Genomic DNA, 57,671 nt, shown 5'->3' with positions numbered 1-57,671 from the left:
TTACCAGAAAAGGCAAACAGATGCGCCCCATGTTTGTTTTTCTTGCTGCCAAAGTATGTGGGGACATCAATGAGGCCACCTATACGGCTGCTTCGCTCGTAGAGATACTTCACACAGCCACGCTGGTACATGATGATGTGGTGGATGATTCGTACAAACGACGGGGCTTCTTTTCAATCAATGCTCTATGGAAAAATAAGATAGCCGTTTTGGTGGGTGACTATCTGCTGGCCAAAGGGCTGCTCCTCTCTATAGAAAATAACCAGTACCGGTTGCTTCAAATTCTTTCCAACACTATTCGCGAAATGAGTGAAGGAGAATTGCTTCAATTAGAAAAAGCGCGGCGGCTGGACATCAACGAGGATATTTATTTTGAAATCATCCGACAAAAAACAGCTTCGCTCATTGCCTCCGCTTGCACCTGTGGCGCGGTTACAACCACCACAGATGAAGCCATGATTAGCCGGATGAAATTGCTCGGCGAAAAAATCGGCATGGCTTTTCAGATTAAAGATGACCTCTTTGATTATGAAGAAGCCGAAATTGGAAAGCCGCGTGGTATTGACATCAAGGAACGAAAAATGACCTTGCCACTCATTTATACCTTAAACAAAGTGGACTGGATTACTAAACGAAAGATGATTAACATCGTGAAGAACGACAATCAAAACACTGAAAAGGTGCGCTGGATTCTAAATCTGGTGCGCAGCGAAGGCGGTATGGACTATGCCACCATAAAGATGAATGCCTATCGGAAAGAAGCTGTAGAAATTCTAATGGAGATTCCCGATTCCGAAGCACGCAAATCCATCGGTGAGTTAATAGAGTTTACCATCAACCGAAAGATATAGCCCGAAGAATACAGCCTTTGTCCTGCCAACTTGACAGCAAATCAGACAATTCGGCTTTGTTGGAAGACAAAAACGGCTTTTTACCAAAGTAGAGCACATCGTCAGCGAATCAGTACACATTGCGAGCGAAGCTGTACACATTTAGACAAGATGTGTGCTGCTTTAGGCAAGATGTGTTGTGATTCTGTGAAGATGTGTGCAGCTTTAGACAGAATGTGTTGTGATCTTGTGAAGATCTGCACACTTCTAGACAAAAGCTGCTGTGATTAGCACTAAATGTGTGCTGCTTCGCTCAAGAAGTGTGCAGGATAGCTGAGGACTTGCTTTTTTGGACTTATTACTAATTCATACCCAAGATTCATAGGAAAAGCGAGAACGGCTTCTGGTAATAGATCATAACTAAATTAATACGGATCTGAGATATGCTCTTTCTTATGGCACCCTATCCTAACAGATTTCTACATCTTTAGCTTTCTCATCTTAGGCGAAAGAAGAAAAACCACCACCACCACGAGCAAAGTCATACTACCGCCAAAAATTACGGAGGGCACTGTACCCATCAACTTTGCCGCTAAGCCACTTTCAAAAGCTCCTATTTCATTTGAAGAGGAAATAAACATTTGATTCACAGCACCAACTCTTCCACGCATGTTATCCGGTGTCATCACCTGAAGAATTGTTCCGCGAATCACCACCGAAACACTATCAAACAAACCGGTGAGAAATAATAAAGAAATTGAAAGGTAGAAATCGCGTGAAAAAGCAAAGCCGATAATCGCCAGACCGAAACAAGCTACCGAGATGAACAAGTTTCTTCCGGCATTTTGTACCGGTGGATAATGAGCTAGAAATAAGCCCATTATCACGGAGCCGAAGAATGGTGCCGCTCGCAACAATCCTAATCCCTCGGGGCCTACATGAAGAATGTCGCTGGCAAAAACCGGAAGCAGGGCAATGGCGCCACCAAACAACACCGCGAATAAATCTAGCGAGATAGCAGCTAGCATTTCCTCTTTATGAAATACAAAACGAATGCCCGCTTTCAAAGATTCTAAGATGGCTTCCACTTTCTCCTTCGGCGGATTTTCGCGCACCCGCAACCGGTTGAAGGCAAATAAAGACAACAGAAGAATCGTTAGGGCAAGAGAAAAAACAGCTATTTCACCCACATCAGAATTGAACTTACTTTCCAGCATTCCATATAACAAACCACCAAAAGCTGGCCCGGTAACGGCTGCGGTCTGCCAGATGTTACTGTTCCATGTGGCACCATTAGCATATAAATTTCTTGGAAGTATCTGTGGCATGATGGCCTGCATACAAGGTGCCATAAATGCCCGAGCGATTCCGGATAGACCAAGAAGGATATAAACAGGATAAATTCCCTCCGTATGCAGTAAGCCCGCGTCATCCTTCAGCAAAAAGGCAATACCCATGAAACAAAGAAAAAGGACAAACATGGCCCGCTTCACAATCCGGTATCGGTTAAAAGTATCTGCCGCATGGCCGGAATAAAAAGAGGTAAGAATAAATGGTAGGGCCTCACTCAAACCAATCAAGCCTAACGCTAACTTATCGTGTGTGATTTCATAAACCTTCCAGCCTAAAATGGTTTCTGCCATCTGTATCGCAAATGTCAAGGCAAAGCGCGCTACCTGAAGGTTCCTATAGTCGGCAATGCGCAGCACCGCATAGGGGTCGCTCTTGCTTTGCTTTTCGATATTCATTCTGCTCTTTGTCTTAAGGCTTCATAGAGCAGTACCGCTGCACTCACGCTAACATTGAGCGAGTCCACCCGGCCCTTCATAGGAATTTTAATCCGGTGATTGGCCGTCTGTATCCATTCATCGCTCAAGCCGTGTGCCTCAGAGCCTACTACAATCGCTGTCGGCTTTTTGAAGTCTGCTTGAAAATGTGGCTTGGTTGCATTCAATTCGGCAGCAAATATTTGGATACCATTTGTGTTTAGAAAATCAATGGCCTCTTTGGTTTCGCAAATAACAATTTGATTAGTAAACACGGTGCCGATACTTGAACGGATAGTGTTAGGATTGTACAAATCGGTTTTGGAATCGCAGATGATCACTGCATCCACTCCACTTGCATCTGCTGTACGCAGCATCGCACCAAGATTTCCTGGTTTTTCGGCTGCTTCAATCACCAAAATAAAAGGTACAGCAGAAAGCCTCATATCTTTTACATGGTGCGTTTGTGGTATTGCTATCGCAATAATTCCTTCGGTGGTTTCTCTATATGCCAATGAGTGATAGACTTCGGTAGAAAGATAGATGGGTTTTCGCTCACCTCCTTTTTGAAAAATATCTTCAATAGAATATTCCGGATCTATCTTTAACAGCTCCTCACAAATAAAAATGGCCTCCAATTGATATCCCGCCCTATGCGCCAATACAATCTCTCTCGCACCCTCTATAACGAAACGATTCTGCTCTTTTCGCTCAGAAGATTTCGTCAAAAGTTTTTTGATCTCTTTAATGCGTGGATTTTGAAGGCTACTAATTTTTTCTGGCATAGAGAGGAGATTCCTGCCCGGCAAATCTATCTTTATTCTTATTTTGCATTCATTGAATAATGATGGAAAACAGTTCCAGTAGAATTTCTTATTACCATTATAATGCTCAGGAATACACTTTCTTCGAAAATGTATCTCCGGAAGAGTGTAGTTCTTTAGTCCAACACAGTCATGTGAACTGGTACAATGTGGTGGGGATCAGCGATAGGGTGTTTATGCAGCGCGTAGCAGACACTTTTAAAATTCACCCGTTGGTACTCGACGATATTACGAATCCGAATCAGCGAGCCAAGATTGAAGAATATGACGACATGCTCTATATAGTTTTGCGCATGTTCTTTCTCAAAGAGGGTAAAATTGATGATCAGCAAATTAGTTTTGTGTTGCACGATAATGCGCTGCTCACCTTTCGAGAAGTAGAAACCGGTTTATTTAAAAAATCTGTAGGAGAGAAAATTGCCCTCGGCAGCGGCAATTTACGGAAGAACGGCGAGGACTATCTTCTTTATACTTTACTCGATGTAATTATTGACAACTACTATTTAGTCCTCGCACAAATTGGTGAAGAAATAGAGGTGTTGGACCTGGAAATACTCAGCAGTCCTAAAGATAACCACTTGGCACTGTTACAAGGCCTAAAGGGGAATGTGTTATACATCCGTAAAAATATTCTTCCGGTGCGCGACTTGATAAACAACCTGATTCGATTTGAAATTTCCTATTTTGATACGGCCAACAAATATTACCTGCGCGACCTGCAAGACCACATGCAGCGAAACGTGGATGAAATTGATTTTCAGCGTGACCAGCTAGCCTCTCTGATGGATTTGTATTATTCCTTGCAAACACACAAAATGAACAACGTGATGAAAACCCTGACCGGTGTTTCGTTCGTTTTGCTGCCCCTTACTTTTTTAGCCAGCTTGTATGGCATGAACTTTATAAACATTCCACACGCCAACGATCCTTATGGTTTCTATGAAGTAGTAGCAGCAATGCTAATTATTGCAATCGGCCTCACCCTGTTTGCCTTCCGCCGAGACTGGTTGTCTACAAAGGATTTTAGCAATCGGGACCGATCATGAAAATCGGTCTGTTTTTTGGTTCCTTCAATCCGGTTCATATTGGTCATCTGATTATTGCGAATTATATCTGCGAAATCACCGAATTAAAGAAGGTGTGGTTTGTGGTATCTCCTCAAAACCCATTGAAAGAGAAAGGTTCCTTACTGAAAGAATATGACCGCCTTCATTTGATCAATCTCGCCATAGAAGACAATAATAACCTAAAGGCTAGTGACATTGAGTTTAGCCTCCCAAAGCCGTCTTATACCATTGACACTCTGGTACACCTAAAAGAAAAATATCCGCAGCATCAATTTTCGTTAATCATGGGAAGTGACAATCTAACCACGCTTCACAAATGGAAAAATTATGAACTCTTGCTACAACAAAATGAGTTCTTCGTTTATCGCCGTCGGGGCTTTGATGAAAATCCTTTTCCAAATCAATCTAATATTCACTTTCTAGACTTCCCATTTTTAGACATTTCAGCCACCTTTATCAGAGAAAACATCAAGAACGGGGTGTCAATGCAGTTTTTTCTTCCCGATAAGGTCTGGGAATATATTGATAGCTCTAATCTCTATCGCAAATAAAATGTTTGTTCACAAATGCCTTGTTGATTACCCTAAAAACCTGTGGGTAAATCACAGGTAAGTTTATTTGAAAAGGAAGCGGGCTTTACATCCTCTCTGTTCCAAAAACTCAGGTGCTTAACTTCTCCGAAATACACAACACTATCCACATTTGTTTCTGTTTTACTTATCCCATTTTGGTTTCCACTGGCTAATCAACAGGCTGTGTATAACCTGTGAATTTCAATGCTATGAAGAACTCCACAATAACACTCCCTGTTGGTAAGGTGTGTTTTTTAAACATTGGGCATTTTCAAATCTTTGAAATAATTAGTTATCCCGTTTCCCACGCCCCTAATAATAAGCCTCTTATTTTTTAATTAAACTACTTATTATAATACAAGGTGTGGATTGTTAATGTTTGCTTCAAAAAATAACCATCCCATATTATTTTACGTATAATTATATTGGAATTGTATCACAGTAAAGGAAGTGGTATTTTCGTTTAAGAATTATGAAACCGGTTAATCTTTTTATACTCATACTAGTTTTCTCTTTTGGGTCTGCGTTTTCACCCGGAAAGCAGAGCTTTGAGGATGTTCAAAAAACATATAGCCGGGTTTATCAAGCCTATAAGGAAAAAGAGCAGTTGATAAACGAGCGATGCGAAAAGTTTGGGATTCCACCGGAGCGCTTCGGCAATATGTACATCCGGGTTTTTAAGGAAGAACGAGAGATGGAGGTATGGTTACAGAGACCGGATAAAAAATTTGTACTGTTCAATCAGTTTAGAATGTATGGCAATTCGGGTACACTTGGCCCCAAGCGGGAGGAGGGTGACCGACAAATACCGGAGGGTTGCTATCATGTCAGCAACTTTAATCCTTTTAGCAATTACCACTTATCGTTGGGTATCAATTATCCAAATGAATCAGATCGAATGTTGAGTACGGCCGCACGTAGAGGAGGAAGTATTTTTATTCATGGAAGTGATGTGAGTATTGGCTGTATCGCTATGAGCGACGATTATATTGAAGACATCTATATTGTTGCTGTTAAAGCACGCAATCAGGGACAAACAAAAATTCCAGTACATATATTTCCATTCAAACCTACAGCGGAGAATATGGATAGACACCGTGGTCGCGATGAATATAAAGTATATCATGACCTCTGGACAAACTTGGCACAGGGCTATCAGTTCTTTGAGAAGAATAATCGCTTACCAGAAATATCAGTGAACAGCAAGGGATATTATGAGTTTGCTGACCCGGAGCTTGCCGAGATGAAATAGTTGCTTGCTCCCCCCATTCTTTTAGTTTTGGACCATGAAAGTTTTTTTAAGGATTCTTCTTTGGCTCAATATTATCCTCTTGTTTTTGGTGGCTTATTATCGCTTTTGGTTCTTACGCCAGCCGGAAAGAAATGTGCCCAACGATGAACATATATTTGTTAGCCCTGCCAACGGAACGGTCGTTTCAATAAATCCCTGGAATCGTGAATCATTAACGGTAACAAAAGAGCAGTTCGGCGCTATCAACGTGTGGACAGAAGATGTGGATACTGCAGGCACGATGGTTTCTATCCAATTAAATGTAGCGAATGTCCATTATCAGCGTGCGCCCTCTAGCGGCAAACTATTGTCTGAAAAATATGTTACCGGCAGCTTCAACAATGCGGTGAGCATGAGCAATGAATATGGTATCCGTTTTGAGAACGAGCACAATGAACTGTTGTTTGAAACGATGTCCGGGAAAAGATATAAGGTGATTCAGATTGCGGGCTTTCTGGCACGCAGAATAGAGGATTATGTGACCCCACAGCAGTTAGTCCGGCAAGGTGAGGTGATTGGACTCATCAAACTTGGAAGTCAGGTGACCCTGATTTTACCACATAATGTAAAGGTGGCGGTAAAGAAAGGCGATACAGTTGTGGATGGAGAAACAGCGTTAGGATTGATTACCGACTATTAAAGATTGATTTTATAAGCCGATGTAGCTCAGTTGGTAGAGTAGCGCATTCGTAATGCGTTGGTCGCGGGTTCGAGTCCCACCATCGGCTCTTTATTAGTACCGGTGCCCCTTCGTGGGAGCAGCATTAAATATGTTGTCTGATTATTTGCTCTAATTGATTAGCCGGAACAACGCCGGACTGCCGCCACTTTACCTCTCCATTCTTGAAGAGTATCAAAGTTGGTACTCCTTGAATCTGATAAGTGCTCGCGGCCTGCGGGCTTTTGTCCACATCTACCTTAATAATGGTAGCCTGATCGCCAATTTTAGATTTAAGTTCTGCTAAAATAGGTTTCATCATCTTACAAGGCCCACACCATTCGGCAGAAAAATCTACCAACACCGGCTTGTCTGAATGAATTAGCTCTGAAAAGGTGGACATTTTAGTCCTTGGTTGATTCAACAAAATCTATGGCTTCACTGCTAGCTGATTTCTTTTGATGGAAATCGGTTCGCTGACTACGGACGTCGCACTGCCCAGCGGCGCAGCCAAAGGAAAAAATACCCATAGCAGCAAAATAGCCACCCACTACTAATCCAAACCACTGTTGCTCCATGACGGAATAAATGATCAACAAAAGCCCCATGAGTACGTAAATCACTCGCGTGAGATTCCAACCATTTAATATACGGTCTTTCATTTTTATTTGTTGAGATATGAAGAATACATCCATACCAATTTTTCCTGTTCCCGAATGTAATCACTCATCAAAGCGTTAGTGCCCTCGTCATTTGCCGCTTGCGAAATGTCAAGCAACTCTCTTTGCTTAATCAATATAACCTTGAAGGCATCCAGAATGCTTTTCATAGCGGGTTCGGGTTGTGAAATATTCTTGAGACTTTTTATTGAGGATGTTTTTAGGTAGTCGTCAAAGGTGTGAAGCGGCTTGGCATCTAGGGTTAAGATGCGCTCAGCAACTTCATCTAATTTTAGCAAGAGGTTGTTATATAGCTCTTCAAACTTTAGATGCAGTTCAAAAAACTTTTCGCCTTTAATGTTCCAATGCAAACCTCTTGTATTTTGGTAGAACATCATATAGTCGGCCAACAGACTATTCAACTTCGCTGCTAGTTGTGTCGCTTTTGTTTTGTCAATTCCGATTGTGTTCATTTTATCAAGATTTAATTTGTTAACCGATTTTATTTTTCAAACTTACCCAACCGCCGCCATTATGCACGTCGGAATATCCATTTGACCGAAGCATGGATTTGGCCTGGGCGCTACGCATGCCGGATGCGCAACAGGTAATGACCGGCTTATCTTTGTTGATTTTGGCATATTGACCAGCAAGCTTGTCCAACGGAATGTTGACCGAACCCTTCAGGTGCCCTTGTTGGTATTCAGCCTTTGTCCGCACATCAATGATTTGCGCCCCGCGTTGTACCAGTTCTTTAAGATCCACCTGAGGACCTAAGCCGAAAATGTTTTTTAGTTGCTCTATCATGTTATTTTATTTTGTTTGGTTTCCGCTTTTTTAAATCCAGTGAATAACAATCCACCCATCATAGCGCCATACAAGATACTGTTGAGGGGTTTTGATGTGATGATACAAGTGCCAGAGGCACAACCAACGAAGTGATAATAAAGATAGCCACCTAGCCCACCAATCAAAACGCCTGCCAACAGTAATTTGTATTCAAAAAGTAGTTTCATCATGTAACTCAATTAAAGTGCTACAGACTCTTTTTTATTATTGAAAATTTGCACACTGTTATAATTTATTTCCCAAGTGACTGGAAGAATTTTTTTAAGCATGTGACTTACCCCACAATATTTCTCCTGTGAATCTGTCACGGCAGTAAAGGCGGCCTGTTTATTTTCTTCCGGTCCTTTAAAATCATATACCACGTGGATGGCTGTATATTCTATAGGTGCTCGCTTGCTTATTTCACCACTCACTACAATATTCAAATCATCTACGGGCTTTTCGGCTTTGCGTAGCAGGGCAACCACATCCATGCCGGTGCAACCTGAAAGAGCAGACAACATAAACGGCTTAGGAATTGGCCCGCGATCTTCACCCCCGGCACGCTCCGGTCCATCCATGACAACGGTATGACCGTTTATTAAGGTATTAAATTGCATTTTACCCATCCATTGGGTTTCGATTTTATGACTCATGGCTTTTTGTTTTTATTGGTAGAAATTCCGAGTGCAAAATAAATCGGACAAAAATTAATAAAACTGGTGGCTAATAAAACGACCGCTACCACAGCCAGTATGAGCGCTAAAGTACCGCTAATTTGATTGGTGAAATAGAGCACAGCAATACCCGCTGCCAAGAGGATTCTGATGATTTTGTCTGCGACTCCGATATTCTTTGTCATGGCTCGTGATTTTATGGTGGACTAAAACTGCGATGCAAAGATGGGGCAAGCAAGGTTGCTATACAGTGACTTTAGTCACAAATTTGGTAGAAGTTTAATTTGATTCCTATAGAGCAGCAGCTTCTGATCATTTTCCAGCTTTTTTAATAAGCGCGATATCACCTCGCGGGAGGTTGCCATTTCGACGGCGATTTGTTCATGCGAAAGGTTTAGTAAGGTAGAACCACTTGTTTTCGACTTTTCCTTTAGATAATAAACTAAACGTTCATCGAGTTTTTGAAAGGCAATCTGGTCAATAGTTTTCAGCAGCTCATTGAAACGGGTATGAATAGTTTTCATAACGAAACTTGTCCAAGTAGGATATTTCACCAGCCACTCATCCATGCCAGCCACAGGAATAGAAAGCAGCTCAACCTCATTGTCTGCCACTGCCTTTATGTCGCTCGCATATTGCTGCATACAGCAAGTAAAGGTCATGGCACAACTCTCTCCCGGGTTCACATAATAGAGCAGTAATTCACGACCATTTTCATCTACTCTGGATATTTTAAGTGTACCGGAAAGTACTATGGGCATGGCCCGGATAGTCTGTCCGCTGGCTATAATACTTTCCCCTTCTTTTAAGGAAACCAGTTGTGCTCGTCGGTCCAATTCCTCAAGTAGTTCGGGCTCAAAAATATGGCCGAGGCGATTAGCAATATTCATCAATCAAAAGTAAAAATAATGCGGAGGGGTGGCGCGTAGAGGATAACGGCAAGTTTAGGTGCTACTCTGTTTATAGTATAGTGGCTTGTAGTGACCGTATATTGCAAAGTCCTTTTATTTTCCCTCTGTATTTTTCATTTTCATCAAGAGAGTGTAGGCGCCCTTGATAACAAAAACGTTCTTGCTGATATCGACACTATCTGGGAAAGAAATTTGAGTGTAACCATTTTCGGTGTTTTGGGTGCTTACCTCCTGCATACGATATTGGTGATTTTTAATTTGTGTGAATACATACTGATTCCCCTCAAAGCGGACTAAGCCTTCATTTGGAATGACAAAAGCATTATGAGTAGCAACTTCTATTTCAGCATTCATATACATTCCGGGTATTAGCGATTGGTCGTATTGTTCAAAGTGGCAATGTACAGTAACAGCTCGTTCAAGCGACAAACTCTTTCCAATCAGAATGATTTTGCACTCATATTTCTTGCTGGGTTGATTGTTGGTGTAAGCGATGATTTTTTGTCCTATAAATAGCTTGTCCAAATCTTTCTCAAAGACGGTTAATGCTAAATGAATGTCCGTCGGATTTACTAATTCAAACAAGATATCCGTCGGTGAAACATATTTTCCGATATTTATTTTCACGGATGAAACAAAGCCCTCAATGGGAGAAGGAATATTTATACTTCTAGAGATATTATTTTCGTTGAGTTGCTCGGGATTTATGTTGATTAAAACTAGTTTTTCGGATAAGGACTTTATCAGTACTTTTTGTGAAACATAGTCTGCTTGTGCATTTTCAAAAACTTTGTCGCTGCCGGCTTTGCTTTGGTTTAAATCTTTTTGCCGCAGAAACTCCTTTTCAATAGAGGTGAAATGTGCTTTTGCCGTGAGATAATCTTGTTGCAGTTGAATATATTGCTGATCCTCCATCGTAGCGATAATTTCTCCTTTGCGGATATGCATACCTTCTAACAGTTTTGTTGCTTTTAGGTACCCGCCCATTGGCACACTAATCGAAACCATATTTTGTGGAGGCACATCAATCAACCCACTGACTTTTAGTAAGGAGGAAATATCTTGCTGTTGAAGGACCCCTATTTGTATTTCCGAGTTTTTGAGTTGTGCGTCGGTCAACTCAACAGAATTTTCCATGAGTGTTTCTACACTTTCTGTTTTGGTCGGTTTACCTCCGCAAGATGTGAGAACTGCAAATGCTATGAATAGGATGATATATTTTGTCATGATTAATGTTTTTAATTGTTGATTATTGAGTTTTGATTTAAAGAATTGAATGAAGGTTTGAAAATTATAATGGCTGTTACACCGCAAACAACTGTCAGCAGTCCACCAAATAAGAAATCAGAATTTGGAAAAGCAGTTCCTAAAAATCCTGCAATTGGATATACGATTGCCCACCATAAATGGGAAAATGCAAAGTGAGAGCCATATACTTTTCCTTGGTCTGCTGATGCGATGTTTTCGGCAATTAAAGTTTCGGAAGGCATTTCAGCCAAGCTTTGTCCTAAACCGGCAACAAGCCACAAAACAATCATTACTGCGTAAGGCACATAGTTAGTGATATAAATAGTGATGCCTAAAAGGAAAGCACCGCTTATCAATGAAATACTTCTTGTTTTTGATTTATCTAAACTGCCTGCAAGAAATGCTGCTATTGCAGCTCCGAATCCGAATGCAGCCATTACCCAACCATAATATCTATCAGTTAAGTGTAAATCATTTTTTACATGGCTGATGGTATTTACTAAAATCATTGCACCTGCAATGGCTGAAACAAATTCAATGCTTAGAGCAAACCGTAAATTTTTGTTTCCGAATAATAGTCGTATTCCCTTAATGACATTGCCCCAAGTATTATGTTCTTGTCTTGCTTCGTCAGAAACACCATTTTGAAGTTCTTGTTTTGGAATTGATAAAATGAACACGGCAGCAATGACAAAAGAAGCGGCATCTACAAAAAATATTTCTCTTGCACCTAACCACACTGCTACTATTCCTGCTGATGCAGGACCCAATATTCCTAAAAGTTGGTAAGTGGCGGTTGATAGGCCTACTGCTTCACGATAATATTTTCCTTCAATTACCTGCGGAATAATGGCACGATATGTTGGTGTGAAAAAAGCATTGAAAACATTGAGCAAAAACACCAACACATAAATTTGCCATTCTTCTGTAATAAACGGAAGGCAACAAATGATTGCCATGCGAATAAAATGTGTGATTAATAATATTTTCTTTCGGTCAACTTTATCGGCTAACACACCTGCAAATGGGGAGAAAATAATAAAGGCAGCAACCCTTAATGTAAGTGCTGTTGCAAGGATAACGGCAGAGTGCTTTTTGTCTAACTGGTAAGCCAACAATGCCAAACCAACCCATGTAAAAGCATCGCCCATTAAACTGATGGTTTGTCCCCAATACAATTTAGCAAATACTTTATTCTTTAATGCCTGAAAGGGTTCAAGAATAGTTTGCAAACCCTTGGTCGTCTTAACATCTATCATGATCGAAATTTATTTAGAAGTTAAGAAACTGAGTTGAATGATTGTTTGATTTAGTTCGTTGACTGCATCGGTGTAGTTACTTTGAATGTTGATTGCATTGTTGGTCAGCATTGTCCACTCCAGATAATTGATGTCACCATTTACAAATTGTTGGTCTGCTGTCCGGCTAATAGTATTTGCATTTTGTAGGGCAGTGTCTTCAAAATAGTTGACGACGGCTAATTGCGTTTCAAATTTCTTGTAAGCCATTTCATATTCGGCTTTCAATGTTTGTAGCCCCGACTGAAAATTATTTTCACTAATCAGTTCCAATGTTTTCGCGGCACTTATTTTTGCCTTTTGTGATCCAAAGAACAACGGGATACCAAGACCAAACTGCACGGAATTAAACCGGGTTGATCTGGTGTATAGCAGATTATCAGCTCCGGTTCCTTGAATACTCATATTACTATATGCTAAATGCAAGTCGGGAAGGAGTTTTGATCGTTGCAGCTGAGTATTTGTATGCGAAATGGTTTTCTCTTGTTGTAAGATTTGTATGGTTGGATGCCCGCTTACCGAAGAAGTGTCATGGCTTGCAGTAAAAAGTAGTTTCAGCGGTTCCTCTATGGGTATGAAAACGGTTGGGGTGTTGAGCAACAATTGAAATTTGATTTGTAAAATTTCATTCTCCTGCTCTAATTGCTTCAGTTGAATATAAATTTGCCCCCTTTGTGTTTCGGCGGCTGTTTTTTCCAAGATATTGCTTTCGCCTTTGGTGAAACGGAGTGATGCTTTTTCTAAAAATGAAGTATAGATACTGTCACTCTTTAGTAAAATGTTTTTCTTTTCCTTCAAGTAATTTAGCTGATAAAAAACTTCGCTTACTCGCCGTCTCAGTTCTGCATCCTTTACTGATAGGCTGAGGGTGCTCAGTTTGTAGTTTTCATTTTGTAGCGATTTTTGTTTCGCATAGACAACTGGAAAGCTGATGGATTGAGCGATTCCAAACTTGGTGTCTTTGTAGAAGGAATTTATTTGACCATATTCTCCAGTAAGATTAGTTTGTGGAATGTCAATGGCCGCAGCCTTTAATTTCTTTTGATATTCAACATTTAGCTTTTCATTTTTTACCGAGAGATTATTTTTGATTGCGGTGTCAATTGCACTTGGTAGGCTGATGGGTGTTTGTGCATTTGCATTTTGAAATGAAGAGAAATACAAGAGAAGGATGGCTGTTCCTGTAATGCTTGCTTTCTTATTTGTTGTGGGCCAGGAAATCTTTTCAAACAAAATATAGAGTATAGGGAGGACAAAAAGGGTTAAGAATGTCGCAATCAGTAAACCTCCGATTACAACGGTTGCCAATGGTCGCTGTACTTCTGCGCCTGCACCGTTGCTGAGTGCCATAGGTAAAAATCCAAGTGAAGCAACAAGAGCGGTCATCAATACAGGCCGCAAGCGAAGCTTTGTTCCCTGCAAGACTATTTGCTTGGTGTCCGTTTCTCCACTACTTTTTATTCGGTTGAATTCAGCAATAAGGACAATTCCATTTAGTACCGCTACACCAAAAAGTGCAATAAAGCCAACACCGGCACTGATGCTAAATGGCATTCCTCTTAAAGCTAAAAAGAAAATTCCTCCAATAGCAGAAAGTGGAATGGCCGAATAGATAAGCAAGCCGTGTTTGATAGAATTGAAAGCAAAAAGTAATAGAAGAAGAATTAGCAACAATGAAAGTGGAACGGCGAAACTGAGGCGCTTTTTCGCCGCAATTAAATTTTCAAAGGCTCCTCCGTATGTAATGTAGTAGCCTGACGGTAGTTTTATTTGTTTTTCGATTTGGACTTTTAAATCTTTTACGATGTTCTGAACATCTCTGCCATGAACATTAAATCCGACAATGATTCTTCGCTTAGCATCATCTCTTTGGATTTGATTGATACTTTCTTGAATAGAGATGTCCGCTACTTGATACAATGGAATTTGTGTTCCCTGTGAAGTGGGAATGAGCAGGTTTCGAACATCTTCTAGATTCTGTCGCTGTGGCCCTGCTAGGCGAACTACCAATTCAAAGCGCTTTTCATCTTCAAAGATTAGTCCACTGCTTTGTCCTGCAAAGGAGGTGTTGACCACTTTATTGAGGTCTTGAATGTTCAGACCGTATTGAGCTATTGCGTTGCGATTGAATCTAATGATGAGTTGTGGAAGTCCGTCTATCGGTTCAACATAAATATTTTCGGCGCCATCTATTTTGGCTGCCACTTCCCCTAACAGTTTTGAATATTTGGAGAGCGTATCTAAATTCTCTCCAAAGATTTTGCACACCACATCTTGTTTCGCTCCGGTCATCAGTTCATTAAACCGCATAGCAACGGGATATTGAAAACCGTAGGTTACTCCAGGTACATCTTTCAGGGCAGCACTCATTTTGTCGGCAAGCTCATCCCAACTTTTAGCCGAGGTCCATTCACTTTTATCTTTAAGGATAATCATCATATCCGAAGCTTCCATAGGCATGGGATCTGTAGGAATTTCACCGCTGCCCGTTTTACCGACTATCTTTTCAATCTCAGGAAATTTATTTTTTAAGATGTGTGCTGATTTCATGATTGCCTCTGAGGAGGTGGTGATGTTACTACCCGTTAATACTCTGGTTTCAACTGCAAAATCTCCTTCCGGTAATTCGGGAATAAATTCTCCACCCATTTGTGAGAAAATATAAATGGCAAAGGCAAATAGGACGACTGTAATCCCAATAACAGTTTTAGGAAAGTTCAGCACTTTTATCAAATATTTTTGGTAGAAGGTTTCAATGAACTGCATCATTCTGTCCGATAAATTTTTCTTGTGAGAAATATTTTTACTCAGAAATAGCGCACTCATCATAGGGATGTATGTCAGTGAAAGAAGAAAGGCACCGAGCAAAGCAAAGGCAACGGTCTGCGCCATGGGTTTAAACATTTTGCCTTCTATTCCTTGAAGGGCGAATATTGGCAAGTAAACAATCAGGATGATTATCTGTCCGAATACAGCACTATTCATCATCCTGCTTGCAGAGTGCTGTACATTGTTGTCCATATCGTTTTGATTGATTCGGGCCGTACTGTTAAATGTTTTGTTGTGTGTCAGACCGTGCATCACTGCTTCTACGATAATGACGGCACCGTCCACAATCAAGCCGAAATCTAAAGCACCTAGACTCATCAGGTTTCCACTTACTCCAAATAGATTCATTAGAATCACCGCAAACAGCATAGACAAGGGAATGACCGAGGCGACTAAAATTCCAGCCCGAAAGTTTCCTAGAAATAGTACCAGCACGAAGACTACAATCAGTGCGCCTTCCATTAAATTTTTAGAAATGGTGCTGATTGCGTTATTCACCATTTTTGTTCTATCAAGAAATGGCTCCAGCTCCACTCCTTCAGGCAAGGTTTTTTGTATTTGCTTGATTTTTTCTTTTACGTCTTTGATGACTTTGCTGCTGTTGGCACCTTTCAACATCATCACCACCGCACCGGCCACTTCACCCTCATCATTGTAGGTCATGGCTCCATAACGGGTGGCGTGTCCAATGTGTACTTCGGCTACATCATTTATAAGAAGAGGTGTTCCATTATTGGTATTTTTCACCACAATGTTTTTGATGTCCTCTATGTTTCCAATTAATCCTTCTGTGCGGATGTAAAGAACCGTGTATGTCTTTTCAATATAGGCGCCGCCTGTGTTTTCATTGTTTTTCTCCAAAGCAGTGAACACATCGTTAATGGTGAGGTTGTATGATTTCAGTTTATTGGGGTCAATGGCAATTTCGTATTGCTTCACCCTGCCACCAAAGCTGCTTACGTCGGCGACTCCTTTAACTCCAATCAATTGCCGACGTACAATCCAATCTTGAATGGTTCTTAATTCTGTTGGACCATATTTTGTTTCGTAACCGGGTTTGGGCTTTAGAACATATTGATAAATTTCTCCCAAGCCGGTAGTAACAGGCGCAAGTTCCGGCGAGCCGATACCCTTAGGAATTTGTTGTTCTGCCGATTTTAATCGTTCAGTTACTTGTTGTCGAGCCCAGTATATATCCACGTCATCATCAAAAACAATGGTGATGAGCGATAAGCCAAACCTCGAGAAGCTTCTGATTTCTTTCAAGCCTGGAATGTTGCTGTTGGCTTGTTCAATGGGGAAGGTTATAAGCCTTTCTACATCAGGAGTACCTAAAGAGGGGGTAACGGTAATGACCTGCACCTGATTGTTGGTGATGTCGGGCACGGCATCAATGGGCAGTTGAAATAGCTGGTACCCTCCGTAACTAATGAGAACAAAAATGAAGAGGCCAATGATGGGCTTGTTCTTTATAGAGAACGAAATTATTTTATTGAGCATGATTACTTAGTTAATGAAACGAAAGCACTAATGGCAGGGATCCACTATGTATTGATGCTGCGGACTTTCCGTAGCATGGTCTCACCCGAATGCTAATCTGGGTGAATGCACTAACTAAACTGAGGAGGTTGCCAGACCTTGTTGAAAATAGAAGACGAATAAATTACCTCTTTGTAAATGGAGATAATTTTTTCCGAACCATCATTCAGGCGGCAAAGGGAAAGGTTGTTCTGATTATTAAAGGCTAAGGTAGTATGAGTGGTACCACAACCGGTGGTCTTGAACGGTAGATTCTGGTGGTCGTGGTGGTGGTTATCGGAATGGGTTTGATTGTTGTTGTAATGTTCGTAAAGGAATTCGGTAAAGGTTGAGTGATGATCCTCTAGGTAATGATGAAATAAAACAGGCAACTTTAACAACTGATAAAGTTCAGTGTTGGCACACAGAAAAACAAACAGACACGATATCGCGAGAATCCTCTTCAACGACGCAAAGATACGAATTTATTTTCCTGCTTGCCTTGAGCCGGTTAGCCCATAACCGGTTGAGGCGGTCGAAGTAATTGAAAATTATTTTTTCTGCTCTTGAGTCAGTATGAGACCAAGTGATGTATTCTTGGTAATGTATGTCCATGCCCAATTTATGAATATAATGAGTTTGTTTCTTACGCTGAGTATCAGCATTAAATGTAGAAACATCCAAATGAGCCAGGCAAAGTATCCTTTGAATTGAAAGAATGGAAGATCAACAATAGCTTTGTTTCTACCAACAGTTGCCATGGAACCCAGATCGTGATACTCAAAGTCCATTGGCTTTTTGTTTTGCGCTATCAAATTCAAATTTGTTGCGAGTAACTTTGCTTGGTTAATGGCGACATTGGCAACCTGTGGATGCCCTTTGGGATACTTGGGGGTTTCCATAAGAGCAATGTCGCCTATCGCAAAAACATTTTCACATTCAATCACTTTGCTTGTTCTGTCCACTTTAAGCCGGTTTCCTGCGGTGACTATATTATTTGAAAATCCCTCTATTTTATTGCCTATAACACCGGCAGTCCATATTACAGTCTTAGTTTTTATTTTTTCGCCGGTACTAAGGGTTAAAATGTTCCCGTCATAATCCTTGACAATTGTTTCGGTATATACAGTTACGCCCATCTGTTGAAGATATTGTTTTGAAACTACTTTGGCTGTGTCGCTCATATTGTTCAAAGTATCTTTGCTTCCTTCAATCAATAGGATATTAAATTTTGAAAAATCTATGCCTCGATAATCCGTAGGCAAAACATCCTTTTTAATTTCTGCAAAGGCACCGGCCAATTCAACTCCGGTGGGTCCGGCACCAACAATCACCAGATTGAAAAGACTTTCCTTTTCTGCTTCATTAGCCGAAATAATATTTTCAAAGGTGAGCAGGATGTGGTTGCGAATAGTAATCGCATCGTAAGTTGATTTGAGCGTTAAGGAGTGGTTGCCAATATTGAGGTTGCCGAAAAAATTGGTTTTACACCCAATAGCAATAACTAAATAATCATACCCAAACTTACCAATCGTGGTGATAATTTTGTTATTGGTTTGGTCAACGCCCAATACTTCTGCTAGACGAATCTGAACATTCGTTTTGTTCTTAAAGATATTTCTTAGAGGAAAGGAGATGCTCGAAGGTTCGATTTGAGAAGTAGCCACCTGATAAAATAGCGGCTGAAACTGATGGTGATTTATTTTGTCAATCAGAAGAACATCAAATAGCTTTTCATTCAATTTTCTAATGAACTGTATTCCTGCGAATCCACCACCTACAACGATTACTTTTTTCTTGTGCGACATATCAGGGAGACTTAATATTTACGTGACTACAATAGCTAATTCGACTCTTTCTATATAATAGCTGACCTTTTTTGATTCGGACAGATGGTGTAGGTGGATGCTCCATCTTTTTCGCTGCGCCCATTATATTTATCAGGTTGGGCTCCTAGGCTTCAGGTCACCGGGTACAAGTTAGCCTCGGCAACTCCTCCACATTGGCACTGAATCCATATATGCGGTGTGCTATTTTATAGCAAGAATCTCAAAGTTAGTGATTCTTTCTTTAACCGCCGATTCTCCGCTGCAAGTGTCTGATTTTATTTTGATTGAATTGATTTGGGCTATAGCTTATTAACTTCTTTGGGGTGTATGCTGTACCTACGTTATTTGAGACAATAGCCTTCAGCTATAAATGGGAGCAATTGATTGTTTCGTCCTTTCCATTAAGGTTTTTGAGGTTTCCATAATAGTTCTTAGAGAGAATATAATGCGTTTTTGACAAAGGGGTTTTACTTACTAATTTTTTCTTTCACCTCTTTGTATTGCTCTTGCGCGTCTTGGTCAGTGCTGTCGAGTTGAAGGCATTTGTAAAATTCCCGCTCGGCTTGTTTTGTTTTTTGTTGGTCAGCGTAAAGTAGACCTAGGTTGTAATGTGCACGGGCATCATCTGGGTTTAGTGAAATTGCTTTAAGATACATTTTTTCGGCCTCAGCTTTTTTATTTTGTTGGTCATAGAGGTTACCGAGATGGATGTAGGTATAGGCTTCATCTGGGTTCAGTTTAATAGCTTCGTCAAAAGCATTTTGTGCTTCGGAAAATTTTCTCTTACCTGCTAAAAACCGTCCATAGCTGTTGAGTGTATAAAAGCGATTTTGTTTTTCTTCATCACTTTTCTGCAAATGGAGTAAATACTGGTAATCTATTTCGTCCATATCCTCAGGTGGGGCTTTTCCCCAATCTTCATTTTCGTTAATGCGATTGACGGTCGCATTCATTCGTTTTACTTCAATATCCAATCGTTTTGATTCGGATAGCTCATACGCTTTCGCATAGGCGGCTTCGGCATTTGTGTAATGTTCCTCTTTAAAAAAATCATCACCAAGTGATTCATATTGATTGATAACCTTGCGTGATTGGTAACGGTCATATTGGTCTTGTATAGATGGCAGGAGAAAAGCAAAAACAACAACTGCTGCGCTGCTTAAACCTGTTAAGAAAGGGGCTACTGTGCGTATGAGGTAAAGGCGGATTCGATTTGTTTGCATTCGTTTAGAATTTTGTATGTACAAAGGTTAAGGAGTGTAGGTGATTCCAGTATCAAAATGCAAGTAGTCTTTAGAATATACGGGGCCTAAACCGAAGCAAGTATTTGATGAACAGAGAAATTCAGATATGTAATATGTTGGTTCACCGAATGCTTACATTGTGCAATGAATATAACTATCAAAACTATAGTTAAACAGAAAATTAATTACCTCTATTCTGTTGGTTTGAGGTAGTGGCTTTTTGGTTTTTGGTTTTTAAAAAGTTCATATCCTTCTTTCCACCATTGCTTCATTTGGCTGGCATCAAAGATATACGCCTGCTCGGTTAATATACGATGCGTATAATAAAAATGAATTTCGATGGCGAGATTGGTGGATTCAAGTTTTGCAATGAGCAAATCATCGGTTGCAATTTGGCTTAGCATAAAATCGAAGGTTTGAGTAACCACATCGAAAACATTGTGAAGCTGCACATTCCTATAAATTATGTTTTCGGGATTTAATACAATGACATCTATAACTGATGCACCCTTGTTTAATGCTTGTTGCACCGGGATAAGATTTCCAAAGCCGCCGTCGCCATAATCGGATCCGTTTTTGGTTAGTAAACTCATGAAAGGGATAAAGTTAGCAGAGGCCCATATCCAATCGCAAAAATCAGTATAGTTGTAATCGAGCGAAGATTTGTATTCGGTGGTTCGGGTAGTGAGGTTGGCTACTGTAACTATTACTTCTTTTTGTAAAACTCTTAATTGCTTAAAATTTTCAGATGTAAATGATTTTTTAATCAGTGTTCGCAGGTTTTCACTATTGCCGAAGGTTTTTTGTTTTCTAAAGAACTGTCTGATAATGCCCCAGTGGTTAATGCGAGTGTGAATAATTCCGTTTTTTACATGAAATACAAAAGGAGATGTCGTAAAAATATCTTCGTGTTTAATAGTGGAATATATTTTTTTGATGCGCTCAATATCCCCCAATGCTAAAAACGGAGCTAATAAACTTCCTGTCGAGGTGCCTACAAAAAGTGCGTAGTCTTTTTTACAGTCTTTAATGAGATACTCAGCAACACCCCCTGCAAAAGCGCCTTTGCTGCCACCACCTGAAATAACTAGAGCATTCATTGATTTATGTTTCTGAATCTTCGTCTTGGATTTCTTCCTCTATTATTTCATCTTCTATTACGCCGTCATCTTCTACTGCATTTGCGAAGTCGGCAAACCATCCGGCATTGGCAATAAGGTCTGCAGGTTTTCCTTCTTCTAAGATATTGCCATCATCTAGAACAATAACGTGGTCAGCATCTTTTACCATCGAGAAACGGTGGGCTATTACAATAACTGTGTTTTGTTTTCTGATTTCATCTACGGTGTGTTTGACTTCTGCTTCGGTTTTATAGTCTAGGTTGGCGGTCACTTCGTCTAAGATAAGAATTTTCGATTTTGCAATAAGCACTCTGGCAATTTGAATTCTTTGGCGCTCACCTACCGATAAACCAAAGCCGCTATCGCCGACCAAAGTATTTAAGCCATCGGGTAGTCGTTGCAACGTGCTTTGCATACCTGCAGCAAGGGCAGCTTGCATAACTTCATCATCGGTAGCATCGGGGCGTTTGTAGCGAATGTTGTAAGCGAGTGTGCCGCGAAATATAGAGCCATCAGCATTTACCATTCCTATTTGGGCACGCACGGAAGATGCATCGGCTTGTGAAAGCTTTTGTCCGTCAATGAGAATTTCACCGCTGTTTGGTTCAAATAACTTTAGAAGTAAATCGACAGTGGTTGTTTTTCCTGCGCCTGAGGTTCCTACAATAGCGGTTAAGTTGCCGGTATGAATAGTGAATGAAAGTCCTTTCAGAATTTCTCGTTCAGGCGTATAGCCAAAATGAACCTTGTCGAATTCGATTTTTCCATCGGTGATTTTTAAAGTAGCGCCTTGTTTTTCTTCAACATTGTTGTCGAGTAATTTAAAAGCACGTGCAATCGAAACAATGTTGCGTTGCATTTCCGTCCAAAGTTCTGTGAGGTTATCAATAGGGTCGTAAAGCATATCGAGATAAGCAACAAACATGACAACATCACCTGGGGTTAACTTGTGTTGTAGTGTGAGATACCCACCATATCCCAAGACCAGCGCTTTTGCAACGTGAGTGAGTATGCCTTCAAGAAAGGTGTACTTGTTGTTGCGGTTGGTTCGCTGAATGTATTCGGCGTATGCCTGATTAGTGAGCGATTGAAAATTATTTACTTCGCGAGTCTCTGCTCCTGAAAGTTTTACCGTTTTGATTCCGCTTACGGCATCTTGCATACGCGCGTAAACTTCTTCCCACTTTTCGTAATATACAGAAAGTCCTTCGTCTATTCCTTTTACGGAGCGCAGGGCGATGATTACATAGAGAGGAATTACAGAAACGGCCAACCAGCTTAGGGTAATATTTTGCCAGAACATGATGGCAAGGATGCCAACCAAACTTATGAGTTCTGGTAAGATGGTTTGCGAAAAACCGTTGACGATGGAAGCGACTTCTTCTGTCTGATCAATTTGTTTTGAAATAGCGGTGCTGGAACGCTTGGTAAAAAAGTTAAGGGGTAAGCGCAATACATGGTAAAAAGTATTTTGAATAAAGCTTTGCTCGGCGCGACATGCAAATTTTACATTGATGTATTCGCCCCAAAGCCAAACGATATAATAGACTAAGTTTATGAGAAATAGAAGTGCTACTGCCCAAAGTAAAGTTTTGAGTGCTTGTTGTGGTGTGCGGCTTGCTACGTGGGTAGCAGTATGCGGTTCCTTTGCCTTATGCTTGTGTTTGGAATGACTTGTTTGTTTTGTTGCTTTGGGAGAATCTTCTTTACTTTGAAAAAGTGAAGTAAGCGGGTCTTCTTCATCAACGGCTACTCCTAATTCATTACGCACATCATCTTTTGCCTGTTTTACAAACAAACCTGCGATGTCGTTAACGGCTTCGCGGTAAATTAACGGTTCAATGAGTGTAACACCGGTACTTAGTAAGCCAAGAAATACTACAGAAAAAAATGTTTTTTTCTGCGGAGCAATCAGGCGATAAATGTTTTTCCAAACGTCTTGTTTTATGTTTTTTTCAATGAGCATTTGGCTTTACTTAGAGATATTAAAGGCAACTAACATAGTAATTCCGAACAGTAAGAATAAACCAATAAGAAACGTATAGTCGGCGATATTTTCAAAAGATTCGCTTTTTTTAGTGTTACTGCGTAACGAAAGAAATGACAATATACTACTTGCCATAAAGAAGACAATGGCAATTGTAATTACATCGTCAATGATTGTAATTGATTGTAATTTTTGTACCCTAATATAGGTTAACACCAAAAAGCAAAGACCTAGGAGGTTAGATGAGGTATTGAGGATGTGTGGTGATTTGTTGCTTTCTGACATGATACTCTAATTTGTTTTCAAGTTTATCGGTGACTTATTCATGATGGCAAATTGATTCGTTCGTAGTTCAAATCTATATTGTTTGACAACAATAGAGATGGCTAAATAATCAGTATTTCCCTGATGTGTAACGCCAATTTGTTACTATAAAATCGGATAGCAGGGACTACCCTGAATGAAGCAAGGATAAATTATTTTGAAAACCATTTTGCTTATATTGCCTTTGTAGTAACCTAATACAAAAAAGGTAGTAAAGAGAGAAACAAAGTTTAAAGACAATTTAGTTTATGCTGATAATCTAACCTCCAAAAAGGATCTTAACGAGATCGTTAGCTCAAACCCTATATTTGAACCTATGGTGTGCCGTATTACCGCAACAACATTTTCAAATGTATGCTGCTCTTATCTCGCATCAAGGCTTCTACTTGGTAAATTCCAGCCGGGTAGCCGGAAGCATTTGCTTCATTATTGCCTAGGAGTTGAATCGCCATTTCTTTTCCCAATAGATCAAACACGCGGATAGATTCAACCTCCTTATCAGATGCAATACGGAACCGACCCGTTGTGGGGTTGGGATATAAGCGGGCCGATGTGTTTTCATCCACCTCCTCTAAGCCCATTACTGTTGTGTTTCGCAAACGGTAAACCGATTGTATACGTCGGCTGTTAATCGAATCCCACTCCCCGCACACGAAGGCCACTTTGCCATCTGCCTGCTCCAAAATCTCTGTAGCCACAGATACTTCAGGGCCTTTGAAATAGCCGCCGGTGCCGAAGCTGTTGTCATATCCACCATTAGCATTGAACCGTACCACGGCTAACTTGTCATAATCATCACCTATTACAGCCACCACCGCAATGCGGTTATCAGCCAGCACCACCGCGCTTTTGCTTCTTGATAATTCACCGTTCACCCGCACTTTGCAGGCTGCAGTATCAAATGAATTATCAAAGGTCAAATCAGCATTGTAACGGATCATTAGCAAATTCTTTGGATCATAGCCTTGGTCGCCCGCCAAAATGATCTTCCCGTTGCTCTGGTAACCTATTGCCGAGATACGGGTGCCGCGGTAATCCCCGCTCAGTTCATTGGTGATACCATCATCGCTATAAGTACTATCAGGAATTCCATCAGCGGTAAAGCGCCGGATATAATAAAACATATTTCCTCCATTAGAGCCTGTTCCCACCACAATCAGCTTCTGGTTTGGATCCAGCAGCATACCGGCCACAGAGGTGAAATTGAAACTTACATTATACTGGAAAACACCGGTGTGGCTAAAGCTACTGTCCAACTGGCCGCTGGCCGTAAAGCGAGCTATAAAGGCATCGCTATAATCGGAAGCTGCCACTAATATTTTATGATCCGGCTGGATCAATAGTTGTGAGGCACTGGCATATTGCGCCACATCTACCCGCTGGGTAATGCCATTGGTCCCAAACGTACTGTCCAGATCGCCATTCGGCAAATATCGGATCAGTACGGTGGACAAGGGATTGCGATCCTGGTTAATTTTGAACGCATTTGCATATATCAATATCTTGTTGTCCGATTGAATACGCACCACTGCGCCCTCGCTCCCTACAGAATCTACACGGGTATGCACGATACCGTTATAACCGAAGGAACTATCCAACGTACCGTTCGTGTTATATCGGGTGACCACCGTGAAATAATTATTAAGACCAATAAATTCGGCATAACCGCAGGCTATCAACTTGCCATCTGTCTGGCGAGCGACGGAACTTCCCCGGTTGTGCAAACTGCCGCTGTCTGATAGCAACTGGAAACCAGTTCCATTAAATGTTGGATCCAAAGTGCCGTCTTGGGCGAAGCCGGGAGCCGTAAAGGCCAGACAGGCTAAAAAAAGTAGGTAAAAGTGGATAGGTAAATTTGTTTTCATAATGGGGATGTTTATTCAAAAATAATAAAATCAGAAAATACCACACTAGGCATCGCCTATGTGTGGTAGGGGGCTCACTTTACCGAGGGAGGTCATGGAATAGACTTGGTCTCTATGCGCCAATAAGTCAGCAGAGGTTATAGTGGATGTAGAAGGCGGGCCTGCCAAAAGGAGAGGCAGACTACTCGATTATAGCTAGTGGTTATTCCAATTTGAAGTTGGCTAATTCCTTCCCTCGAAGTGTCTCTTTTTTTCAATAGATATAAACGTAAAAAGGACGCTGCTTTTAGCTAGTTTACTCGTTCATACGCGCAGAGTCCGAAACGAGACTCTTCGGGGGGGAAAGTAAAGATTACTCATTTCATGATATTAAATCGCCCTTTTTCTTTCACAATATTATTTCCAATCACCCTAACGATGTATAGCCCACTACTAAACCCGGATGTATTAATTTCAACTCTTCCTTTTTCTGTCGTGGTTTGTTGTGTAGTAATTATTCTGCCATAAATATCCAGAATTTCAACTAAGCCGTTGTTTTCAAACCCGGCATACTCCACCATCACAAAATCCTTCGCCGGATTCGGGTAAACCTTCATTTCCTCCCTAATCGGGTTAACCACTTCATCTATCCCTACCAAACAATTCTCCACCTCGCACCCATTACTATCCAACCTCAATATCCAGCCAAACTGCCCGCTATCACCTACTGCTTCACCACAAGCTATAAACCCGCCATCCGGCAATAAGTCTATATCATACAAAAAATTATCTGCGGAAGAGGTTGTAAATCCTTCATAAGTACGCTCCCATAGTACTTCACCTGATGAAGACAATTTTACAACCCATCCGCTTTGTACGCCTGAACCCGGCAAGGATGCATACCTCCTGTTACCGCAAGCTATAAAACTACTATCCTCTAACTCCTCAATATCGAAAAGCCCTGTGGCAAGAGATCTGCTCCCACCCCCTTCATACGTCCACTGTTTGTTAAAGTTGTTATCCATTTTCACTACAGTTCCTATTGTATAGATGGAATTAGCAAATTGTTCTGCTTTTTTCTGCGCCGAATAAATAAACCCTCCGTCTTTGGTTTGGAGCAAGCCATACGCACCGTAGGTGCTGTCGTTAGGGTCAAGCCATTGCCGCACTATCGTACCGCCCGTGTCCACCTCCAACAGCCATGTATAGCTCAGTTCACGCGTTAGATTAAAGTTCCGACGATAACTACCTATCATCATGTTGCCATTATGTAACTTGATGAAACTGGTGGTGGATTCTGCAACAGGATTTAATCCATAATATTTCTCCCACAATCTGTTGCCTACGCTGTCTATCTTCATCAGCATTACATTAGAACGTAACGTTGTGCTGTCTGTTCTGACACCAGCGATAAAAAAAACATGGGTATCATACTCCAGAACAAATTCTCCCTGAAAAGCATAAGAAAAAGGAGTTTGATATTCCAGTATTTGAATTGTATCTAATGAAGAATGATACCTTCCAAGAATTGCTCTGGGAAGGGAGTCGTACGAATAGCCTGCAAATGCATACTCCCCTCGTGTTGTTTTGACAATGCTGTTTTGGAAAGAACCATAAATTTTTATTTCGTCGTCGGTGGTTGATTTGTATTGAATAAATGTGCCTACAGAATCAATTTTGGCAACAAAGATTCGACCCCAATGAGATGGATTATATGACGAAGTAACACCGACAATTTTATAATCCGTATTCTCCCTGATAATGCTACTAAAAAGCATGGAGGGCCTATCCTCCTGATAGGTTCTGTTTAAAAAAAATTGCGCATTGGCTGAAATAGTTAACACAGTTAAAGCCCATAAGATTATAGGCTTTGACCTGGTTAGTGGAACAGAAATCATTTCACAATATTAAACTTGCCTTTATCTTTCATTGTTCTATCGACCATCACGCTAACTAAGTATATACCGCTGTTAAACCCCGACGTATTTATTTCAACCTTTTCGTTTTCAGCTTTTGTGTGGATCACGCTTAGTAATCGTCCATAGACATCCATGACCTGAACTGTTCCACCTTCTTCAAATCCTTCATACTCAACAATTACAAATTCCTTAGCAGGATTCGGATATATCTTTAACACAGGTAATGTTTTGAATTTTTTTCCTGGCTCCACAGATTTTCTGACTTCATCCGGTTCACTCCCTCGCTTACCAGACCATCCCGGTGCATTTTCTGGTAAATAGGGAGGAGTAAAATAAGTGCTATCGTAAAAAAAGTTCAGCAGGTTGCGGGCATACATCGAACCTCTTAAATGCTCATTTTCCATCGCGCGTTCGTTTAATGTTTCTATATGAGCAGACGCCAATTTCATAACCGATGAGTCTTCTTCTATCAGGTCAATATAAGACGTTAATGCGTCTCGATAGTTGCCATAGTTAAGACTGTCGTTTAAAGAAGTCAAGTTTGTTTGCATGCTGTCTAAGAGTTGAACTATTGTGTCTAATCTTCCTTCATGCAAATAAGTTTTTACCTTTTCATACCTGGACCACTCACCGCCCAAACTGTCTAACCAGTTCCGGTAGATGCTCAAATCCAATCCGGTAGTATCATCAAGTATTAGATTCAGAACGCGGAATGCTGTTTGGTCTTTTGCTTGGGAGTGGTATGAAATGGTATCCAGCAAATAGGAGCGTAAAGTTGAGCTGTCCATCCGCATACGAATCGTATCCACCATCCATTCGGGCATCGCGCCTTCGGGATTCAATTCGTAGTATTTGTAAATAGTGAGCAATAATGCTGTCGTCCACCGATTCGGCATTATCCCTCAACACCTCGTAAACTCCAGCTTCGGAAAGCAATAACATTCTTTGAACACTGACCTCCAGCGCCTGCCGGCTCAGGTTAGGCGCAATGCCATCAAGATAAGTTTTAAGCGTAGGTCCGTTTGTGGCATTTTCAATTTCATCTAATACATACGGGGTATCTCCATCATCAATCAGCCCGATATATTGCTGTAGGTAATCGTGAAGTGACCATTTATGAGTTACAAAAGCATCTCTGAAGTCATCAATAGTAATGCAATAAGGACAGAATGGGGATTGGCTTAGACAGATGTTGGGGTTTTGGGGAAGAACTACTTGTTGCGTACGAAATTTGGGTATAGCCGTACGATAAGTTGGATAAAGTAAATTATTAGGAATCGCTTGATTAAAATGATAATACGTTACATCTACCGCTAATGTATCATTATAAAAATGTCGGAACGAATTACAATTGGGCGAACAATCGGAAAACTCATTATTAGCCGGGAAAGAGTGATTACCCTGCTTTTGGTTTATTCCTCCACCTGCAGCTATTGGCCTATTGACCACACAAAAATCATAGCCGGGAATATTTGAAGCGTTGATGTTACAGAGATATATTAACCCAGTTTCTTCATCTTCATTCTTGTTTTGATTCACCCCATTTGCCAAATTACCTATAAAAAGACCACTGAATGTATTATCGTTTATCAGGTTATTGTTGTCTCCGGTGCTGGCCGCACGAATTCCTATCGGTGGGTAAGGAGATGCGGTGGCTTTGTTAAATGTATTCCCTTCCACCTCGAAGCCCGTACACTGGTGCAATACAATTCCTTCATTGGTCCCTGCAATACCCCCGGGAGGATAATTTGTTATTTGCGCCAGGTTACCGATGGCAAAGCTGTTATCAATAAACCGGCAGGCATTTACCCCTTCGTTTCGTATGCCCCGGATGCAGCTTTCAAATTCAGCATGAATTACTTCGGTCTTGTAAGGAGAAGTTAAGGAACTGATGTAAATCCCTTCCTTAAAATTTTTGAATTCGCTTCGCTGTGAGCCAAAGTCCAGCACCTTAAAGCCAGCATCAATCGCCCGGATGCCCACGCCTAATACTTTGTCTTGCATGGAATCGCTCTGCGTATTCTGGTTCTCAAAGGTACAACCCTTAAACGTTATTCCATTGACTCCCCACATCGTTACATGAGCGGAAAACGGATAGACAGGCGTGTGCGCGGCATCCGTTTCAAATCGGCAATTATAGAAATGACTTTTATTGGCAGCATCATTGGTATTTCTATACCACATAAACTCGGCGCTTCGCCGGTTGTTCTTAAAGGTGGTATTAACAGCCCTCACAATGCCGCCGGTTCCCCCGATATTATGATCACCGCTCACCCACCCCACCGCCGGATTCCACACCCGCAAAGCTTCGTAGGCGTTTTCTATCGTCGCGCCGAACAAATAAACAAACCCCTGATTGCTCATGGCTGTTGCGTTATTGGTGGTGCTCAGGTTTTGCGCATGAGATGCCATGTCACCTTTAACAATAATTCCATCCCATGTTTCGCCACAACCGCTGGTTATTTTTCCACTATCCACCATCAATTTTCCTCCCGGTTCAACAATAATGCTGGTTCCAGGCGCCATCAATATAGTAGCTCTGTTATTGATGATCAATGCCGCATCGCTTTGAATCCTTATCGTCGTGGCCACCATTCGAGTATGGCTCCATGTTGTATTTTCTTCAATGAGTAACTCACGCCGCTGGGCTTCCGGCACCGGTGGAAGCGCCGTTTCCCAAATTCCTCTTCCCCACGTAGAAACACGAATTTTGTTTTCGCACTGCACAATTTCCATATCGGTGATTACTACGTTTGGGAGATTTTCATGGAAACAAACCCATCTGCCATTAGGGCCGCTGTCGTTTTCGAAATTTTTATCCCACGCATACACCCCAATATCAGTGGCTGCATATAAAATGTCGTCGGTGCCATCCTGGTAAACAATTTTGGTTACAGGGAAAGGAGGCAGACCAGCGCTGCAATCAGTCCAATGTTCACCGCCATCATCGGAACGGAAAATGCGTTGATCGCCAGAATTAGCCAATGGATCATCAGGGTGCCAGCCTTTCATACCTCCAAAGCCCACCCAAACGTGTAAAGGATTATCTGGATCTGCCGTAACGCACATGGGTAGATGATAACGATACTTTGCCCAATACTGCCCTTGCGTAAAGTTACTTATAGCAGAATCATTCCCGTATGTCTTAAGGGTTCCTATCGAACTCCATTTCCATGTATTATTATCGGAAATGTCCTGCCAATGGCGATAGATTAAGGACGTATTACTGATAACGTATTGTATATCGTCCTTTAAATTTTTTCCTACCCACATAGCAGTAATTCCTCCCTTTTCTACATCACCTGGCAGCCCGGCCTCCCTAAAATCATAGGTACCTGCTTGCCCTTGATTGGCATTTAGCTTTGCCCAGGTATCGTTGGATTCATTATAAACCTGAATGTCATTCGTTCCGCATAATAACTTATTTGTCCATGGGTGATAAAACATTTGTTTAATGAAGATTTGGCGCGTATAATTAGTTGCATCTGGTTGATTCGGATTTCGTTGCGGAGGAAAACCAGTTAAAACATCATTTGTAGAATACAAAAAAGATTCTCCATCACCACCGCCTAATTGGGTCCATCCGTTATCACCATCTTCGCGGTCAATCGCTGTTTCATAACTATCATAAACCGGAGGCACGTTAACCCAATTGCCGGAACCATCTCAACATAATGTTGCGTTATCTACGTTCCCAGCTAAAACTCTGCTTTTAATTGCCTCCGAACTGCTGAATCCAAAAGTGAGGTTAGTGGCAAAACCACTTTTGTTATAATTTTGTATTACACTTCCACCATTAGATAATTTGCTTATTCCGCCGTCATTACCTACATATAGTTCATTCCCATATTCATCAATTAATTCCAGGCTTCTGATGTCAATATGGGAAGAAGCTGTCAAGTTAAATGAAAGCGAAGACAATTGCGAACTATCGGTTTTATAAACCCAATCTTGAGACCCAGCTAAGTATATTCTATTGTGGTTATATTCCGGAACCTGCACTTTTACATCTGTACGTAAAGCAATTGCAGGTTTGGACCAGATTACCGGATGACTTAAATTGTCCAAATCATACTTAACTAAGGTAACAACATGGTTCATATCCTTAACAGCTATATAGGCTATTTCATGTCCTGAGGTAGGATTTCCCGTTGTATGGTCTTTTACAATATCATAAAAATATGTAGCGGATGAAAGCGATCTGAGGGTAATATTATCAATTATGAGAGGTGTGGTTGATCCTGGCAGATATGCATCAATGCCTATAAATCTGTAAAATGTATTGGTTGGGTTAGTAAAAGAAAAACCATACTTGGCTAAAAGCCGATTACTAGACACAACATCAAAAGCAATTTCATGCGGGAAGTAGCTGGTATTATAAATTTGACCTGTATCTTGGCAAAGTCGGATTCGGAGTTGCACATTGGCAGGAATTGCTGCATCAAAAGAGATTGACCAGTAGCTATTGGGTTGCATCGAGCCACCGGGAAACTCGCTTACTAAAGTAGCAGTACTATCCTGAGACGTTGATACAACTCGTGCAGCCATATTATTTACTGAGATTGGAACACTAACCACTTTCCAATTAACTCCATTGCCAACATTATTCCATGTCCCCCAATTGGTATCAGGATATGTACCAAAGGTAGTATTGAAATCAGTTCCTTTGAAAACATGATTTGATATATCAACCCAAGAACCAGATTTCCCTCCTTCTGTTGAACGCAATAATTTCGTTATGGGGCCGGTTGCAGTAGCAAGCGCTTTTGAAGAATCTGTTTTTGAAAAAGTAATTTGGCCTATTTTAGCGAAAGGGAAAAAATCGGTATAAACCGTTTCATAATTAGACTGGCCTGCAAGTTTTCTAAAAATATACCTTCCTGCGCTTACATAAAAATCTTGGGAGCCTGGTTTAAAAACGGCTGAGCTAACTATCGGCAACCAATTTGAGTCCATTGCATAGTAATGGTTTCTAAAACCTTCATCTATTGACCATTCATGAGAAGTCTTATCCCTAATGGCTACACCTAATCCATATCCGTGGGTCCATTGATGATGATCATCATTACTTTGCGATGCAGAACCAAGCCCCACTCTTATATCTCCCTGATTACCGGAAGTAGGATTAACGGCTAAAGCCGAAATAGCGGTGGAAGGTATTCCACCGTTGTCCGTCATGCATGTCCATGTATTACCGTTCAATTCCCAAACACCACCAGTAGTGCCTACGATTAAGTGGCTACTATCACCAGGCTCAATCCAAATCTGATTAACCCGCCCTCTATGCTCCGCGTCATCAGACGGCCCCATCGATTGCCAATTTGAAGGAAAAGCCGACGAAGTATCACAATAATTTCCCGGGTTTGATCCGTAAGCGATCAGAGCAGCAGCAGCAGCATCTAGCCTTCCGTTTTGAGGATTATGCCTAGGCTCCCAAAACCATTTCCATTTTAAATAATTATTCTCAGGGCCGTCTTCCTCAGGTTCTTCCACAGGATTGGCTTCCATGTATGCCTCCATTTGGCTTTTTACCGAAAAGAAAGTTGGTGGTGCATTAGTGGAACTGTCATTGCCGTATTGTACTCCATTCATTACTATGAACATTATGCTTTCGCTATTACAGCCGGTGATTTCATTATCTGTCCGGATATAAATGGTTTTGTTCCCGCCGGAGTTTACGTCAATCGCAAGGGTGGCTGGCGATGTTTCAGTTGTTGAACTACTGTAGTCGCTTATTAAACTCCATTCGATTTTATCACCGCCACTACCGGCCTCAACTGTGTCAAATGAAAAGATTGCAACTGTGTCTTCAAGAGAAGTTAGTAACTCCGATGTAGTTGGTTGGTCAGGGACAGCATTCACCCTCCCCGTCGTCCAAACAATCCCACTCACACAACCAGTTATACTATCCCTGCTCCTCATCCAGAGCGTATCCATAGCACCAGATTCCACCAAGAGATTAATGCTGCCATTGCTTTCAATGATTTCGGTGGTGTCGAACAAACTACTCAATGCCCATTCAATTTGATGGCCTCCGCTACCGGCTAGGATGCTGTCAAACACAAACAGCACGGTAGTGTCGCTGCAAGAGGTTTGTGGGGTGGGCGGAGTGGGGGTGGATGGGATTGGGGATAGTCTGAAATTAGTGGCGTATTCGGCACCCGTAGTGGCGGGGTTAGAAGAGGTGATTCGTAATCTGTAGCTGCTGCCTGCCGGAATGGTATCAGGAATGGTGGCTGTGATGGTTCCGGAGGTAGTAGCATTAAGCGTGCCTACCGGAACCGGTTGGCTGAAATTCCCTGCTGTATCAGATAACTCCACGGTAAATACATTGGTGGTGTCGAATATAGTTCCTGTCCGGTATGCTACGTCAAATGCTCCGGTGCCGCACACCATGTTTTTACCTTCGGCCACCTTGGTGATCAGAAGCGGTGGAGTGGCTTTGAAGTAATATACGTCATTAGAACCCGACGAGGTACGACTGATGCCGCCAAAGTTCACGGTACCACTGAAAACACCGGTGACATATAAGTCACCCTCCTGATCACAGGCTATTTCCATAGCATAATCGGAGGCGGTGCTCCCATAAGTTTTTACCCAGAGTGGCTTGCCGGAATAGTCCAGCGCCGCCAGAAGTATATCCGCGCCCCCTGCGGTGGTGGCCGTAAAGGGACCGATATAGGTAGTGGCACCAAGAGCCCCTGCAAAATAAATGGTGGAATCATGTATGGCTACGCTGGGTCCGATATAACCGGCAGCGGATCCCATAGGTCGGGTCCACTGTATATCTCCATCGGAATTATACATGACTACGGCTTCACAGCGATAGGGTATCGTGTCGGTTCCGAAAATAGCTCCCCCGCTGACCAGCACCGTATAAAGTGCATTTCCGGATGGATCCATCACTACCTGTATGCCATTTTCATTGGCCGCGCCGGATACTCCGGCGGTACGCAGCCAAACGAAACTTCCATTAGAGGCATCTACTTTTGCGATAAAAGCGTCGTATCCTCCCTTACTGACAGCAGATAAAGTTCCAAAGGTGCCGGTGTTCTGAACGCGTCCGCAGACATAGAAATTACCGTTCACCACATTAGAAATTCCATACCCAAAGTCGTCACCGGTGCTACCAAATTTTTTTGCCCACTGAATGGTGCCGCTGTTATTGAATTTGGCGATGAAGCCATCATTGCTGCCGCCCGATACCAGAGATATTCCGTCGAAAGAAACGGTTCCGGCAAAGCTGCCTGTGATGTAGATGTTGCCATCGCGGTCTAAGCTCAGCCGGTATCCGTAATCACCACTCGATCCACCTATCTTTTTTCCCCAGGTGCAGGTACCGGTTGAGCTTAATTTGGCCAGCAAGAGGTCCTGACCGGAGGTGGCCTGTGAGGTGCAAAGAGAATTGGTTCCTGACCGGTTGCCTACGATATAGATATTATTGAGGCTGTCCAGCCTTAAACCCATCACGTTATCGTTTTGAGTGATGATATATTTTGAAGAGATACAGGCACCGACAGTATCTAATCTGACAAAGGACACATCATAACTGTTAGACCCTCCCGTTATGGTACAACTACCGTTGAAATTGACGCTCGTGCCGCTAATGATTTGCTGCGCAGCATAGGTGCGCTTGCTACTATCCACCGCAATGTTAAAACCTATCTCCGTGCCGGAACCACCGACGCGAATGGCCCATTTTACATCTTGAGCGCTGAGAAATGTTTTTCCGAAAAGGATGAGGAGTAGGCATACAAGGAACGGGAGAGATTTTTTCATGGGATTAGGTTTGTGTGAGTTTATTGATAAAAGAATCTATACTTTATTCAACGCCAATGCTAACTCTTCAGCCTTCACACCCTATGTTCTTCCTCCAAGGAAGAATCTAAATCACCAGTTACATCTCATTCTTGCTGCCGGGTATCTTTCCATAATTGATTGGTCAAAGCTATACAATCTGTTAATAATTGCCAAGCCTTTTTCCAATTACTTTACGTGTTATACCAAATAGTATATACAAATACATATTTCTAGTATATTTATACAAGCTAAAGCATGAAAGAAAACAATAAACTGCTTTAACAATTCAGACATTATCATAAATCCCACTTTGGAATAAAAACTGGACGCTTTTCTGCGAATTAACAATTTTATAGCCTGTTTTCAAAAAAATCCAGACTCATTCTGTCACAGAATGAGGCAAGTTTGTGACAGAATGAGGGAAGTCCGCGACAGAATGAGGTAAGTCTGTGACAGAATGAGGTAAGTCCGTGAGGGAATGAGGACAAGTCGCCACGAAATTAGGGAAGTTCGCCGCAGAATGAGGTAAGTCCGCCGCAGAAATAGGGAAGTCCGCCACGGAAATAGGTAAGTCTGTGACAGAAATACCTAAACTCGTGACGAAAACAGGGAAGAATGTTTCGGTAAAATGGTAGAGCGCTCCGGGAAGGAATGACTTAGATGGCGTTCCCCGCAACCCAGCCGGTAGTCCAGGCTGCCTGAAAATTGAAGCCTCCCGTGATGGCATCCATGTCTAATACTTCGCCGGCAAAATATAGTCCGGGGATAATTTTGCTCTGCATGGTTTTAAAGTCCACTTCATCTAGACTGACTCCACCGGCTGTTACAAACTCATCTTTGAAGGTGGATTTGCCGAGCACGTGGAAGCGGGAGGCGGCAAGCGCTGTGGCGAGGCCCTCAATCTGTTTGTTGGAGAGGTCGGCGTAGTTGGTGGACGTTTGGCAGATAGTGCTTGAGAGCCGCTCCCAGAGCCTTTTGGGTAGTGGGAGAAGAGGGTTGATCGAAACGACCTTTTTTGGGTGTGATTGTTTGAACTGCTTGATGGTTTCGCGCAGCTCGTTGATAGAAGGTTCGCCGGTCCAGTTTATTTCTATTTCAAATTGGTGTTTGGAGTCTGATAAGATCCGCGCACCCCAGGCAGACAAACGCAGGATGGCCGGGCCGCTCATTCCCCAGTGGGTGATGAGCAAAGGGCCGGTGGAAGATAATTTTGAATAGGGTGCTTTATGAGTCGCAGGTGGAACGACGGAGACCGTAGCGTGGGGCACAGATAGACCTTCCAGACCTTTGATGCGCTGGTCGTTTATGTTAAAGGTGAAGAGCGAGGGAACCGGTGGCACGATGGTATGGCCGAGACCGGACAAGAGGCTCCACATAGATGAACCGGAACCGGTGGTGATAATGACCGCATCGGCGATGATGGGTGTATTTTTGTTGGTGACTAAATGAAACTTTGCATCGTCGGGCTTGATAGTTTCTACTCCGGTTTGCATCTTGATCGCTACTCCGAGGCGTTTGGCTTCTTGGAGGAAACAATCTATGATGGTTTGTGATGAATCGGTGGCCGGAAACATTCTTCCATCTGCTTCGCGTTTCAGTTTCACGCCTTTGGCTTCAAACCAATCAACGGTGTGCGAAGGATTGAACCGGGTGAAAGGTCCGAGCAATTGCTTCTCTCCTCTGGGATAATTTTTGATTAACTCTTTGGCATCAAAGCAGGCATGAGTGACGTTGCACCGCCCGCCGCCGCTGATTTTTACTTTAGATAGAAGTGTGGAAGATTTTTCAAGAATGGTGACTTGTGCATCAGGATTGTTTTCGGCACTTGCTAGGGCGGCAAAAAACCCTGCTGCTCCGCCTCCTATGACGACGATTTGTCTCATAACCGGAACCGGTAATAATCACTCAATGACTACCTGATAAATGTCGCGTAGGTTTCTTCCCAGCCCATCATAGTCTAATCCGTAGCCTACGATGAATTCGTTGGGAATTTCCATGCCTACGTAATCAATGTTGACGCTGGCTTTCAGATCAAAGGGTTTGATGAGCAGCGAAGCGACTTTGAGCGAAGCGGGATTTTGTGCCAGAAGCGTAGGGACAATGTGGGCGAGGGTGTGGCCGGTATCTACAATATCTTCTATGATAATTACGTGGCGACCTTCCAGGTTTTTATTAAGCCCGATGAGGGTAGAGGCATCGCTATTGGACTGCATGCCTTTATAGGAAGCTACTTTGATAAAGGAAAGTTCGCAGTCTAATCTCAGTTCGCGCAACAGGTCTGCCGCAAACATAAAAGAGCCGTTGAGGACGGGAATCAATACCGGTCTTTTGCCGATATAATCGTCGTTGATCTGAGAAGCAATATTTCGAATAGCAGCGAATATTTCGCTTTCACTCTTGTATAGCCTGAAAGTTTTATCGCCCAGCTTGACTAGCTTCTCCATATATATTTGGTGCCAAAGATGAAAAATAAGAGAATATAGAAAACAGTGATTAGATACGAGGCATTAGTATTGATAAACGGGGCATCGGCTATAAATATGTTTGTCGAACATTTAGGTCTAACAATCAGCAACTGGACACTAATTACTCCTTCTTCAGCTTATCTTTAAAGTACTTCTCAAACTTTTCAATTTTGGGTACAATGACAATAGAGCAATAAGAGTTGGAGCTTTTATTCTCGTTGTAGTAGTTTTGGTGATAGTCTTCGGCTTTGTAGAACGTGGTGAGTGGCACAATCTCGGTAACGATTGGTTTGGAGAAAGCTCCACTTTTATCCAGCCCGTTTTTGATGTCCTCGGCTACTTTTTTTTGTTCTTCGTTTTTATAGAAAATGACAGAACGATATTGAGTACCCACATCATTTCCTTGGCGGTCCACGGTGGTGGGGTCATGTGTTTTGAAAAATACTTCCAGCACTTGGGCCAGGGGTACCACATTGGCATCAAAAGTGATTTGCGTACATTCAGCATGGCCGGTCAGCCCCGAACAAACTTCTTTATAGGTTGGGTTAGCAATTTGTCCGCCTGAATAGCCCGATGCTACAGAAACCACTCCATTCAAGCGCTGATAGATGGCTTCGGTACACCAGAAACAACCGCCACCCAGCGTTACGGTATCTAATTTTGCTTGTTCACTCATCGTTGTTTTGTTTGGTTGAATAGTTGGCACCGGTTCCTGTTTTTGCTGTGCGCAGGAGTATATGCTAAAGATCAGTGCGAAAATAAAGGTTGGAAATAGATTTTTCATGAATTAGTTGACCTAATAGTATGCAAACGAAAATAGCATTACGCTAAGTTCTCTATTTATTGGGCAACTACCAGCGTTTGTCCCTCACGAATGTTCGTGTTGTCTAGTTTATTAAGAGCTTTTAACTGCTCTACCGACAAGTTGAACTTACGGGCTATCGAATATAGAGTGTCTGAAGACTGCACCTGATATTGGGAGTTTGTATTGTAGGGACTTGGGTTGGAGGTAGTGGTAGTTGCTTCTTGGGTATGCAGTGATTTAAGAAACTGTGCATAAGAAATGGTTCTTGGCGATGCCTTCCTCTTTTCTTGCAGTTGTACGGTTTCGCCGGCGGGAATCTGGTCATAGGCTTTCATCAAGTTCTTGGCATACAAATCTCTTAACCGGATGCCAAACTTCTGTGATACATCTCGCATACTCTCACCGTTTTTTAGCGTATAGTTTTTTTCTGCTCCTTTAGATTTCTTTGATTGGAGGAATATAAACTCACCTTCCTTGAATTTTTCATCCGGTGTCAGGTCGTTGAATTGCACTACTTGTTGATAGTACAGATCATAGTTCCAAGCAATCGTCAAGGGGTCTTCATCGCGGTGGGCAATCAATGCGCGCAAACCGTTTACGGTATATTCTGTTCTTGAGTTTTCGGTGGGTGTTGGCGGTTGTTCATTTTCTACTGCACCCAAAAATCGAATCTGGACTGTATCTTTTGTCACCGCTTGTTCGGTTGGTTTCGGGGTTTCTTTTTTGGCGAGCGCTTGCACGGGCTCAACCGGTGCGGGATAACTTGTTTTTTTGTTTTTGTTCTTGAGCGCAAGAATTCCTTCGCGGTCAAACTGGTCGAGGTGGTAGGTTTCAATCAGTTGAATGAGTATAGGCGCGTATTTTGGATTGGTGGCATAGCCAGCGGCTTTTAGTCCATTTGCCCAGCCTTTATAATCGTTGATTTGCAATTTGAATAAATCGGCATAGCGCGACCGGGTAACAAGAAAGTCAGAGTGGTCGGCATAGGAGGCCTCAGGATGTTCATAGACGCGGAAACATTCATCGGGTTCATCGTCGTTATGGTAATGTTTTTTCCCTTCCCAATCGGCTTTACACTTGATGCCAAAGTGGTTGTTGGATTTAGAGGCTAATGGAGAATTGCCGCTGTTGGATTCATGAATTCCTTGAGCGAGCGTGATACTGGCCGGAATGCCACAACGCACCATTTCCTGAATAGCGACGCCTTTATAGCGTTCAACATAATTCAAGACGTTTTGTTTTTGCTGGGCTTTGGGAATTAGCAAGGTGCCCATGAAGACGCAAAGTGTAATTAACCTAATCATAAACAGAGACTTTCTCAGGTACAAATGTACATGACCTGTTTTTATGTTTAACGGGGTTTATACTCTGAATATTGTGTATTAAACTGTTTTCCGTGCAATATTTAGTCCATCGCGCAGTGGCAGGATGAAGTTATGGACTCTACTATCTGCGGCCACTTTTTGGTTGTAGGCATCAATAGCGACGGTATCTTTGTCTTTCTTTGGTTCAACGACCTTGCCACTCCATAGTACATTGTCTGCGATGATGTAGCCACCGGTGCGGACTTTGTCAAAGACCAGGTCGTAGTATAGGGAATAATTGATTTTGTCGGCATCTATAAATACCAGATCAAAGGTTTCATCTAATTGCGGGATGATTTTTTTTGCATCGCCGATAAGGTGTGTGATCTTGTGTTGGAGATTGGCTTTGTGAAAATATTTTTCACACATGGCCTTCAACTCTTCATTGATGTCGAGGGTATAGAGTAAACCGTCTGAATGCAAACCTTTGGCGAGGCAGATAGCGGAGTAACCGGTGAAGGTTCCTATTTCCAGTATTCTTTTAGGTTGTAATAGCCTACTGAACATTTCGAGAAACTGGCCTTGTATGTTTCCAGAAAGCATTTGAGGCATCTGGATTTTCAGATGAGTTTCGCGCGATAGTTCGCGAAGAACTTCATCTTCATGTGCCGAGTAGAAGGCGATATAGTTTTCTATGTCATCTGAAAGTGGGAGCATCAGTTTGAGGGAGCCAATTCGCGCTTTTTCATTTCGTTTAAAATGATTTTGAACCAGAACGAGTATTGTTCGGGATGTTGCTCCATATCGTGATTCAACTCACTCATAGTTAACCATTTGGTGGCATGAATTTCTTCTTTGTTGAAATTGAACTCCTCATTATATGTACCGATGAACACCGTGTCTAACTCATGTTCGGTCAGCCCACTGGAGGCATCGTGAGCCTTATAAATGAAATGGAAGGCCTCTTTCAGTGGTGTTTTAAATCCTAACTCTTCAAATAATCTGCGTTCAGCAGCCTGCTGAAAGGTTTCGCCTTGGCGAGGATGGCTGCAACAGGCATTGCTCCAGATTCCTGCCCAGTGATATTTGGTCAATGCTCTTTGCTGTATCAGCATTTCTCCTTTTTGATTAAATACTATGACGCTGATGGCGCGATGTAGCAAACCCGTCTTGTGTGCTTCCAGTTTCCCCATATAGCCAAGAACGTTATTCTCGTCGTCAACCAGTACTACCTCTTCTTCCTTTGGTAAGTCTTCCATGTTTTTCTTTCTATTTCTTTTTTCTAAACCAATCCGAATACATCACATAGTTATTGCTGATACGCTCAATGAGACATTTGAATTTTTCCTGATCTACCAGCTTTGTTTTCTTAGCGGGAACACCAGCATATATTGTGCCGGGTTCTACGACGGTATTTTCCAGTACTACAGCACCGGCTGCGATAATTGAGTTTTCGCCGATGATGGCATTGTCCATCACGATGGCACCCATTCCGATAAGCACGTTGTCGTGAATGGTGCACCCATGTACTATTGCTCGGTGCCCGATTGAAACGTTGTTCCCGATGTTGGTCGGAGATTTTTGGTAAGTGCCATGAATAATGGCTCCGTCTTGCACGTTTACTTTGTTGCCCATTTTTATGTAGTGAACATCGCCACGTACGACGGACGTGAACCAGACGCTGCAATCGTTGCCCATCACAACATCGCCGACCACCGTAGCGTTGTCAGCTAGAAAACAATTATTGCCAAATTTAGGCGCTACACCATTTACCGGAAGAATCAAGGCCATGGTGCAAGATTAAAACTTTACTTCTACATCCAAATCCCAACCACCTTTTAATTGGTAAGTATCTTTGAAAGTGAAAATTTTTTCGGGTTGAATTTTATTTTTGAAATCACCAGTATCCCATTTGCCATTTCCATTTTGGTCGTCAAATACTTCCGCACGATAGCTGCCCGCCGGATAATTTTCGAGCGTTACTTTTTTTGTTTCGAGGTTGTGAAAGGGAATTTCTTTGACTACTTCATGTTCTCCTCTTATTAATTGAAAAATATAATTGGATTGGCACCGGTGGTCATCAAAGTCAGATGTATGTTTCCATACTCTGATTTGGTGTTGGTACGAAAGTGATAGGTGGTTGCATAGTTCCATGTGCCATAAATATCCTGAAAGGAAGAATCGGGAATGAGTAAAGTATAATCGGTGTTTTCCTTTTTTTGAAAATCGGCGGTTAGGAAGGTTTTGCTTTGCTCATCGAGTTTGAAGTTTGGTGTGACTACTTTTTTAGTCGAATCCTCTAAAATCTGAAGGACTTTAGAGGCGTTTATTTTCGATATAGGACGCGAGAAATTTATTTTAAGCGGCTTATAAAGCTCTTGAATGGTTATTTCACGGAGGCTTTCTTTGGATGTTTGGGGCCTAATCTGTTGCGCAGTAAGGCTTAACGCATTGGTCTTCTTTTGAAACATTGAATCCTTGGCGATATTTTGCAATTCGATTCTCACGGTGTCGAGTAGGCTATCATTTGCCACGGGGAACAGGGTAATATTATTGCTGTAATAGTCTGCAAGCCAATAGTTTACAGTGTCTTTTGTGTTGTTGAAATACCAGAAGTCGGAGGATGGTACGCCTTGATATGTTAGATTAAATGAATTGATTGGGGCAGAATAAACAAATTGTACTAAACCGGGATTTATTGACTTAGCACGAATAAATGCCACTTTTTTGTTAGCGGCTTCAAATGCAACCAGATTCATTTTGGCATGGCTGCTGTCAGTGAGGTGTAGAATCGTATCTTGGAAGCCAATTAGTTCATTTGGCTGATCATAGATGTAATTGAAGTTTTGATCTTTGAGTGCATAGATCTGATAATCACCCCATTTTATATTTCGAATTTGGTATTCGCCAGATTTATTGGTTTTTGAGAAGTAATATGGCTTGTTGGTAAGTATGCCATCATTCATTTCGGCAGGATAAAGGGTAACGAGTACTCCTTCTGCAGGACTATTGTCTTTTGCTAGGGTTATCTTCCCGCTTACTTCCTGAGAATCTATGTATTCGCCTGTTGAAAATACATAAGTAAAGTTGGGAGATATGTTACTTTCGTTTACATCTTTGATATCATCGCCGAAATTGATGGTATAGGTGGTGTTGGCTCGAAGAAGACTTTTTAGTTTTATCTTCAATTTTTTACCTGATACCTTGTAATCCGGATTTCTGTCAAGTGGAGGTGAAATTAACGTTTGTGCAAAACCGGAGGACTGGATAAATTCATTGAAAGTAATTTCGATTTTGTTCGATTGAAAGCGGACTGATTTGTTCGGCGGATCTATTTTGCGGGCTTCTGGGGGACTTTCATCCTTTTTTCCTCCCTGCGGAGTGCTCTCCTGTGCACAGTGCGTCATGCTCAGAATGCACCCGAATAGGATTGCTCTATTAAGTAAACGATTCGCTTTATTCTTCCAAATTTGTGATGCCAACTCTATACTTTTATCTGCCCATGTGTACCATCAGGACTGAAACATCTGCTGGGGAAACTCCACTGATTCTACTGGCCTGACCCAAAGAGGATGGTTTAATTTGTGCGAGTTTTTGCCTGGCTTCCATAGATAGAGCTTTCAGTCGTGTATAATCAAAATCGGTATCCAGACGGATATCTTCTAGTTTATTCATTTTGTTCACCAGTTCGACTTCTTTCTCGATGTAGGCCTCGTACTTCATTTCAATTTCGACAGACTCTATGAATTCGGGGTCATAGGGAGATAGGAACTTAGCTACGGCGGGCAGAACTTTACTTAATATTTTTACATCCATTTGAGGGCGTGAAAGTATCTTATCCAGCTTAATTTTCTGGCTGAGTAAGGCGGTTCCAGCTTCTTCCAACGCATGATTTACCTCCGAGGGCTCTACCCCGTGAGTAGAGAAAAAGGCTCGAATTTCTTTCATGGCCTTCTTCTTGTCTTTTACTCGGTCATATCGTTGTTGATCGGCTAAACCCAGACTGTGTCCCAGTTCGGTGAGGCGTAGATCTGCATTGTCCTGACGAAGCAGAATACGGTATTCGGCACGGCTAGTAAACATGCGATAGGGCTCTTCGGTCCCTTTGGTTATCAGGTCATCTATCAATACTCCAATATAGGCGTCCGATCTCTTTAGAATTAGTGCCTCCTTCTCTTGAGCTGATCTATGGGCGTTTATCCCCGCCATCAAACCCTGACAAGCTGCCTCTTCATATCCGGTAGTCCCGTTTATCTGCCCGGCAAAGAACAGGCCTTTCACTAGTTTAGTTTCTAGGGTACTTTCTAATTGGGTAGGGGGGAAATAGTCATATTCTATAGCATATCCCGGTCGGAACATCTTCATATTCTCGAAGCCGGCCACCTCCTTTAGTGCCTTATATTGTACCGCTTCTGGAAGCGACGTAGAGAAGCCATTCACGTATATCTCTATCGTATCCCATCCTTCCGGCTCCACAAAGAGCTGATGCCTTTCTTTGTCGGCAAAGCGATCTATTTTGTCCTCTACCGAGGGGCAATATCGAGGCCCCAGACCTTTTATTCTGCCTGAAAACATAGGAGATTGGTCGAAACCTGTGCGTAGGATGTCGTGAACTTTTTGGTTGGTATAGGTAATATGACAGGGGAGTTGCGACTTCATCTTCCTAGCTCCTTCTATGTGGAGCTTAGTAGCCGTAAAGGGATTCATGCCTTTCTTGAAAGAGAAGCCAGTTACCTCCTCGTCCCCATATTGAATTTCCATTTTTGAATAGTCTAGGCTTCTACCATCTATTCGCGGAGGTGTTCCGGTTTTCATTCTTCCGGCTTCAAAGCCTAATTCTACGAGTTGTTCTGTGATGCCATGTGCAGCCTTCTCACCTGCTCGGCCTCCGCCAAATTGTTTTTCTCCGATGTGTATGATGCCGTTCAAAAAGGTTCCGTTGGTCAAAACCACTGTTTTTGCTTCAATGTTTATCCCCATCGAAGTACGGATTCCGCACACTTTTCCGCCCTTAACTAACAGTCCACTAACCATTTCTTGCCAGAAATCCACATTTTTAGTGCCTTCTAACATGGTTCTCCACAGAGTTGCAAACATCATTCGGTCGTTCTGCGTTCTGGGGCTCCACATAGCGGGACCCTTTGAGCGGTTCAGCATGCGGAACTGGATCATGCTTTTATCGCTCACAATCCCAGAATATCCTCCCAGAGCATCTATTTCACGGACAATTTGCCCCTTGGCTATTCCGCCCATTGCCGGATTGCAACTCATTTGGGCAATGGTTTGCATGTTCATGGTGACCAGAAGCACCGAGCTGCCCAGATTTGCTGCTGCCGTTGCTGCCTCACAGCCTGCATGGCCGGCACCCACTACTATAACGTCATATTGTTTGAACATACTTTATCCGGGTTCTGCCCTCTCTCAGATAGAGCAGGCCAGCGGTATTTTATTTGCTTGGTGCAAAGATAACGGGGTATTTAAGATTTGTGATTATGGTAGGAAGATTTAAAATAGCCCAATATGTTCTACGTGGAACGGATTTTAGTTGCTAATTGTGAGTTGTTTGTTGTTGGGAAACACTCATTATATTTGTGTTCCATGTGGAACATCGTGTAAAACACTGTGGCATAGGGTGTTATCTATGCTTTGTGCTTTCTTTCGTGCTACCAGCTAATTGTAATCCGCAAACCAGAGAAGCCATTTCTCCTCCATTTTCCTCATTTCTTTCTTTTGCTTCACGGTTTTGTCTTTGTAACCCAATAAATGAAGTACCCCGTGGAATATGACTCTTAATAGCTCACTTTCAAAGTTTTGATTGGGGGGGGTAGAGCGCTTGGCTCCAGATGGAGGGTTGCGCATATTTGCTTCCAATTTTAAATCAGCAACTTTGGTCTGCTCAAACTTCAAACTGTTTTCTTTCACCCGATCCACGCTTATATATATTTCAGAAACTAACGACTGTTCGTCTCTTGTCTTAGCGTCTCCTTTCTCACTTAGATCAAAGGTGATGATATCCGTATAATAATCATGCTTTAGGAATCGGTGGTTGATGTTGAGCAGATAATCGTCGCTGCAAAAAATGAAATCTAAAGAGCCGATTTGATAATTTGATAATGTGGTAATTTGATAATGAATGAATCGCTGTATCTTTCTCTTTTGTTTTAAAGAAAAACGAATGTCAGCATTATGAAATTGGATTGGCATCTATTGGTCTGAGGCAAAAGTAACAGAGCTTGACTATAATTCAAGCGTTGAGGCCCTCGGCAAATTGGTTGAAACCCAAACGCTAAGGACCTGGTTTTTGCTATTCGGTACCGAATAGCCGCTAACAGGGACATGTCTCTTGCTAACGGGTACCGAATAGCCACGAGTAGGCACCTGTCTTCTTCTAACAGGGACCGAGTAGCTACGAACAGGGACCTATCTCTTGCAAACAGGTACCGAATAGCTGCTAACAGGGACCTGTCTCTTACTAACTGGGACCGAATAGCTGGAGATGGGTACCGAATAGCAAAGGATCGGTCAAAAATGGAAAGGGAGGTGGACAATTTGACTTTCGCTAAGGGATGAAAATGAAAAGGACAAGGTTCTGTGAATTACACACAATGGATGGAAGAAGCCAAAATTCACGAAACAGAAAATGTTTCTTTCCTTGCTCATATACCTGACTCTAAACTTGAACGGAAACTGAGCGTTGTGCGCGAGTAGATGAATCTGGCCGGAAAAAATAAACAAGAGGATGCCGTTCAACTACTCAAAATCTGGGAACGGCGAATTATCGAAGCTCGCGTAATTAAACTTTAACAACATCCCGAAAAAAATGCGCTCAGTGAAATAGAACTTAAGGAACTGTAAATCTGCGGGCTTGTATGTTTAGAGTTGATAGATAGCTTAGATTTTAATTAAAACTGGCGCAGTTGGAATTTTCTATTTTGAATCCAATATAGATGAGTAGTTCTAAAGCAGCCATAGACCTGTACACATAATTTCTATTTTTGGCACTTACCGCAAAACCATGTCCGAATTAAAAGTTATATCCTACAATGTAAACGGCATCCGCTCCGCCATGACCAAGGGTTTTGGTCAATGGCTGAAAGAAGCCAATCCCGACGTGATTTGTTTGCAAGAGACCAAGGTACATATTGATGATTTCGACCCCAAGCCTTTTGAGGACTTGGGCTATCACTGCTTTTTGTTTGATGCAGCGAAGAAGGGATACAGCGGGGTCGCGGTGTTTTCAAAAATTAAACCCGACAAAGTGGTTTACGGTTGCGGTATCAAGAAGTATGATGACGAAGGAAGAAATGTACGTATAGACCTTGGTGATCTCAGCATCATGAGTACCTATTTCCCCAGCGGCACCACCGGTGATGAACGTCAGGCGGTGAAGATGCAGTACCTCGATGATTTTTTCAATTTCATTCACGATTTGCAAAAGGATCGGAAGAAGATGCTTATCGCCGGCGACTATAATATATGTCACCGAGAGATAGATATTCACAATCCCATCAGCAATAAGGACAGTTCAGGTTTCAAACCGGAGGAGCGCGCTTGGATGGAGAAATATTTCAACTCCGGTTTTATAGATACCTTTCGGTATTTCCATCCCAAAGAAGCACATCAATATTCATGGTGGAGTTTTCGCGCCAATTCACGTGCTAACAATAAGGGCTGGAGAATTGATTACATAGCCGCTACAAAAAACTTAGAGAAAAACCTCCTCGAATCAGCCATATACCAACAAGTGAAACACAGCGATCACTGTCCGGTGTATTGCAAACTGAAAATCTGAAATTGAATACGACTCCAATCCTCTTGTGAGTTAAAATTCATCAACGCAACAAACATCCCGATAAGTCGTTCTATATTTGAGCGATCTACACCATGCAAGAATCTTCGTCATATAGTGCCCTAATTGAAAAGCTCGACCAGTTTATTCGTAAATATTATACGAACCAACTGATTCGGGGTGCAATATTTTCGGCTGTTTATATTCTGGCCTTTTTTCTGGCTATCAACCTGTTGGAGTATTATTTCTACCTTCCTACATTATGGCGTAAGTTGCTATTCTTCGGCTTTTTGCTTTCCTCCACGATAGTTACTGCCACCTACTTTTTATCTCCGGTGCTACGCTATTACCGGCTAGGCAAAATCATTTCGTATGAACAGGCTGCTGAAATTGTCGGCACACATTTTACGGAGGTGAAAGATAAACTATTGAATATTCTACAGTTGCGCCACTCTGCCGAATCACAGCCGCAGGCCGAATTACTCTTAGCCGCCATTGACCAAAAGGCAGTAGAACTTAAACCCATTGACTTTTCTTTTGCCGTTGATTTGAGCAAGAACAAAAAGTATCTCAAATTCCTCGCTCCACCGGCACTGCTGTTTCTTTTTATCATCATCGCCGCACCTAATGTGATTAAGGAGGGTACTAAGCGCCTCTATCACAACGACACCTTTTATGAAAAGCAGGCGCCGTTTCAGTTTCTGATTCAGAACAAAGATTTGAAAGCGCTGCAGTTTGAAAACTTTACGCTCGAAGTGAAAGTAGACGGCGATGCCCTGCCTGCCGAAATATATGTAGAGTCAGAGAAGAACATCGTCCGGATGAAAAAGAAAGACAAGAACTGGTTCACCTATGAATTTATAAATCTACAACAAGCCATGCCTTTTCGTTTGACAGCCAATGGGTTTCATTCTAAAGAATACATGTTGGATGTGGTTTCTAAACCCCTGGTCGCCGGTTTTGAAGTAAGTTGTGATTATCCTGCATACACCGGCAAACAGGATGAAATATTGAAGAACGTCGGCGATCTGGTGATTCCTGCGGGCACTAAGCTCTCCTGGAGATTCAATACTTTGAATGTAGAGAATATCACTTTGATGCTTGGAGATTCTATGTATTCATTAAAGCGCAGCGGCGCCTCAGAATTTATTTTTTCCAAAACCTTTTTGCAGAGTGTTTCTTATACGGTCCGCGCAGCTAATAAAAATGTTCAAAATGCTGAAGCAGTTAGCTATTCGCTGAATGTGACTCCCGATTTATATCCGGTCATCGCCATCGAAGAGAAAAATGATTCTGCCACACAAAAATATTTCTATTATGTAGGGGAGATTTCAGATGATTATGGATTACAGAATTTGACTTTTAACTATCAAATCACCCGTGCCGACTCATCATCTTCCGCTTTGAAAAGTCTAAATATTTCTTTCGCCAGAGGTGTTTCTGCCCGCTTCACCTATTACTGGTCACTGTCTGACTTCTTGATAAAGCCGGGCGACAAAATGAGCTACTATTTTGAAGTCTGGGATAACGACGGTATCCACGGAAGCAAGTCCGCTAGGAGCAGCATGATGAATTTTGACATGCCAACGCTGAATGAACTAAACAAAGAGCTGTCAAAAGAAAGTAAGGAGTTGAAGCAGGATATGAAAGACGCGATGAAAAAAGCAGCGGCGGTGAAGAATGATTTGCAACAGATGAAGGACAAGTTGCTTGAAAAACAAAATCTGAACTGGGAAGACAAGAAAAATATTTCAGAGAATATTGAAAAGCAGAAGGAACTGCAACAGCAATTGGAGGAGATGAAAAATAAAATGGAACAGAACTTTGAAAAACAGAATGAGTTCAAAGATGTGAATCCACAGATTGCCGAAAAACAAAAAAACTTGCAGAACTTTTTGATCAGGTGATGAACAAGGAAATGAAAGAGCTGTATGAAAAACTGCAGAAGATGTTGGAGGAATTGCAGAAGCGCGATGCCATTGAAAAGATGGACGATATGCAGGCCAGTTCAGAAAAATTGGAAAAAGAATTAGACAGAATGCTCGAACTCTTTAAGAAGATGGAGTTTCAACAGAAGCTAGAAGAGACCGCCGATAAGCTACAGAAGTTGGCAGAAAAACAGGAAGAGTTGGCGAACCAGACCGAGAAAAATCAGGATGCTAAAAACCCGAATGATGTAAAAGATCAGAAAGCGCAGGAGCAGTTGAAAGAACAGCAAGATAAACTGAGCGAAGGTTTGAAAGAGGCCAAGAAGGATTTGAGTGATTTAAAAAAGCTGAACGAAGAATCAAAGAGCAAACAGGATTTCAAGGAGGCGGAACAGAGTATGGATAATGCAGAAAATCAACAAAGCGATGCGGAGCAGAGCATGGGTGCCAAACAAAACGCCAAAGCCTCGAAAAGCCAGAAGAGTGCTGCCAGCAATATGAAGAACGCAGCCAAAAAACTGTCGGACATGAAGTCGAAGATGGAGGAAGAACAGGAAGCGGAGGATATGCAGGCCATTCGACAGTTGCTCGAAAATATTGTTCGTCTGTCTTTCGACGAAGAAGGGTTGATGAAAGCGGTAAAGCAAACCAGCATCAATACTCCTAAATATGTGGATCTGATGAAGGAACAGCAGCGCATCCGCGAAAATTCAAGAATGGTGGAGGACAGCCTCTACGCAGTGGCGCGCCGACAAGAGTCTATTAAATCTTTTGTCACCAAAGAGATTACCGGTATCAATAAGTATCTCGCCAGAGCTATTGACGATATGCAAGACCGGAACGTACCTCGTGCTATGAGCAACCAACAGTTTGTGATGACCGACTATAATAATCTGGCGCTGATGCTCAGCGAGGCGTTGCAACAGATGCAGATGAACCAAAGCGAAAGCAATAAACCAAGCGATGGCAAACCCAAGATGTGCATGAAATGCAAAAAGCCCGGTAATGGTTTGCCTAACCTATCTAAGATGCAAAAACAGTTGAGCGATAAAATGTCGCAGATGGCGGAAATGATGAAGAAGCAAGGGCAAGGACAAAAGCCTGGAGATGGTATGAGTAAGGAGTTTGCGCAGATGGCCCAGATGCAGGCACAGATTCGCCGCGAACTGGAAAAAATAAATCAGCAAGAAAATAAAGATGGGAAAAATGCACTCGGCGATTTGGGCCAAACCGCCAAACAAATGGAAGAGACAGAAAAAAACCTCGTCAACAAACAACTGACCACCGAAATGCTGCGCCGCCAACAGGATATCATGACCAAATTGCTCGAAGCGGAAAATGCACAACGCGAGCGCGATGAAAAACAAGAACGCGAATCTCATACTGCTCGTGAAACGGATAGAAAAATTCCCCCTTCCATTGAAGAGTACCTGAAAGCGAAGCGCAGTGAAGTGGAGTTTTATAAAACGGTTCCCCCCGAACTGATTCCGTATTACCGCAATCTGGCTGAAAAGTATTTCAGAAACATAACGGCACCGAACTAATATCTAATGGCTTGCATATACCAAGTGCATTTCTATTTTTGTAAAAACAAAATATCAGCGAAAGCATGACTACAGTAACTTCCAAAACCATTAAGGTTGCTTCCAAAGCAGAAAACATCACCGTTGTCGAAAAGTTTATTGATGAAATGCAGGCTGAACTGAACATCGGTGGAGATGTGTATGGCAACATCCTCATCTGCCTGACCGAAGCAGCCAACAACGCCATGCTACACGGCAACAAAGCCGACCCCAATAAAATTGCTGAAATCTCCTATGAATTGGATTCGCGCGGTAAGAACCTGACTTTCATTGTTAAAGATCAGGGACCTGGTTTTGACCACAACACTCTTCCAGATCCAACGGCTCCTGAAAACTTAGAGCGCACTAGTGGGCGCGGTGTTTTCTTAATGATGCAATTAGCCGATATGGTGGTGTTCTCTGATAACGGTGCAACCGTAGAACTACAGTTCAAAATTTAAGGAGGGTTAATTAAACTTACCCACGCGGATAAAGATAATTCCTCCCATTCCGCTCATGTCTTTGCTTTTCAAAGTTCCCAGATGGCAGCCGATGGCGGCGTTATATCTCAGGCCGATGCCCACATGGAAATAAGGAGAAGCATGATAGGTGCCATATACTGCTGGAATAATCATTCCAAAATCAGAACGCCCGCGGTGGGCGGTATCTACTGCATAGCGTGCCATGGCCCAGCCACCGCTGATTTCGGGTTGTAGGGAAAAGGTTTTATCATGAAAAAAAATATATCCAAAACCCAGTCCGGCAAAATGATGAATCAGGGGGATGGGCGTGCTACTCATACCTGGCTCTACATACCTCTGTATGTCATTCTGGCTACTCATCGTATGATATTTGGCGCCGACTACAAACCGGTGCTGAACCACCCAATTCAAACTGAAGCCGAGATGAAAACCTACCTTATTCACTAATAGTTGAGAAATATTGCCTTCGGCAGCGAGATAAGCTCCACTGTGAAATTTTTTGGCTTTCAGGAAGGGTTCGGCTTTGGAGGTATCTTCTGTTATGACCTGTGCACTCAGAGAGCAGGCACCTAGCATCAGGAAGAAAAAGAGAATTTTGGAAAGGTTTTTCACCCCACGATGATAAAAAATGTTTTTGGCAATCTATAAGAGACAAATGTCCGGAGAAGGCTACCTACCCCTTGCCTCCCACACCATTTTATATATTTTCACGCCGCATGTATGCCATTATTGATGTGGAAACCACCGGCGGCAGCCCCTCTTTAGATCGGGTAGCCGAAATCGCTATTGTGGTTTTTGATGGAAAGGAAATCAAAGAAATATTTTCTACGCTCATCAATCCCAAAAGGCTTATTGACCCTTATGTAACCAGGCTGACGGGCATCACCAATGAAATGGTGAAGAATTCGCCCACCTTTGAGGACGTTCATGAAAGGATTCTGGAACTGACGCACGAAAACATTTTCGTTGCGCATAATGTGAAGTTTGATTTCGGCATGTTGCGACAGGAATTTCGCCGTATTGGCATTGACTTTAATCGCAAGCAAATGGATACGGTCAACCTGGCGCGGAAGGTCTTGCCCGGTCACAATTCATACAGTCTTGGCAACATCTGCGAAAGCGTAGGCATTGATATTTCTGATCGTCATCGCGCACTGGGCGATGCCAAGGCTACGGTTAAACTATTAGAGGTAATTTTAGGTTTTCCTGCCTCTGCCAAATACATGGAAGTGGAGTTGAACCACGGTATTGATGCCGATTTGTTGCCTCCCTATTTGTCGAAAGCAGAGATTGAAAAACTACCCGAAGATGCGGGGGTATTCTATTATAAAGACGAGGTAGGGAAGATTCTCTATCTGGAAGGAACGAAAAGTATTCGTCGGAAAGTCATCAATGATTTTTCCAGTCCGTCTAATCACCCGGAGCGCTTACGTATGTTTGAGCTGATGCGGCATATTGATTACGAACTATCCGGCAACGAACTTATCGCCAAAGTCTTTGCCCACCGCGAAATCACTGCCCATGAACCGGAGTTCAATAAAAAGCAGCACATCACGCCCTACACCCACGGCATCTATCTTGAAATAGATGAGCAAGATTTTGCACAGTTGAAAATTCACTCTATCACTTCGGACCGAATGGGCGATATGTTGAAATTTTCGTCCAAAGCATCGGCCAACAAGGTGTTGGCCAAAATCATCCGCGAAAGCAACCTGTATCCTTGGTTTGCGTTGCGCTCCAAAATGAAGGAGAATGGAATAGACACAAACTCTCTGAAGAACTACAATCATCATATAGAAAAGGCGCTGAAAAAATATCTCTACAAACAGCCCAACTTTTTCATTATTGGCCAGGGCATACATCCCGATGATCACTCGGTAGTTTGGGTAGAAAACAATAGTTACAAAGGCTATGGATATTTCAATCCCGAACTGACGGAGGCAAAGCCGGAAATTTTAAAGGAAGTAATCAAGCCCGGCGAAGACGATAACGAAATCCAAAAAATAATCCGTCAGCAACTCAGAAAGCAGAAGGATGTGAAGCTCTTGGTGTATTAGGCGACTGTGGGGTAGAGAAATTATTTTTTTAACTTTTTCGTTTCGGCACTAGGCTTTAGACCCTTAGCATTTAAGGGGCTTACAATTTTTCTTCCGCTTTTGGCTTCAATCGCCTTTCTTGTATTGCCGGCGATGGTGCCGCCCTGCATGGCAATAACTTTATTTTCATCGAGATTTTTCGGTTTCTTTTCTTTCGAGATCTCTGTAGTAGTTGCTTCTGCCAGCATATTCAATACCAACTCTAAATTGGTCATATTATCGCGCAGGTTTTCCTTTTTCAAATTCTTATGTTGCTTGTATTGTTGCACCGTTTTGCCACTCCAGGCGCGGGTGATAATATCCGTAAGGCTGGCAAATTCTTGTCCTTTCTTCACCCCCCGGTTTTCCCATTCATCAGTCAGCTCCTTACGGACCTCAATGCTCTTTAGGCGTTGGTTAATCCATTCTTTGCTATAACCAAGCTTCAAATAATTTTCCATAGCCCGGTCAATGCTTATTTCCGGGTCTTGAGATTCTTCAATTCTTTCATAACCAACCTGTGCCAGCCATTGTTTAAAAGGTTCTGCCTTGGGCGAAGGAATGGATTGAATTAACCGCAATAAATTGGGAGTATCCAAACAATCAGTTGCGTACTTTTTCCCATCTGCTGCTTCAAATTTCAGTTGTACGATATTTTCGTACAACTGACTCCCTTCCGTAGTAAGTTTCTTTTTTAAATCGCTCCAATAGCGTTTTGGGATGCTGCTACCAGTTAATATCTCAATGACATCAATCACAGAGAAATACCATATTTCAGCGTCCTCATCCCAATGGGTGCGGACTGTTTTGGATTTGAATAATTTGATGTTACTCATTGAGCGAATTTACCCTTAAACCTGTACTGTTTAAATGAAAATCCAAAATAACTATCGCGCCTTCGTCGTCACCCCGAGCTGGGCAACTTCCTTCCAGATATCTTTGGCAATCTCTTCCGGCGGTCGGTCACCATCTATAGTGAAAATATTTTCCTTGAACTTCAACCGTTCAAAGGCTTCCAGATATTTATCGCGCACGCTCCGCAGATTCTCCGTCGTTTCATAAAGCTCCATAGAACTACGCCCGTCTATCAGGCGCTGCATACTGACCTCCGGCGAAATGTCAATGTAGATATTCACGTCTGGCCGAAGTAAATCAGCACTCAATGAGTTGGCTTCTATCACCCAGTCCAAAGACATGTGGGTGCCATGATAGGCATAGGACGAAAAATAATAACGGTCTGTAATGACCGTATAGCCCTCCTCCATCTTTTTCAGTATTCCGTTGGTCTTGTTCAGCAAATGATCTAAGCGGTCAGCGACAAAAAGTCCGGCAATGGTCCGGTGGTCCGCTTCCATCTGGTGCTTTAAAATATCTCTAATCATTGAGCCGATTGGGCTGTCCGTAGGTTCCGAAGTGACATACACCCTATGGCCTTCCTTCTTCAGTTGGTCGCTCAATAGTTTTACCTGTGTGCTTTTGCCGCTTCCGTCAATGCCCTCAAAGGCTATAAATAGGTTTTTCTTCATGCTGTTCTGCCTGCTAATAAGGTTTCAAAGATAGGGTTTAAATGGTTGTTTGTAAACACTGGAGGTAGTAAAGGGCTTAGGGCAAGGGGAATAGAGAGGATTTGGATGCGGCATAGAAAAAGTATAGATGTCCATTGGTTGTTTTCTAAGTAGCGGGCTCACATTCGCTCAACTAAAGTTCTTGTAACCGTTTCAAACGCTTCTTCATGATTATACTTTTCATCAGGCCGAAGCAAAGCAACCGTATCGCCTAAAAACTCTGTGTCTGTTTTCTTGTCTTCCATATTCATCTGAAATTCTTTCTTACTTGGAATCGGCTTATCCAAAGAGAACTTCATGTATTCCTTATAACATTGAATAATCAAATCAGGATTAACATCAACAGTCTTTAGTGCTTTCCATAAGTCATATAAATCTCTGCCCTTCCGTCTTTGAAATAAAGCCCACAACTTTGTTCCCAATAGTTCTTCAAGCTGGTAAGTAGTTAGCTCACATTTTCCGCTGAACCAGGTTGATGTTACTTCAAAAGATTTTTTCTCCCAGCCAAGAACGGCAAAATGCTCTCGGCAATTTGTTTCTACTTTCAGCCGAAGGGAAACGATTGGCGAAAACTCCGAATCAAATCTGAATTTCATAGTGGCCATGGTCTCTCCCACTTCAACCTTGGCTTTGCCGACAAAGGATAATGCTGCTCGCAGGTGGTCAATAATTTCTCCGAACGAACCCGCTTTTATTTGCACCAAATCAATGTCCTCAGAATATCTCGGTTGAGGTTGCAAGAATAATTTGTGTATAGCGGTTCCTCTCCGGAACGCCAAACGGTCAGCAAGAAATTTGTCACTGAAAATTTCCACCAATGCCCTGCAAAGAACCAAGTCTTGCTCTACTTGCTCATTGGCCTGCCAGGGAACTTTATTGCTCCACTCTGTTATGTATGCCTGTGGTATCATGAATCTCCGTCTATTTCAGCGTTCACCATCATTTTCCATTTTTCGTTTATTCTTTCCGGACTCTTTTTCCCCGATGCTTTAAGAGGAATTAGGTAAAATTTAATTCTTGCTTTTTTGCAGAGGGACAATAGTTTGTCTGCCAAATCTTTTCGGCCCAACACCTCATCCAATACGAAACCCAGCCTTTGCAGCGAGGAAACACTGGCATAGTTGACCACTTCCTGCTTCACATCGCTTTTTTTTAAGGGTTCTACCAAATCCCGGATGACCGTGGACGCTCGGTTAAGTCCACCAATTTTTTTTTCGTAACTAATCAAGTCTAAAGCCGTCAGCAATGGATTTGAAACATAGATGTATCCGGTTTCGGTTTTTCTTTTTTCAATTAAAACGTCCGGCGGAAATTGTCGGGTGCTGATGTAGTTTATCTTGATTCCCTTTCTGCTGGTAGCCCGCAACACCGGATATTCGGTCACAATAAAATATTCTTGCGGCTGCTGATGTGATGAACCATTGAGCACTGCGGCATTCAAAAGAGCCACATAATATTTTCGTTCCAAAAATTTCATCAATCCGTCAATGAATAGGGCGGGCGGTAAAATTCCTTTGGAAGCATACTGCGGAGGGACAATCACATAGTAGCCTTTGAATACGGAAACAACTTTCCCTTTTTCTGATAAACGGTCAAGCACCCGCTTCAAAGCTGTTTCGCTATCTTGCTTAAAAGCTTTTTTAAGCTCCGCCAGGCTGAACGTCAACTTGCCTTTTGACTGGCAAACTTCAACCCAATACTCTAAACGTTTGTAATTGCTATCAGAAATCATCTGAGATAATTTTTGCGAAAGATACCACGTTTCGGTACTTTTCGCAAAATTATTCTATAAGCCTTCTTCATGCTGCTCTGTCCGCTAATAGGTTTCAAAGATAGGGTTTAAATGGTTGTTTGTAAACACTGGAGGTAGTAAAGGGCTTGGGACTGACTGGCGCTATCGCTCGCGTCCTTCTCTGACCATTTCAATCGCCACTTGTACTTTGCCAATTAATAATGTCGGAGGCAAAAGAAACTTTGCGCGCAAGATACAAGCGAACGAGATTGTTGTAAAACTTCTCGATGACCTCAGACTTTTTGTAAACATTCCATTCTCCAAGAATGGAATGTTTGTTTATTACCGCTGATACTTTACACAGTTTACCGAAAGAATTCCTTCGCTTAATTCGCTTGCCATACTTGGCAAAAGGAATTCAATATTTTTCTTGTAGGCAGTTTTCCAAAATATTTTTAGTTGTTCTCTTGCTTTTTCGTTTATAAATAACTCCACTTCTTTGGTTATTAGAAGCATGGCGACATCTCCTTCTCGCTCGTTCAAAACAAATACAAAATCGTCTTCATCATTTTGTAATCCTTGCTTCCAAAAATCAATATGCTCTTTCATCTCAAATTCATAGAGCCGGCACTCCATTTCTCCGTCAAGGAGTAATGCCCGATGCAGATTTGTTTGAATTGTGTTTTTCATTTCATTTTTGTTTTATTACTCAGCTCTCGAAAGTGACCATTCCAATCGCACCCGCACTTTATCAATTAGACTTCTTCGGAAAGTCATCCATTTGTCTCTCTCTGGAGAGTCTATCCCGAATTTATTTCGGGAGAGTGTAGAGGGAGGAAATTAAACAAACCTGATCTTTTGAAAAAGTCTAAGCTTGTTTAGAGATGCCAAACCGCTAATCTTCAATCACCCATTTTTGC

52 protein-coding genes and 1 tRNA gene (2 of these 53 running past the window's edge) are annotated in these 57,671 nt (G+C 42.1%); 12 read left to right on the top strand and 41 right to left on the bottom strand.

From position 1 onward, the window contains the following. Positions 1-851, top strand: the 3' portion of a protein-coding gene (locus tag IPP77_08110; GenBank protein MBL0309625.1) for a polyprenyl synthetase family protein. The gene continues 124 nt to the left of window position 1, outside the view; 851 of the gene's 975 nt are visible here — the last part of the coding sequence; its start codon lies beyond the left edge, outside the window; it ends in the stop codon at positions 849-851. A 458-nt stretch (positions 852-1,309) separates the two neighbouring features. Here the strand turns inward: IPP77_08110 and IPP77_08105 are convergent, their stop codons facing one another. Together IPP77_08105 and IPP77_08100 are read right to left on the bottom strand one after the other, a co-directional pair. Beyond that, positions 1,310-2,578: an MFS transporter gene (locus tag IPP77_08105; protein MBL0309624.1), complete on the bottom strand. Its 1,269-nt coding sequence runs from the start codon at positions 2,576-2,578 to the stop codon at positions 1,310-1,312. Further along, positions 2,575-3,381 (bottom strand): RNA methyltransferase, encoded by an 807-nt coding sequence (locus tag IPP77_08100; protein MBL0309623.1) that lies wholly within the window; start codon positions 3,379-3,381, stop codon positions 2,575-2,577. Before IPP77_08100 ends, IPP77_08105 begins: the two co-directional genes overlap by 4 nt. 59 nt (positions 3,382-3,440) lie before the next feature. On the opposite strand from IPP77_08100, the gene corA reads away from it, so the two are divergent. The 5 genes from corA to IPP77_08075 all read left to right on the top strand — a co-directional run bounded on the left by corA (position 3,441) and on the right by IPP77_08075 (position 7,078). Further along, a complete protein-coding gene (gene corA, locus IPP77_08095) occupies positions 3,441-4,466 on the top strand; it encodes a magnesium/cobalt transporter CorA (GenBank protein ID MBL0309622.1) in 1,026 nt (341 codons plus the stop codon). Continuing rightward, positions 4,463-5,038 (top strand): nicotinate-nucleotide adenylyltransferase, encoded by a 576-nt coding sequence (locus IPP77_08090; GenBank protein ID MBL0309621.1) that lies wholly within the window; start codon positions 4,463-4,465, stop codon positions 5,036-5,038. The genes corA and IPP77_08090 overlap by 4 nt, the downstream gene beginning before the upstream one ends. 493 nt (positions 5,039-5,531) lie before the next feature. Next, entirely contained in the window at positions 5,532-6,311 is a 780-nt protein-coding gene (locus tag IPP77_08085) for a L,D-transpeptidase family protein (protein MBL0309620.1), read from the top strand. Between the two features lie 34 nt (positions 6,312-6,345). Beyond that, on the top strand, positions 6,346-6,990 hold the full coding sequence (locus IPP77_08080; protein ID MBL0309619.1) for a phosphatidylserine decarboxylase: 645 nt from the start codon (positions 6,346-6,348) through the stop codon (positions 6,988-6,990). Positions 6,991-7,005: 15 nt separating this feature from the next. Further along, positions 7,006-7,078: transfer RNA gene (locus IPP77_08075), tRNA-Thr, on the top strand. A gap of 36 nt (positions 7,079-7,114) precedes the next feature. Here IPP77_08075 and trxA read toward each other — a convergent pair. From trxA to ybeY, 32 genes are all read right to left on the bottom strand, one after another. Next, positions 7,115-7,411, bottom strand: coding sequence for a thioredoxin (gene trxA, locus IPP77_08070; protein MBL0309618.1), 297 nt, complete (start codon positions 7,409-7,411; stop codon positions 7,115-7,117). A gap of 1 nt (position 7,412) precedes the next feature. Next, positions 7,413-7,670: a hypothetical protein gene (locus tag IPP77_08065; GenBank protein ID MBL0309617.1), complete on the bottom strand. Its 258-nt coding sequence runs from the start codon at positions 7,668-7,670 to the stop codon at positions 7,413-7,415. A 2-nt stretch (positions 7,671-7,672) separates the two neighbouring features. After that, positions 7,673-8,140, bottom strand: coding sequence for a DNA starvation/stationary phase protection protein (locus IPP77_08060; GenBank protein ID MBL0309616.1), 468 nt, complete (start codon positions 8,138-8,140; stop codon positions 7,673-7,675). A 19-nt stretch (positions 8,141-8,159) separates the two neighbouring features. After that, on the bottom strand, positions 8,160-8,474 hold the full coding sequence (locus IPP77_08055) for a rhodanese-like domain-containing protein (protein MBL0309615.1): 315 nt from the start codon (positions 8,472-8,474) through the stop codon (positions 8,160-8,162). Beyond that, positions 8,471-8,683 (bottom strand): hypothetical protein, encoded by a 213-nt coding sequence (locus IPP77_08050; GenBank protein MBL0309614.1) that lies wholly within the window; start codon positions 8,681-8,683, stop codon positions 8,471-8,473. Before IPP77_08050 ends, IPP77_08055 begins: the two co-directional genes overlap by 4 nt. Before the next feature lie 12 nt (positions 8,684-8,695). Beyond that, entirely contained in the window at positions 8,696-9,151 is a 456-nt protein-coding gene (locus tag IPP77_08045) for an OsmC family protein (protein ID MBL0309613.1), read from the bottom strand. Beyond that, positions 9,148-9,357 carry a DUF2892 domain-containing protein gene (locus IPP77_08040; protein ID MBL0309612.1) on the bottom strand — a complete coding sequence of 70 codons (210 nt, stop codon included), beginning with the start codon at positions 9,355-9,357 and terminating at the stop codon, positions 9,148-9,150. Before IPP77_08040 ends, IPP77_08045 begins: the two co-directional genes overlap by 4 nt. Positions 9,358-9,432: 75 nt before the next feature. Beyond that, positions 9,433-10,062, bottom strand: coding sequence for a Crp/Fnr family transcriptional regulator (locus tag IPP77_08035; protein MBL0309611.1), 630 nt, complete (start codon positions 10,060-10,062; stop codon positions 9,433-9,435). A 114-nt stretch (positions 10,063-10,176) separates the two neighbouring features. Beyond that, positions 10,177-11,310, bottom strand: coding sequence for an efflux RND transporter periplasmic adaptor subunit (locus IPP77_08030; protein ID MBL0309610.1), 1,134 nt, complete (start codon positions 11,308-11,310; stop codon positions 10,177-10,179). A gap of 11 nt (positions 11,311-11,321) precedes the next feature. Continuing rightward, positions 11,322-12,590 carry an MFS transporter gene (locus tag IPP77_08025; protein MBL0309609.1) on the bottom strand — a complete coding sequence of 423 codons (1,269 nt, stop codon included), beginning with the start codon at positions 12,588-12,590 and terminating at the stop codon, positions 11,322-11,324. A gap of 9 nt (positions 12,591-12,599) precedes the next feature. Further along, a complete protein-coding gene (locus IPP77_08020; GenBank protein MBL0309608.1) occupies positions 12,600-16,958 on the bottom strand; it encodes a CusA/CzcA family heavy metal efflux RND transporter in 4,359 nt (1,452 codons plus the stop codon). A gap of 110 nt (positions 16,959-17,068) precedes the next feature. Then, on the bottom strand, positions 17,069-17,443 hold the full coding sequence (locus IPP77_08015) for a hypothetical protein (GenBank protein MBL0309607.1): 375 nt from the start codon (positions 17,441-17,443) through the stop codon (positions 17,069-17,071). A gap of 84 nt (positions 17,444-17,527) precedes the next feature. Further along, the gene (locus IPP77_08010) at positions 17,528-18,784 is read right to left on the bottom strand and encodes an NAD(P)/FAD-dependent oxidoreductase (GenBank protein ID MBL0309606.1); all 1,257 of its coding nucleotides are present in this window, start codon (positions 18,782-18,784) and stop codon (positions 17,528-17,530) included. Positions 18,785-19,272: 488 nt separating this feature from the next. Continuing rightward, positions 19,273-20,028 (bottom strand): tetratricopeptide repeat protein, encoded by a 756-nt coding sequence (locus tag IPP77_08005; GenBank protein ID MBL0309605.1) that lies wholly within the window; start codon positions 20,026-20,028, stop codon positions 19,273-19,275. 212 nt (positions 20,029-20,240) lie between these two features. Beyond that, positions 20,241-21,149, bottom strand: a complete 909-nt coding sequence (locus tag IPP77_08000) for a patatin-like phospholipase family protein (GenBank protein ID MBL0309604.1) — start codon at positions 21,147-21,149, stop codon at positions 20,241-20,243. Positions 21,150-21,153: 4 nt separating this feature from the next. Beyond that, positions 21,154-23,136, bottom strand: a complete 1,983-nt coding sequence (locus tag IPP77_07995; protein MBL0309603.1) for an ABC transporter ATP-binding protein — start codon at positions 23,134-23,136, stop codon at positions 21,154-21,156. Positions 23,137-23,810: 674 nt separating this feature from the next. Continuing rightward, positions 23,811-25,346, bottom strand: coding sequence for a T9SS type A sorting domain-containing protein (locus tag IPP77_07990; GenBank protein ID MBL0309602.1), 1,536 nt, complete (start codon positions 25,344-25,346; stop codon positions 23,811-23,813). 356 nt (positions 25,347-25,702) lie between these two features. Further along, positions 25,703-27,169: a T9SS type A sorting domain-containing protein gene (locus IPP77_07985; protein MBL0309601.1), complete on the bottom strand. Its 1,467-nt coding sequence runs from the start codon at positions 27,167-27,169 to the stop codon at positions 25,703-25,705. A gap of 50 nt (positions 27,170-27,219) precedes the next feature. After that, complete coding sequence (locus IPP77_07980; GenBank protein ID MBL0309600.1) at positions 27,220-27,795, bottom strand: T9SS type A sorting domain-containing protein; 576 nt, start codon at positions 27,793-27,795, stop codon at positions 27,220-27,222. 136 nt (positions 27,796-27,931) lie between these two features. Next, complete coding sequence (locus tag IPP77_07975; protein MBL0309599.1) at positions 27,932-30,886, bottom strand: hypothetical protein; 2,955 nt, start codon at positions 30,884-30,886, stop codon at positions 27,932-27,934. A 24-nt stretch (positions 30,887-30,910) separates the two neighbouring features. Next, positions 30,911-35,023: a PQQ-like beta-propeller repeat protein gene (locus IPP77_07970; GenBank protein MBL0309598.1), complete on the bottom strand. Its 4,113-nt coding sequence runs from the start codon at positions 35,021-35,023 to the stop codon at positions 30,911-30,913. A gap of 400 nt (positions 35,024-35,423) precedes the next feature. Beyond that, on the bottom strand, positions 35,424-35,720 hold the full coding sequence (locus tag IPP77_07965; GenBank protein MBL0309597.1) for a hypothetical protein: 297 nt from the start codon (positions 35,718-35,720) through the stop codon (positions 35,424-35,426). After that, positions 35,701-36,927: an NAD(P)/FAD-dependent oxidoreductase gene (locus tag IPP77_07960; GenBank protein ID MBL0309596.1), complete on the bottom strand. Its 1,227-nt coding sequence runs from the start codon at positions 36,925-36,927 to the stop codon at positions 35,701-35,703. The genes IPP77_07965 and IPP77_07960 overlap by 20 nt, the downstream gene beginning before the upstream one ends. A gap of 18 nt (positions 36,928-36,945) precedes the next feature. Beyond that, positions 36,946-37,488, bottom strand: coding sequence for a hypoxanthine phosphoribosyltransferase (gene hpt, locus IPP77_07955; protein ID MBL0309595.1), 543 nt, complete (start codon positions 37,486-37,488; stop codon positions 36,946-36,948). A 142-nt stretch (positions 37,489-37,630) separates the two neighbouring features. Then, positions 37,631-38,293, bottom strand: coding sequence for a peptide-methionine (S)-S-oxide reductase MsrA (gene msrA / locus IPP77_07950; GenBank protein ID MBL0309594.1), 663 nt, complete (start codon positions 38,291-38,293; stop codon positions 37,631-37,633). Between the two features lie 56 nt (positions 38,294-38,349). Then, positions 38,350-39,618 carry a LysM peptidoglycan-binding domain-containing protein gene (locus tag IPP77_07945; GenBank protein MBL0309593.1) on the bottom strand — a complete coding sequence of 423 codons (1,269 nt, stop codon included), beginning with the start codon at positions 39,616-39,618 and terminating at the stop codon, positions 38,350-38,352. A gap of 78 nt (positions 39,619-39,696) precedes the next feature. Continuing rightward, complete coding sequence (locus IPP77_07940; protein ID MBL0309592.1) at positions 39,697-40,335, bottom strand: class I SAM-dependent methyltransferase; 639 nt, start codon at positions 40,333-40,335, stop codon at positions 39,697-39,699. Next, positions 40,335-40,877 (bottom strand): isopentenyl-diphosphate Delta-isomerase, encoded by a 543-nt coding sequence (gene idi / locus IPP77_07935; GenBank protein ID MBL0309591.1) that lies wholly within the window; start codon positions 40,875-40,877, stop codon positions 40,335-40,337. The genes IPP77_07940 and idi overlap by 1 nt, the downstream gene beginning before the upstream one ends. A 10-nt stretch (positions 40,878-40,887) precedes the next feature. Continuing rightward, the gene (locus IPP77_07930) at positions 40,888-41,409 is read right to left on the bottom strand and encodes a gamma carbonic anhydrase family protein (protein MBL0309590.1); all 522 of its coding nucleotides are present in this window, start codon (positions 41,407-41,409) and stop codon (positions 40,888-40,890) included. 251 nt (positions 41,410-41,660) lie between these two features. Beyond that, positions 41,661-43,025 carry an Ig-like domain-containing protein gene (locus IPP77_07925; protein ID MBL0309589.1) on the bottom strand — a complete coding sequence of 455 codons (1,365 nt, stop codon included), beginning with the start codon at positions 43,023-43,025 and terminating at the stop codon, positions 41,661-41,663. Between the two features lie 85 nt (positions 43,026-43,110). Further along, the gene (mnmG, locus tag IPP77_07920) at positions 43,111-45,015 is read right to left on the bottom strand and encodes a tRNA uridine-5-carboxymethylaminomethyl(34) synthesis enzyme MnmG (GenBank protein ID MBL0309588.1); all 1,905 of its coding nucleotides are present in this window, start codon (positions 45,013-45,015) and stop codon (positions 43,111-43,113) included. A gap of 273 nt (positions 45,016-45,288) precedes the next feature. Beyond that, positions 45,289-45,822, bottom strand: a complete 534-nt coding sequence (gene ybeY, locus IPP77_07915; GenBank protein ID MBL0309587.1) for an rRNA maturation RNase YbeY — start codon at positions 45,820-45,822, stop codon at positions 45,289-45,291. 811 nt (positions 45,823-46,633) lie between these two features. Between ybeY and xth the strand changes: the two genes are divergently transcribed. The 4 genes from xth (at position 46,634) to IPP77_07895 (ending at position 51,358) form a co-directional block, all read left to right on the top strand. After that, positions 46,634-47,410 (top strand): exodeoxyribonuclease III, encoded by a 777-nt coding sequence (xth, locus tag IPP77_07910; GenBank protein ID MBL0309586.1) that lies wholly within the window; start codon positions 46,634-46,636, stop codon positions 47,408-47,410. Positions 47,411-47,502: 92 nt separating this feature from the next. Then, positions 47,503-49,314, top strand: a complete 1,812-nt coding sequence (locus tag IPP77_07905; GenBank protein ID MBL0309585.1) for a hypothetical protein — start codon at positions 47,503-47,505, stop codon at positions 49,312-49,314. Next, complete coding sequence (locus tag IPP77_07900; protein MBL0309584.1) at positions 49,311-50,879, top strand: hypothetical protein; 1,569 nt, start codon at positions 49,311-49,313, stop codon at positions 50,877-50,879. The genes IPP77_07905 and IPP77_07900 overlap by 4 nt, the downstream gene beginning before the upstream one ends. Before the next feature lie 65 nt (positions 50,880-50,944). Next, a complete protein-coding gene (locus IPP77_07895) occupies positions 50,945-51,358 on the top strand; it encodes an ATP-binding protein (protein MBL0309583.1) in 414 nt (137 codons plus the stop codon). Between the two features lie 6 nt (positions 51,359-51,364). Here the strand turns inward: IPP77_07895 and IPP77_07890 are convergent, their stop codons facing one another. After that, positions 51,365-51,991, bottom strand: a complete 627-nt coding sequence (locus IPP77_07890; protein ID MBL0309582.1) for a hypothetical protein — start codon at positions 51,989-51,991, stop codon at positions 51,365-51,367. A gap of 104 nt (positions 51,992-52,095) precedes the next feature. Here IPP77_07890 and IPP77_07885 point away from each other — a divergent pair, with 104 nt between their 5' ends. Then, the gene (locus IPP77_07885) at positions 52,096-53,436 is read left to right on the top strand and encodes a 3'-5' exoribonuclease (GenBank protein MBL0309581.1); all 1,341 of its coding nucleotides are present in this window, start codon (positions 52,096-52,098) and stop codon (positions 53,434-53,436) included. Between the two features lie 20 nt (positions 53,437-53,456). Here IPP77_07885 and IPP77_07880 read toward each other — a convergent pair whose 3' ends face one another. From IPP77_07880 to IPP77_07865, 4 genes are all read right to left on the bottom strand, one after another. Beyond that, positions 53,457-54,299, bottom strand: coding sequence for a Bro-N domain-containing protein (locus IPP77_07880; protein MBL0309580.1), 843 nt, complete (start codon positions 54,297-54,299; stop codon positions 53,457-53,459). Between the two features lie 42 nt (positions 54,300-54,341). Next, the gene (gene tmk, locus IPP77_07875; protein MBL0309579.1) at positions 54,342-54,980 is read right to left on the bottom strand and encodes a dTMP kinase; all 639 of its coding nucleotides are present in this window, start codon (positions 54,978-54,980) and stop codon (positions 54,342-54,344) included. A 158-nt stretch (positions 54,981-55,138) separates the two neighbouring features. Next, positions 55,139-55,930, bottom strand: coding sequence for a nucleotidyl transferase AbiEii/AbiGii toxin family protein (locus tag IPP77_07870; GenBank protein ID MBL0309578.1), 792 nt, complete (start codon positions 55,928-55,930; stop codon positions 55,139-55,141). After that, complete coding sequence (locus IPP77_07865) at positions 55,927-56,751, bottom strand: hypothetical protein (GenBank protein MBL0309577.1); 825 nt, start codon at positions 56,749-56,751, stop codon at positions 55,927-55,929. The genes IPP77_07870 and IPP77_07865 overlap by 4 nt, the downstream gene beginning before the upstream one ends. 115 nt (positions 56,752-56,866) lie before the next feature. Between IPP77_07865 and IPP77_07860 the strand changes: the two genes are divergently transcribed. Further along, positions 56,867-57,103, top strand: a complete 237-nt coding sequence (locus IPP77_07860; GenBank protein ID MBL0309576.1) for a hypothetical protein — start codon at positions 56,867-56,869, stop codon at positions 57,101-57,103. On the opposite strand, the gene IPP77_07855 is transcribed toward IPP77_07860, so the two are convergent. Together IPP77_07855 and IPP77_07850 are read right to left on the bottom strand one after the other, a co-directional pair. Next, positions 57,094-57,441 (bottom strand): hypothetical protein, encoded by a 348-nt coding sequence (locus IPP77_07855; GenBank protein ID MBL0309575.1) that lies wholly within the window; start codon positions 57,439-57,441, stop codon positions 57,094-57,096. The genes IPP77_07860 and IPP77_07855 overlap by 10 nt on opposite strands. Positions 57,442-57,646: 205 nt before the next feature. Further along, on the bottom strand, positions 57,647-57,671 hold the end of the coding sequence (locus IPP77_07850) for a hypothetical protein (protein ID MBL0309574.1). Its footprint extends 545 nt past the window's final position; only the last 25 of its 570 coding nucleotides appear in the window; its start codon lies off the right edge, out of view; the stop codon is at positions 57,647-57,649.

This window comes from Bacteroidota bacterium (genome assembly GCA_016722375.1).
In the GTDB taxonomy this organism is placed as follows: Bacteria; Bacteroidota; Bacteroidia; order Chitinophagales; family LD1; genus Bog-950.
This window is presented reverse-complemented; position numbering and strand designations above follow the sequence as displayed.

What these genes read in the sequence shown, in the direction of transcription:
- IPP77_08105 (MBL0309624.1), bottom strand. Translation starts at nt 2,578, where the DNA reads ATGAATATCGAAAAGCAAAGCAAGAGCGACCCCTATGCGGTGCTGCGC.
- IPP77_08100 (MBL0309623.1), bottom strand. Translation starts at nt 3,381, where the DNA reads ATGCCAGAAAAAATTAGTAGCCTTCAAAATCCACGCATTAAAGAGATC.
- corA (MBL0309622.1), top strand. Translation starts at nt 3,441, where the DNA reads ATGATGGAAAACAGTTCCAGTAGAATTTCTTATTACCATTATAATGCT.
- IPP77_08090 (MBL0309621.1), top strand. Translation starts at nt 4,463, where the DNA reads ATGAAAATCGGTCTGTTTTTTGGTTCCTTCAATCCGGTTCATATTGGT.
- IPP77_08085 (MBL0309620.1), top strand. Translation starts at nt 5,532, where the DNA reads ATGAAACCGGTTAATCTTTTTATACTCATACTAGTTTTCTCTTTTGGG.
- IPP77_08080 (MBL0309619.1), top strand. Translation starts at nt 6,346, where the DNA reads ATGAAAGTTTTTTTAAGGATTCTTCTTTGGCTCAATATTATCCTCTTG.
- trxA (MBL0309618.1), bottom strand. Translation starts at nt 7,411, where the DNA reads ATGTCCACCTTTTCAGAGCTAATTCATTCAGACAAGCCGGTGTTGGTA.
- IPP77_08065 (MBL0309617.1), bottom strand. Translation starts at nt 7,670, where the DNA reads ATGAAAGACCGTATATTAAATGGTTGGAATCTCACGCGAGTGATTTAC.
- IPP77_08060 (MBL0309616.1), bottom strand. Translation starts at nt 8,140, where the DNA reads ATGAACACAATCGGAATTGACAAAACAAAAGCGACACAACTAGCAGCG.
- IPP77_08055 (MBL0309615.1), bottom strand. Translation starts at nt 8,474, where the DNA reads ATGATAGAGCAACTAAAAAACATTTTCGGCTTAGGTCCTCAGGTGGAT.
- IPP77_08050 (MBL0309614.1), bottom strand. Translation starts at nt 8,683, where the DNA reads ATGAAACTACTTTTTGAATACAAATTACTGTTGGCAGGCGTTTTGATT.
- IPP77_08045 (MBL0309613.1), bottom strand. Translation starts at nt 9,151, where the DNA reads ATGAGTCATAAAATCGAAACCCAATGGATGGGTAAAATGCAATTTAAT.
- IPP77_08040 (MBL0309612.1), bottom strand. Translation starts at nt 9,357, where the DNA reads ATGACAAAGAATATCGGAGTCGCAGACAAAATCATCAGAATCCTCTTG.
- IPP77_08035 (MBL0309611.1), bottom strand. Translation starts at nt 10,062, where the DNA reads ATGAATATTGCTAATCGCCTCGGCCATATTTTTGAGCCCGAACTACTT.
- IPP77_08030 (MBL0309610.1), bottom strand. Translation starts at nt 11,310, where the DNA reads ATGACAAAATATATCATCCTATTCATAGCATTTGCAGTTCTCACATCT.
- IPP77_08025 (MBL0309609.1), bottom strand. Translation starts at nt 12,590, where the DNA reads ATGATAGATGTTAAGACGACCAAGGGTTTGCAAACTATTCTTGAACCC.
- IPP77_08020 (MBL0309608.1), bottom strand. Translation starts at nt 16,958, where the DNA reads ATGCTCAATAAAATAATTTCGTTCTCTATAAAGAACAAGCCCATCATT.
- IPP77_08010 (MBL0309606.1), bottom strand. Translation starts at nt 18,784, where the DNA reads ATGTCGCACAAGAAAAAAGTAATCGTTGTAGGTGGTGGATTCGCAGGA.
- IPP77_08005 (MBL0309605.1), bottom strand. Translation starts at nt 20,028, where the DNA reads ATGCAAACAAATCGAATCCGCCTTTACCTCATACGCACAGTAGCCCCT.
- IPP77_08000 (MBL0309604.1), bottom strand. Translation starts at nt 21,149, where the DNA reads ATGAATGCTCTAGTTATTTCAGGTGGTGGCAGCAAAGGCGCTTTTGCA.
- IPP77_07995 (MBL0309603.1), bottom strand. Translation starts at nt 23,136, where the DNA reads ATGCTCATTGAAAAAAACATAAAACAAGACGTTTGGAAAAACATTTAT.
- IPP77_07990 (MBL0309602.1), bottom strand. Translation starts at nt 25,346, where the DNA reads ATGAAAACAAATTTACCTATCCACTTTTACCTACTTTTTTTAGCCTGT.
- IPP77_07980 (MBL0309600.1), bottom strand. Translation starts at nt 27,795, where the DNA reads ATGCAAACAAACTTGACTTCTTTAAACGACAGTCTTAACTATGGCAAC.
- IPP77_07970 (MBL0309598.1), bottom strand. Translation starts at nt 35,023, where the DNA reads ATGAAAAAATCTCTCCCGTTCCTTGTATGCCTACTCCTCATCCTTTTC.
- IPP77_07960 (MBL0309596.1), bottom strand. Translation starts at nt 36,927, where the DNA reads ATGAGACAAATCGTCGTCATAGGAGGCGGAGCAGCAGGGTTTTTTGCC.
- hpt (MBL0309595.1), bottom strand. Translation starts at nt 37,488, where the DNA reads ATGGAGAAGCTAGTCAAGCTGGGCGATAAAACTTTCAGGCTATACAAG.
- msrA (MBL0309594.1), bottom strand. Translation starts at nt 38,293, where the DNA reads ATGAAAAATCTATTTCCAACCTTTATTTTCGCACTGATCTTTAGCATA.
- IPP77_07945 (MBL0309593.1), bottom strand. Translation starts at nt 39,618, where the DNA reads ATGATTAGGTTAATTACACTTTGCGTCTTCATGGGCACCTTGCTAATT.
- IPP77_07940 (MBL0309592.1), bottom strand. Translation starts at nt 40,335, where the DNA reads ATGCTCCCACTTTCAGATGACATAGAAAACTATATCGCCTTCTACTCG.
- idi (MBL0309591.1), bottom strand. Translation starts at nt 40,877, where the DNA reads ATGGAAGACTTACCAAAGGAAGAAGAGGTAGTACTGGTTGACGACGAG.
- IPP77_07930 (MBL0309590.1), bottom strand. Translation starts at nt 41,409, where the DNA reads ATGGCCTTGATTCTTCCGGTAAATGGTGTAGCGCCTAAATTTGGCAAT.
- IPP77_07925 (MBL0309589.1), bottom strand. Translation starts at nt 43,025, where the DNA reads ATGACGCACTGTGCACAGGAGAGCACTCCGCAGGGAGGAAAAAAGGAT.
- mnmG (MBL0309588.1), bottom strand. Translation starts at nt 45,015, where the DNA reads ATGTTCAAACAATATGACGTTATAGTAGTGGGTGCCGGCCATGCAGGC.
- ybeY (MBL0309587.1), bottom strand. Translation starts at nt 45,822, where the DNA reads ATGCCAATCCAATTTCATAATGCTGACATTCGTTTTTCTTTAAAACAA.
- xth (MBL0309586.1), top strand. Translation starts at nt 46,634, where the DNA reads ATGTCCGAATTAAAAGTTATATCCTACAATGTAAACGGCATCCGCTCC.
- IPP77_07905 (MBL0309585.1), top strand. Translation starts at nt 47,503, where the DNA reads ATGCAAGAATCTTCGTCATATAGTGCCCTAATTGAAAAGCTCGACCAG.
- IPP77_07895 (MBL0309583.1), top strand. Translation starts at nt 50,945, where the DNA reads ATGACTACAGTAACTTCCAAAACCATTAAGGTTGCTTCCAAAGCAGAA.
- IPP77_07885 (MBL0309581.1), top strand. Translation starts at nt 52,096, where the DNA reads ATGTATGCCATTATTGATGTGGAAACCACCGGCGGCAGCCCCTCTTTA.
- tmk (MBL0309579.1), bottom strand. Translation starts at nt 54,980, where the DNA reads ATGAAGAAAAACCTATTTATAGCCTTTGAGGGCATTGACGGAAGCGGC.
- IPP77_07870 (MBL0309578.1), bottom strand. Translation starts at nt 55,930, where the DNA reads ATGATACCACAGGCATACATAACAGAGTGGAGCAATAAAGTTCCCTGG.
- IPP77_07865 (MBL0309577.1), bottom strand. Translation starts at nt 56,751, where the DNA reads ATGATTTCTGATAGCAATTACAAACGTTTAGAGTATTGGGTTGAAGTT.
- IPP77_07855 (MBL0309575.1), bottom strand. Translation starts at nt 57,441, where the DNA reads ATGAAAAACACAATTCAAACAAATCTGCATCGGGCATTACTCCTTGAC.